The following is a 57,671-nucleotide window of genomic DNA, read 5'->3' on the forward strand; positions in this document are numbered from 1 at the left end:
AAGAAGGGATCATAGGTTCAGCATCAACCGGCCAAGTTAATTGACGCTGAACCGGCCACGATAGTTGACGCTGGATAGACCCGCAATGTTGGGTTACGCTTCGCTAACCCAACCTACACAGGCGCGCGCATTCCGTAGGTTGGGTTAGGCCGCAGGCCGTAACCCAACATTGTCGAGCCATCCGATCACCCAAAGGGCCACACCAACGGAATCACGCTAATGGCAACCACCCCAACCAGAAGGCTCAAGGGCAAGCCAATTTTCATGTAATCCGTAAACCGGTACCGGCCCGGCCCATACACCATCAGGTTGGTTTGATAGCCAAGGGGAGTAACAAAGCTCGCGGACGCGGCCATCATCACCGCAATGGCAAAGGGAAGAAAGTTGACATCCAGCCGCTCGGACACCGCCAGGGCGATGGGAAACATGAGCACGGCCGCTGCGTTGTTGGTAATCACCTCCGTGAATACCGCCGTCAACACGTACACCACGATCAAGGCCAGCAGCGGTGTTGCCGCCAGGCCCAGCAGCCCATCGGCCATCCAGGCGGCGGCGCCGGTGATGGTCATGGCGTTACCCAGCGCAAAAGAAGCGGCAATGACCACCAGCACCGGTAGATCCACACTGCGGCGGGCGCGGCTTGCGGTAATGCACCCGGTCATAATCATCAGGCCCGCTGCAACGAACGCCGCTTCGATAATCTGCAACAGGCCCGAGGCACTGGCGGCCACCATCAACAACAGAATCACAAGAGCCCGGGGCGCCTTGCTGAAATCGGGCGGAGTGGAATCGTTCAGCGCACTGACCAGCAAAAAGTCTCGCCGGAAGCGATACTGCTCCACAAACTGCTGGCCGGTCTCCAGCAGCAGCGTGTCCCCCATCTTGAAGGTGATGTCCCCCAGCTTGCCCGGCACCCGTTTTCCGCCACGTGAGAGGGACAAAATCACCGCATTGAAACGGGTACGAAACCGGCTGTCGCGAATGGTCTTGCCCAGGTGCGGAAACTCCGGCCCCAGCACCACCTCTACCAGGCAGCGCTGGTGATTTTCCACCGCCAGCTTATGCACACTGCCGTTGGCGGGCTTCAAGCCCTGAATGCGGCGCAGCTCGCTGGCGCATTCGGGCGCGCCCACAAAATACAACTTGTCCCGCGCCTCCAGCACCCACTCCGGCCCCACCGCCGTTAGCAGGCGCCCTGCCCGATCGATCTCCGTCAGGTAGCCATAGGTCAGCGCCCGTAGGCCCGCTTCGGCAATGGTCTTGCCCACCAGCGGCCCGCCTTCCATGACCTCCACTTCCACCCCATACTCGCGCACCTGGTCCAGCTCCTCACTCAGCCCTCCGCGGTCCGGCAGCAAACGCGGCGCGAACAACACCAGAAACGCCCCGCCCACCAGCAGCAGCGGAACACCCACCCAGGCCACCTCGAACAGCCCGAGCTGAATATCCAACTGGCTTTGCAGCAAACCATCCACCACCAGGTTGGTACTGGTGCCAATGAGCGTGCAGGTGCCCCCGAGAATGGCGGCATAACTGAGAGGAAGGAGGAGTTTGGAAGCAGAGGTACCCAGGCGCTGGGCCCAGTCCTGGACGGCGGGAATGAACATGGCCACCACGGCCGTGTTGTTCATGAAGGCGCTGAGAATGCCCGTGGGGGCCAGCAGGCGGAACTGGGCGTGGCGTTCGGAGGTGGGGTGGCCCAGCAGCATGCGGGCGATCCATTGAACCGCGCCGGTTTCCTTCAACCCGGCGGCGACAATGTAGAGGGTGGCGATGGTAATGACGCCGGGGTTGGCAAAACCGACCAGAGCGGCCACTGGCGTCAGTACCCCCGCAACCAGCAGCACCACCAATGCGGCCATGAGGACCAGGTCCGCGGACACCCGCGTGAGTACCAGGGTGGTGAGAACGAAGCCGAGAACCGACAGTGTCAGAATCGCGTCACCGCCCATCAAAGTCCCCTAGGGCTCCCGGGCGGTAATCAGCTCTCGTTGGATCAGATAGGTCAACAACCGATCGACGCAGCCGTCGACGGACAGCTCCGCGGTGTTCAGGCGTATTTCCGGGCGTTTCGGTTGCTCGTAAGGGGAATCAATACCGGTAAAGTTACGGATCTCCCCTGCCCTGGCGCGGCCATACAAGCCTTTTGAGTCCCGCTCCTCGCAGGTGGCCAGCGGCGTCTCCATGAACACCTCAATGAACTCCCCCGCGGGAAACAGCTTGCGCACCATCCTGCGGTCACCGCTGAATGGAGAGATGAAGGCACTCAAGACAATCAAACCCGCATCTGCAAAGAGTTTGCAAACTTCACCAATGCGCCGAATATTCTCGACCCGATCATCGTCGGAGAATCCGAGATCGCGATTCAGCCCATGGCGGACATTGTCGCCATCAAGAAGAAATGTGTGATAGCCACGCCGGTGCAAAGCCACGTCGAGAGCGTTGGCAATCGTAGATTTGCCGGAACCACTCAATCCCGTAAACCAGAGGAGACACGGCTTCTGGTCTTTGACCCGAGCACGATCGGCACGGGTGATTTTGCATTCTTGCCAGATAACATTGGATGGCACAAGGACGCCCTCGATGGTTACTGGTTAAAGTCCAGCTTGGCTTTAAGCAATATCCGTGCAATCAAGGCGTGTCGCCGGGCCCAACGCGCCCTTACGCCAATTGGGCGATCATCGGGAATGCAGGCCTGCTAACGAATGATTCCCAATTTTGCCTTGAGCAGCAGCCACGCGAACTGAATGTTTGTCACCAGGTAACGTTTCCACATTCGTCTGGGTTCCTGGAGCACGCGGTAAAACCACTCCAGGCCCCATTTCTGCATCCACAACGGTGCGCGCTTTACCTTGCCAGCCACCACATCAAACGTGCCACCCACGCCCATAACAAATGTAACGCCCAACTGATCGCGCCATTTGCTGATAAAATTCTCCTTCCTGGGAGAAGTAATGGCCACAAACAAAAGCTGCGCGCCGGACGCTCGAACCTTCTCCACCATCGCCTCTTCGTCATCCCAGAAGTAGCCGTGGTGGTAACCAGCGATCCGCAACCCAGGGTACATCGCTTGAACCCTCTCAGCAGTGGCAGATACCACTTCGGCCCTTGCTCCCAGCAAAAACACGGAATATCCCTTTTGCGCGCTCATGGCCAGCAAGGCATGAAACAGGTCCACGCCCGCAACCCTCTCCGGCACCTGATGCCCCAACAAACGAGCCCCCAGGACCACGCCCATCCCGTCGATGTTAATGATGTCGCACCCGCGCACGGACGCGTCCAGCTCTGGATCCTTGCGCATGTTGACCAGCTTGGCGACGTTGATAACTACATGCTGAGTGAAGCGTCCTTCTAGTAATGCGACTTCAATTCTGTTAATGGTTTCACTCATGCTCGCCACATCCATGGAGCAACCGAGCAGTTCAATTCGTTGCATGGCTTATTTCGATCCGGTTCCGATTCATTTGAAACACGAGTATGTCGAACTGGAGGCTAATGTAAAAGCAAACCGTATGACACATCGATGACACACCAACAGCGCGTTAAGTCACCCTGATTTGAAGGTTGCCCTCGGTTTAAACAAACACACGAAAGGCATGAAACACCCGTCGAATGCATGACCGACGCGTTAGCGACGCATGGCTGACAACTCTCCAGCTTCTTCGCCAAGTAAGGTCCTTTGGACTGGCTCCAGCAGCACCTGTACTTCCGGCCACTACACTTATGGCCAGAAGCTCCCGGGCTCATTGTATGAGCACTTCGTTCAGTAGATCTTGGCTGGTGTCTTCAGCTCGAAAATAATACCATCATTCACGCGATGTATCGTCTCTGCTGACTACTGATTTGCCATGGATCAATCAACAGAATTCACCGCTTCTTTTTCCAACTCATGCACATGAAGTCATCGTAGCTCCCGCGCTATTGGCAAGAGCGAGCAAAGCGATGGCAGACAACCGTTCTTTCGGAATAAAGCGCCTCACAACATCACTGGTTGGCCCCCAGCTTCATCAGCCCGCTCACGCATCCTACGCCTACTATGTTTTGTATGACAGGGCCTTCTTGCCACTTTATTAATCAAGACAATAATCAACATAATAACTGCTAAAGCAGGCGTCTTCACGATCAGTGAGTTATTCGAACTGGCCGCCAAAAAAAACGAGACAAAAACCATCTTAACTTGTAACGAACTATCGGAAAGCAGCCCCTTAAACACCCTCGCAAAGCCGTAACACATTAAGAAAAAGACTGGAACTCCATATATTCCTATCATTTGTATCCAGAAATTCTCAATAATCTTGGCATCAGAGTATCTCTCTGTAAGGTAGCGAAACCCAGCTGGTCCGGAACCAAAGAAATATGAAGATAAGTCAAGACGGGCGAAAAAGAGCAACGACTCTATTCGAGTGTAAGCCGAGTCATCAAACTGAAGCCTTGAGGAAATCCCACCACCGTAACTCGTATAGAAGGTCACGAAGTAGACCAACACTAAAAACGCCATCGAAAGCAATGACGCAAAGAATAGATAGCCAAAGAATGACCTCGATGATCGACGTTTATGAAACCCGAGGGTCCAAATAATGATAGCCGAGAAAAAGCAATAAACAGCCAACGAAGCTCGCGCGGCAAACGCTAGCAAAGCCAGAAACACAATACCTGAAATCAAGTAACGGTACCCCGATCTCACAGGAAGAAGTAAGGCTGACAGTCCGACCGGCAAAGCGATAAGCGCGTTGTTCAAAGGGTGAGCCATCAACGCATTTGCCCGGAAAAAGACTGTTCCGGTGACAGGGTTCGGTATGAGGTGACGCCGAGAAATATACTCAACAACTGCGATTAAGCAATTCACAAGGATTATGAAAATTATGAAGAACGTTAACCGGTATGCGTGTCGATCTTTAAGGTGCATCGCCAGGTAAACACATAGGATTGAGTAAAAATAATTATCAACCAACACCGCAATGCCACCGACCCCCCAAGACGCTACAGAGTACAGTAGCACCACGGTTAAAATCGTGAGCGTCAGCCCAATACTCCTGTTCTTAAAGAATACATCACTACAGAACCTACTAGGACCGCGTGTCGTAATAATGAGCAAAACCCCAAAAAGGAGGAACCATGTACCAGGATGAACTTTTACTAGTGGAACTCCACCTTCGAACGAATATGGGAAATAATTATCTAAAAGTGAGCTACCCAGAGTCAAACGCATTGATACGGAGATCGCCAGCAGGCCGTAACAAAATGTTGATAAGGAAACGCTTAAGCCGGATCTCGAGTTCACTTACTACCAGTACCACATTTTTTCATTGAAACACCGCGAAGACATACTAGATCGTTTGTCGAGATAGAACCGTTGGTCCAAGAAACTTATGCTAAAAGATTTCGGTTGAGCACTCCCGCGATACACCTCCGGTACGTTGCGATTATATCCGCCTTCTTTAGATGATCCAGCTTTCCGCCCTTTAGATCTGACGCGAGCTTTCTTTTGGACGACAAGTGTGTGCTATCAATCGTTAGCAGCGCCTTAGCTATGGTACTGGGATCCTTCGGATTCACTGCAATCGCATAACTCAGATCTTCATCTAAGAAACCTGACACACCGGTATCTCTGCTGTAGATAATCGGGCACCCAGAAAGAAGAGATTCAGTGTAAACCATTCCAAACGTTTCAACTTTACTCGGGAGAACCATAGCTCTATATTCATGTGCTGATTGTAGCAACTCATTATTACTCACTAAACCTTTGAACCTGAATGATGACTCTAACCCCATACTCTGAATCCGTCGGACTAGAAACGAGTAGCTACGGTCGTCGATCCTCCCGAACACATCGACTTTGATGTCGACTCCAAGGATTTTTACCATATGAACGGCTTGAACTAGCTCGACAAACCCTTTGTTTTTGAAATCGCCTGTATTGAAAACCGAAAAATACCTTCCATTGTCGGCGACTTCTGCTAGATAGCTTGTCAAGTCCACAATGTTCGGAAATGGTTCAACCGACAGTCCGGGTTGCAAGTTTAAACTGGAGCTTATTGTAGCGGTAGACCAAGGCGACACTGTGAGAACACAGCCGGCGGACTGAGCTATCTTCTTGAGCAGTGGTTTGTACGTGTAGAAGTAGTTTGCATGTCTACTATCGGTATATCCTCTAATAGTTATCAAATAGGGCTTCGCAAGGATCTCGGAAAGGTAATATGCGACCATTCCGTCAGTGCTGAGCTTGTGCCCATGAATAACGTCGAATGTAACCTTCTGCCTTAGGAGCTTTCGACTTATAACGAAAGCATGCAAGTACGCCAAACACTCGAAAGCGAACCCTCTTGGCAACCCGAAATATCTATAGACAACTAGATTGTCTCTAATTTTCTGAATCCTGTTTGAAACGCTCGTTCGCTCCATTGAAACTACAATATGCTCGAACTCCGGGGTGGCCTGAATCAAATTATGAACGGCTTTTGTGCTTCTTTCACTACCGGGATGTGGGTAATCAGAGCAGATGTGTAGAATCGTCGTTCTGTTCATATGAACTTAAAAGTGCTTAGGTGAGTTGCGTCGGTATGTCTCGAGATACTGGGCAAGTGTTCTATAGCGCTGAGGTTACCTGCTGGTCACCCGATCTATCACGAACTCCAGCGGCGAGAGTTGTTCTTGTTGTCAATCATCGGGTCGACGTCAAATACTCGAAATCTCCTCACCATCCAGTAGCTCACTCAATCAGTAATCGCGAACAACCTGTTCCGCCGGAAGGATCGGCAAGTAGGGTCGTACGGCATATCCAGCCCATGGTTTTCCTAAGAGGTTACAACTGAGCGGCACCAGGGGTCATTGATGGTTTCCCCAGGCTTTTACGGTAGGCATCAAGTCGCTTCAAAGCAAGATCGTTTTCACAAATAGACAAACCCATGAACCCTTTGAGCTTGTAAACTAGACGATCATAAACTGCTCTGAGAAACCTATCCCAGTCGGCTGATCTCGTTCGGGCATTGTTGACTGATAGCGTACTTGGTGTTTCTATGGGATATACAAATTTTTCGGCCTCCGGTGAAACTACCACGTCTGTATCCGCGACCTGGCGAGCCAGGTTGAACCAGAGATCGTCCTGTTTCGGCGCCAACCTCTTGAAATCATCGCTAAACATGATGCAATGATCCAAGAGCGGTTTCCGATACAGCACGCCAGCAACACCAAGTGGCAGAAGGTCCTTGCCTGTCGTCCCGCCGGGAACAAGCGGCCAATGCATGTAACTCTGTCGTACGTTCCAGGGGTTCTTCGTTGGGCGACGCGCCCTACCGCAAACGATCGCCGTCGGGTTTGCTTTGCCTGACCTCACTAGGGATGAGAGCCAATGTGCGCCATATATAACGTCGTCGTCGCAGGTTACTATCCAGTCGTCAGCTGTGGCTTGTCGGTAAATCGGTAGCAGCTTTCTGTAGGGCCCGGTGTTTTCTACCCAGTTAATCTCTACTGCACTATCCTCGACCATTGCTGCCAGCCAAGGGGGCAGCTTCTTTATGCCTGCATCCAAGAGATAAGGCTTCTTTGATATGCAAACAACTATCCGGTCCGGCTTGTAGCTTTGATCCGAAAGGGAAATTAGGGTATGCCGCAGGACATCCAGGCGTTCCGAAGTAGATGTTAAGGTCACAATAAGAGCCATACCTATCCTATGCCTTTCCTGAAGGTTCTCTTCACAGTGATACTCATTGCAGTATAAAGGGACCTAAGTGCCAACTTGGCACCTACCGCGGGTCGTTGCCGTGCAGAGATAGCCGAGAGGACGAAGGGGTCTTTCTGAAACAGCAAACATGTTGCCTCTTCCAACTTATCTCTGTACTTTGTCAGATCGTCAGCATTCGGCAACTGGTAGCATTCCCAACCCAGTTGTGTACGGTACATTTCAATGATACTGGCCAGCACATGCGTCCCCAAGTGCTGATAGAACGTTATCGCAAGCGCATAAGCTCTAAATATTTCGACATAGGCCCAACCCTTCTCCATAGTATTCGTTACGCTACTACTAGAAAGCACGTACTCGTGGAGAGTATCGCGCAGCAGGAACACGGACTTGGCGCGATGAAAGCAACCAATATTCAACAGAAGATCTTCATTGATACTCTGTCGCCACGGAAAATGAAGATCGAACCATGGCTCGATAATCGCGCGCTTAAACAATTTATTCCATAGCATACCTGTCCCGAACTCGAACTCGCAGAACCGTTCCAACACCCTTCTTTCAACTTTCTCGGATCTTCTGAACCGCAACTTGGGTGCAACGACTCTCCGTTCCTCTGTAACCCTATCCGAGCCGCAAACGACAATATCAACATCGTTCTCGACTGCTGCCGAATACAACGTGGCAAACATGGTAGGTCGTGCGAAATCGTCGGCATCCAAAAACCCGATCCAGGGCGCGGTCGACATTTTGAGGCCAGCCAACCGCGCCTCATGCACACCTTTGTTTTCGGGAAGATGTACCGGGACGATGTTGCTTTTCTCCTGGGCCAGTTGATCGATTACGGTTCCAGAGTGATCGGTCGAGGCGTCATTGACTAGGATAATCTCAAGATCTTGTAAGGTCTGGCTGACCAGTGATTCGATACTGGGAACCAACTTTTCGCCGGCATTGAATACTGGGACGATTATGGACACTTTTGCTTGGCGTTCCATCAACCCCTAACCATATCGTTGCAGCGTTCCAGATACTCACGACTATCGGAAATCAAAGGCGCCAATTTGGCTTTGAGACGTGAGTAATCCGTTTCTATCAAACGACCCTCAACCAAGCGCCCCGCGTCAACCAGAGAATCTTCAAGACCCAAGGATTCAAGAAGGTATTTGACTTTATTCTTATGCCGCCCACAGCTGATAAAGTTTCTCTGGTACTTGATAGCGAAAATCGAACCATGAAATGTGTCAGTAATCACACACTCAGCGGCCTTGACCAATGACAGGAACTCAAACGGATTGCATGAAATGTTTCGGTCCACCCAACGGTGGTTAAATCCGGCCGAAATAACCTTCAGACCATGCTGGCGGGCGTAAGCCTTAACCGCTCTGGCATCGTCGTCAGAGAACCCATAGGTGTATACAAGAAGGTAACGGCAACCAACATCAAACTTTTCTTCGTTGGAAGAGAAGTCATGCAAGAATGTGGGGTCCAACACCAACGTCACATCGTCACGCCGGGCCGCTTTCGTTGCCACCTCGTACGACTCACCATCCCTAACGCTAAGCATATCCAGCTTGTTCAAACCTTTCACAAACTCGGGGTGCATCCTCATATCTTCAACAGATGAATTACCAACACTAGGAGCGTAGGAGAACGTAAGAAGGTCACCCAAGTTCAAGCCAAAAAATTCCGGGACGCTATTGAATGTACCATTGGTAACGCTCCAGATCTCATCTGAGCCGATGAAAACTGCCCGAAATTGCGATAGCTCGCCTCTGGGGATAATACTGAGAAGTTTTTCTGCGCTCCTGAACGCAAGAAGCTTTCGGATGTTAAAAAGTATAGTAAAAGGTCTGCGCTTCCAGCCGCGGAAGAAGAACTGAAGCCTTTTCTTATTGTTAGCCTCATCGTAGATATCTAGAAAACTTACCTTATAGCCATAGCCCGCAAGCACTTCCTTTAAGGCGAAGGCTTGCAAATAAGCACCAAAGTTTGGGGATCTACACAGGGTTACAATTAGGCAGTGGGCGTTCAATGGTCTATTCACAGGATCAACTCTTAAGGATTCTCTTTATGGCGTTGACTGACCGATCACCCAGAACACGTCGAGCCGCCGCTTTTGTATTTCTCTTGGGGTCTCTCTTGATATTTCTGATCATCTCCAACGCACGACTCTCTTCCTCACTATCCGTAAAAACCTCAAACACCAAGGACCGACCACCAGCGTCCTGAGCCAGAAACTCGCGATACATCGCTTCATAATCTGCCTTCGATGATGCGCTGATATACTTGAAGCCCAGATCCTGGGCGTAATGCTTGACCAATGTCGGAGACTTGTTGCCATAGTGGCCTGATGCGGAAATAAACTCATCCGCTCGGTCACCGAAGTGTGCCGCTAGGTGGTTGTATTGACGGAACTCGGTGCCTTTTCCGTTATTGATGATCATGATGCGGAGGTTGCTACCTACATGGCGGTTGCCAAGCGCATTCATGTCGTAGAAAAAAGCCAGATCTCCGACGATGCCGAAGTAAAGTTTGTTCGGATTGGCAAGCGACGCCCCGAGCAAGCTCGAGAGCCCGCCATCGATGCCAAAGCCACCCACGTTAGACATGGAGGTAACCGTCTCCGGCAATTCAAAGAAGTTCCAGGAACGCAGACTGTTCAGAATGCCAAAATGGACAACTGAGCCTTCAGGAAGTTTGTGCGCTGTCTGTTGTGCTACCCAGATGTTGGAGAACGGGACATCCGGAACTCCTTGCTGCACATCCTTCAGGCGGGCCTGGCAATGTTTCAGGTACCGATCGGAGGGAGCTTTGGAGGCGTCCGTATAGCGCTCGAAGAAAGTTCTTTCATCCATTTCGAACACATAACGAAGCTTTCGGAACGTGTCTCGAATCTCTCCGTCTTCGCTAACGCGCCAGACTTCTGTGCCGACCATACTCATGCCCGCGTAGTCCCCGGTCACTTCACCGATATGGATAGTCACATCTGGCTTGTCGGACTCCAGATCCATCTGGTCCTGACTGGCTGCAAGGGAGTACTGCAGCCGGTATTTGCCTCTGTACGAACTCGTATGATCACAGAATACGACCGCGTTATTGCTGCTGCAGAAGCAATCAAGCGCTTCCGATTCTTCCGGTCTGAAAGGACGGTGGGCACCAACAAATACTGCAACCCTGCCTTTCAGTTCCGGCAGTTGGTCGCCTACGGTGAATCGATTCATCACACGACAAATTGGCAGAGTTTTGGTGTCATACGAACGGCTGTAACGGGTAGGCAGGTTGATATGAACAGGGCCACCGCCGCCACGCTTGAGTTCAAGGATAGCTTGGTTGACTTTGACTTCGCATTCCCACCAGTCGTCGTCGTCCTTTACGATGGGGAGTTCAAGACTTATCCGCTGAGTATCGTTAGGCAAATTGCTACGATCGGTCACCTGTGCAACATGGTGTCCCACTTTCGCCACAAGCTGCGTTGATGTAATGGCTAGCACCGGCAGTTTGCGGTAATAGGCTTCGATAAGGCCCGGTGTGAAATTCTGAGATGAGGTAGCGCCAGTACAGCTAATAACAACAGGTTCGCCAGACTCATGAGCCAATCCGCATGCCATGTAAGCAGCAGAACGTTCATCTACAGCAGAGTAGACCTCGAAAAACGGATCATGTTGAACACTAGCAACAAATGTCACATTTGTTGCGCCAGGTGAGGCAACAATTTTCCGTAATCCATTAGCTTTCAATAAGCTAATTATTATCAATACGTTTTGTTCATCCGTATAATAACTGCCCATAGAACCCTCAGGTCAAAAGTCGGCAATCGAAGAAAACCTTGAACCTTTACCGATATCAAGTTTTATCCTATTGAAAACCCACCATCACAAACGATAGTTTGTCCAATAATGAAATTCGAAGCATCACTGATTAGAAAAACCGCCAGTTCCGCTATCTCCTCTGGCAGTGCATACCTTTTTACAGGATTGTGTCGACAATAAATATTATTTTTCTGCTTCTCAGAGGCGGGCTGCATTGCCGTCGCTACGATACCAGGGGCGATGCCGTTCACTATGATGCCATCCCCAATCAGCTTAAGCCCCAGCCCCTGAGTTAAACCGGCAACGTCCCACTTACTCATTCTATAAGGGTACGTCGCACCAACAAATCCTCCTTGGGACGAAATGTTGATCACTTTTCGTTGCTTGTAACCCTTCCCCTTCTGGATCCATTGGCGACAAACTGCCTGAGTCAAGAAAAAGAGACCTTTAGAGTTCGTAGCATACACCCTATCCCATTGCTCTTCCGCAACTTCTATGAACCCTGTTGTCTCGAGAACTCCCGCATTATTCACTAGCACATCTATCTCGCCGCCCAAATGGCTTCTGCAAAGGCTCAGCTTGCTGTCGATCAAAGCCATATTGCTCACATCCCAGTTCACAGCTATCAAATGTTGACTGCCAACCGCCGTTACAGCCTGATCAAGTTTAGATTGGTCGCGACCAGTGATTATTACGGAGGCTCCAAGTTCCACGCATTTTTTAGCTAAAGCGAATCCGATCCCAGAACTTCCGCCGGTAATTATTATGTTCTTTCCTTCAAGAAGGTTTCCATAATCCACACTCGTTATCGAGCATGGAAGGACGCCACCGAATTTGTATGCCTCAGATGCAGCTCTCGCTGACGCTCTTACCCTGGCGGCTACACTCTTAATCTTCGAAATCAACTCAATAGCCAAGCGAACCATAACCCTTCGACTCTAAAACCAAACTACTCGACGAAACATAAACTTGGATAGCAACTTTTCTTTAAGAACTCCTCTCCACTTTTCGTCCAAACCTATCCGGTACATGACGATAGTTGTCCAGGAAAAGGAAGCCAGCGTAACGACGGAAAACTGAACGAAGCCTTCATTAAAAGACTGAGACAGGACATGCACTGGAAATAGCGTCAGCAGAACCACTAACGCGACTGGAAATACCGAAAACCTCAGATAATAGATAACTGGAAAATCAATAAGCTCTTTCAGCAAAACTAATCTGACAAAGAACATAACAACATTAGCCAGTATTGCAACGACAAAAACGCTATAGGCGGGCGCGCCGAGACTAACAATGAACCAGGCAGATAAGAACAATCCTATCTGAATCGATCCGAGGGTCAACTCGTAACGCTTCATCTTACCCGGAGCTCGAGCTGCAACTGTTAGGGGTAGCGCGACGGCGAGCATTAAACCTTCAATTAGGGATAACTGTGCAAAAAACGAAGCTTCTTCAGGGACTTTTGTTAGCCACAACCCGAGGACCAGCTCCATCTGAAGCATCATGGGAAGGGCAAACACCCAAAGCAAATAGAACGTTATCTTTGAGCCACCAACTACAAGCTCGAGCATTTCGTCTCTTTTATCGGCTGCATAACTTTTGATAATTGGCGGATACAAGCTAGCGTTAAAGTTACTCGAGAAGATATTCACCTGACTAGCAATTTGAACAGATATGGCTCTTGCAGCAACTATCGCGGGGCTAAAATTTTGGTTCAAAAGCAAAGTAATCGCATGTGTGCGAGCAACAGTCGTGATTTGCCCAAAAACGGTCCAACCAGTAAAGCCAATAATTTCTTTCAGTAAGGCTGAATCCCAGTAGAACTTTCTCAACTGGCATTCTTCGTACCGGTAAAGGCAGATCCCGATATAGAGCACGGCGTTTACAATGCCGACACACAGCACCAGAAGGCCATAGAGTTCGAGCTTGTCCCATGTTATGTACTGCAGAAGGAACACCACACCCAGCTTCATAAACGCCTCAAGAATCGAAATGTAGGCGTATAGCTTCATGTCTTCATGTGCCATGATGATGGCCATGAAGGGACTGGTGATTACATTGACCAGAAACGTGAGCGTTACGTACTGATAGAGTGCTTTTGCCGCCTCAGATCGGCCTTCCGGCACAGACAGTTCGGTATTCACAAACCAGAGGCCGATGGTTTGCAGAGCAACAAAGGCTATTAATGCGACCGAGGCGTACAGCGTGAGATTGACGGAGAAAGTCTTTGCCAAGCGCTCGTTGTTTTGCTCACCCAAGGCGAATGAAAAGAAGCGCTGCGTTGCCTGAGCCAAGGAGCCCGGGAGGAAGGCGCTGAGGGCCACTAGACCGCCTACTGCGCCGTAGATCCCGTAATCCTCTACACCTAGTTGGTCCAGAACAATGCGGACTGTGTAGAGGCTGACGAACAGGATCAACAGCTGACGGAAGTAGAGCATCAGCGTGTTTTTGGCTATTCGCTTGTTTCGTTCTGAGGTCATGGATGCTCTTTTGTCTGTTGACCCGACTTAATCACTACCAAACAACTCACGGGTATACACCTTGTCTTCCACATACCAGGGCGTCTGAGCGGTAGTTGGCGATAATCACATCGCTGATCTGCTCGAATTTGGCCAGATCGCGGATGACACGGGAGTTGTAAAAAGCTGTCGGAGCTCGACTTCACCGCCACTCAGAAGTGCCTACTACCTTGTGTTGTTGTACTGGACCAGCAGCACGTCATTGGACGGGCCTACATAGCCGGTGCACACAATCGTGATATTCAGCACGCCTCCAAAACGCCGCGGGTATCCAGTACCTCCTGCCCCTTCCGCATCTGGATTGTCATGTTCTTGAACTCGCGGTGGTCGACCAGAATCAGTTTTATGTCGGCTTGTTCGTTGGCTGCTGCCAGATTGACCAGCTGCAAGTGGCGCTCCAGCTTTTTCGCCAGTGCGTTGATATTCGGTTCTACCGCCAGCACGGGCCCCGGGTGATCCGCTGCGATCTTTTGAGCAATTGCCAGTGCCGGGCTTTCGCGCAAGTCGTCAATGTTTGCCTTGAAGGTCAGGCCGTAGCAGGCAATGGTGACGTCTTTGGCAGTTTTGGTGGGGTTTTCCTGCAAGTAGTTAGCGACGGCCAGTTTTACCTGGTCGATGACCCATTGTGGCTTACTGTCATTCACTTCACGTGCAGTGCGAATCAGTTTGGCATGATCAGGCGCGCTACTGACGATGAACCAAGGATCCACCGCAATGCAGTGGCCTCCCACACCGGGGCCGGGTTGCAGGATGTTCACCCGCGGATGGCGGTTGGCCAGGCGGATCAGTTCCCATACGTTGATGTCCAGCTGGTCGCAGATGATGGAGAGCTCGTTGGCAAAAGCAATGTTGACGTCGCGGAAGCTGTTCTCGGTGAGCTTGCACATTTCTGCGGTGCGGGCGTTGGTGACGACGCACTCGCCTTCAAGGAAGGTTTCGTAAAGTGCGCAGGCGGCTTGCGAGCACTTGGGGGTCATGCCGCCGATTACCCGGTCATTCTGGACCAGCTCGCGGAGTACGTGGCCTGGTAGTACGCGCTCCGGGCAGTGGGCGATGCGGATGTCGGACTCTTCCCCATGGGTTTGGGGAAAGGTCAGGTCCGGGCGGGCTTCGGCGAGCCATTGGGCCACTTGCTCGGTGGCGCCTACGGGGGAAGTGGACTCCAGTATCACGAGGTTGCCACGCTCCAGCACCGGGGCGATGGATTTGGCTGCGTTCTCGATGTAGCTGAGGTTCGGCTCTTTGGTGCCGCCTTGGCCTTTGTTTTTGAAAGGGGTCGGTACAGCGATGAGGAAGGCCTGGGCGGGTTTCGGCTGGGTGGTTGCACTGAGGTAGCCTTCCACCACTGCGGCGTGGACCACCATGTCCAGGTCTGGCTCCACGATGTGGATCTCGCCCTTGTTGATGGTGTCCACGGCGTGTTGATTCACGTCCACGCCAATCACTTTGATTTTGCGAGATGCGAATACGGCGGCGGTGGGCAAGCCGATATAGCCCAGGCCTATGACGGAGATGGTATTGAACTTTATGGATGCGTTCTTCATGGGTATTAGTGGACGGCCTCGACGCTTGTGGGCTGGATTGACTGCTTGCGCGCCTGCCAGGCCAGCAGGGCCATGAGGATGCGGTTGCAGGCCTCGCCATCCCCGTAAGGGTTATGGGCGAAGGCCATTTTGTTGTAGGCATCTCGGCTGGTGAGCAGAGTGTTCAGCGAATCTGTGATGGCTTGTACGTCGGTGCCGACCAGTTTGACGGTCCCTGCTTCCACGGCTTCCGGCCGCTCGGTGGTATCGCGCATAACGAGGACGGGTTTACCCAGTGATGGGGCCTCTTCCTGAATGCCGCCAGAGTCCGTGAGGATAATGTCGGCGCGGTTCATCAGGTAGACGAAGGGCAGATAATCGAGGGGTTCGATAAGGTGGATGTTATCAACTTCCTTTAACAGGCGATTTACCGGCTCTTGCACGTTGGGGTTGAGGTGTACCGGGTAAACGAAGTGAACATCCGGGTGTTGTTTGGCAGTCTGAGCGAGAGCCTGGCAGATCCGCTCGAAGCCGCCACCGAAGCTCTCCCTGCGGTGCCCGGTCACAAGGATGGATCTGGCGTCGGTGGGCAAAAAATCGAAAGTTTGTTCGAACTGCGTCCGCAGTGTTGCGTCCTGGGTGACTTGCTCGGCCACTTGCAGCAAGGTGTCCACAACGGTGTTGCCGGTGATGTGGATTGCCTCTGGCGCAACACCTTCGCGGATCAGGTTGTCGCGGGACGTGGCGGTGGGTGCAAAGTGCAGGACGGCCAGTGTGCTGGTTAGTTTGCGATTGGCCTCTTCGGGCCATGGGGAATAAATGTTGTTGGTGCGCAGGCCTGCTTCCACGTGGCCCACGGGTATTTGCTGGTAGTAGGCTGCCAGCGTAGCGGCGAAGGTGGTGGCAGTATCGCCATGAACCAGGACGATGTCCGGCTTGAAATCCGCGAGTACAGCTTTGAGGCCCTGGAGGATGGCCGTGGTCACGTCGGTAAGGTCCTGGCCAGGTCGCATGATATTGAGGTCGTAGTCGGGCTCGATGCCGAACAGGTCGAGGACCTGGTCCAGCATTTCCCGGTGTTGCCCGGTCACGCATACCTTGGAGTTGAAGCGCCCGTCTGACTCCAACTTGATTGCAAGCTGGGCCATTTTGATGGCCTCGGGGCGGGTGCCGAAGATACAGAGGGTTTTGAGCGGAGTCATTGTTTTTGCCTTCTCTGAGCTCAGGCCTGGTCAGCGGCGTAGGCGTAGTTGTAGTAGCCGTAATTATAGGCAGAGGATTTTTTCACCACTGCGTTGAAGATCACCCCTTTCACTGTTACTCCGTTATGTTCGAAGCGTTGCTTGGTGAGCTCAATCTCTTTGGCCGGGTTGAGTCCAAACCGGGACACCAGCATGGTGGTGCCCGCGTGGCGGCCTATTACAGCAGCGTCCGTGACGGCCAGGACTGGCGGTGTATCGATGATCACCAGGTCGTAGTTGGCGGTGGCCTGGGTGAGCAGCTCAGTAAAGCGGCTGCCCATGAGTAATTCGGATGGATTGGGCGGGACCGTACCGCGGGAGATAAAGTGGAGGTTCTCGGCTTCGGTGCGGTGGGTCACTTCATCAATGGAGGCTGTGCCGGCCAACAGGTCGGAGAGCCCCTCCTGATTGGCGATGCGGAACAGTTTGTGGCTGGTGCCCTTGCGCATGTCCGCGTCGATCAGCAGAACTTTTTTGTCCGCCTGGGCCATGACGGCTGCCAGGTTTACGGAGGTGAAAGTTTTGCCGACATCAGGGCTGGGGCCGGTGATCATCAGGATGTTGTTGGTTGCGTCCATCATCCCGAAATGGAGACTGGTGCGCAGGCTGCGCAGGCCTTCGATGGCGAGGTCCGCGGGGTTGGCGACCGCGAGAACCCGGGAGCCATCCTCGTACTTGCCGCGAGCAATTTTCTTGTCCAGTGCCCCTTCGCTGTTGGACAGTGGAATGCTGGCGTAGACCGGGAGGCCGAGCTTTTCGATCTCTTCCGAGTTTTCCACTCCACGGTTCAGGGCGGCGCGGAGCAGAACGGCAGCCACCGCGATAAAGCCCCCCAACAGGGTTGCGATGGCGGCGATGAGTTTCCTCTTGGGTTTGACGGGGCTGGTTACGTCCACTGCTGCACTGTCCACCACGCGCACATTGCCCACGGTGCCCGCGCGGGCGATGTTGAGCTGTTGGACGTTGGCGAGCATTTGCAGGTAGATCTCATTGCCCACTTCCACGTCCCGGCGCAGGCGCACCAGTTCCTGCTGGGTTTGGGGCAGGTCGCCAATACGGCGGTCCAGCTCTGCGCGGCGCTCCTTGAGTTCGGCCATCTGTGAGGCCCAGGCCAGGTACCTCGGGTGGGTGGGACGAAAGCGCTGCTCGATCTCCGCGCGCTGGATGTCCAGTTCGGAGATGCGTTTTTCCAGTTCCACCACTTGCTCCAGAAGGGCCTGAGCCTCGGCGGTGATGTCGATGGTTTCGGCTGTGACCTGGTAGCGATTGAGCTCTCCTTCCGCCGCCTCCAGGTCGGTTTTGATGTCCGGCAGCTTGGACTGGAGAAACTCCAGGGACTGGGCCGCTTCGGCGCTGTTGCGCTCCACGTTCTGGCGGACGTAATGCTTGCCCAGTGCATCCAGGATGGCGACCGCCGTTTTGGGATAGGGGTGTTCGTAGGTGAGCGCGATGATGCCGGAGTCCTTGCCTTTTTCGCTGGCGGAGATGGCGGCCTGCAGATCAGCAATAGTGTTGTAGCGGCGCTTTTTGATCAGTGTGAAGGTGGTGCCGGGGCGCGCGCGCAGCTCAGTGATCATTACCCGATAGGATTCGGAGCTTGCGGGCGTGTTGGCGCGCCCCTGGAGGACTTGCTCGCCCGCTTCATTGAACAGCGCCCAGCCGCCGGTGGTGGTTTTCAGCTCGAAGGGGAGCCCCACTTCCCATTCCGGGACATCAAAGCGAGTGACGCTGAGCTTTTCGCCGCCCCAGGCATAGCCTTCGCCGAATACCGGTTCTGCAAGTTCACCGGCGGGCGCGCGGTTGGCCATTGCCTTGCCGACAAGTGGGAAGTAGTTGGGCTGCACAAAGATGTCGAGGTTCAGCTCGTCCACCACCTTGCCGAGCACGGTGCGGCTTTTGATGATCTCGATTTCGGTTGTGGATTTGGAGGCGGTGCCCATCAGGCTGGAGATTTCGTCCATGCCCGGCAGGCCGGCCTGCTTCTCCTCCACCTGTATCAGCGAAGTGGCCTCGTAGATGGGTGTGGCAAACAGCGCGTAGGCCACGCCGATGCAGGCGAATACTGCCGTTACCGCAATGATCAGCCAGCGACTGTCCCACAAAGTTCCCGCGAGGGCGAGCAGGTCGATTTCGTCATCGTCCGGGAAGGTGGCAGGGTTGGCGTTGATGTCCGACATGATTGTGTTTATCCCAAGTATTTCAGCCAGGCGTCCGTTGCCTGGTCGATCAATTCGTATGCGTGTTCAAAGGCCGGCCGCTGCTGGCGATAGGGGTCGGGAATGGTCCGGCTCCCTATCCACTTGCCCAGCAGAAACGCGCGGCCCCGCACCTGGGGTGCGAGGCTGTAGAGGTAATCCAGTTGCCCGTCCGACATGGCCAGTACCAGGTCGGCCTTGCCGAGCAGGTCGGCGCTTATTTGCTGCGCGCGGTGCGGGCTCAGGTCCAGGCCCTGCTCCTGCAGTATAGACTGCGCCGTCGCGTCCGCCGGTTTGCCCACCAAAGCGCCGGTTCCGGCCGAGGCAATGGTGACGGCGCCCTTATCGAGTTTGTATCGAAGCAGGTACTCCGCCATGGGGCTGCGGCAGATGTTGCCGACGCAGACCACGAGGATGTTGTTAAACACCATGTTATTGATCCGCCAGCTCGTCTTCCGCCCGGGCGAAGAAGTAGAGGGCCTGAGCCGTGGGCATGATCTGACTGATGATGCGGTTCCAGCGGGCGATGGGCGCGGCGGTTACGTAAACAATGTCCCGGGGTTGGAGCAGGAACTGGTCCGCCAGCACCAGTGCGGTGGCATTCTGGGCGTTGAGCTGGAACACCTGGGCGATCTTGCCGCTTTGTTCGGGTGCCCTGCGCACCACGAAGATGCCCTTCGCATCCGCGGTGACCTGGTTGAAACCGCCCGTATCGGCGAGGGCTTCCGCAAGGGTGATGTCGCTGCGGCCGAAGTTGATGCTTTGGGGCGCAATTACTTCCCCAAGCACGAAGACCTTGGCAGCATCGTTGCGGGCCACGTGAACAATGTCGTTGGGTTGCAACACGACGTTCTGCTGGGTGTTGCCCCGCTGAAACAGTTCACGGAGTGAGAAGCGGCGCGTTGAGCCATCGCGGGTGAGGGTTACATGAGTCCAGTCGGCCAGGTCGGTCAGGCCGCCCGCTTCGGTCACCGCTTCGAGCAGGGTCAGGGGCACATTGGTAATGGCCTGGGTACCGGGTTGTTTCACTTCGCCAGTAATGTAAACGCGCTTGGACCGGAAGGCGGCGACGGTTACGTCCACCTGGGGGGCTTCAATGTATTCGGCCAGGCGCTCGCGGATGATCTCCCGGATCTCGGTGACCTTGAGGCCGGCCACCTGAACCTTGCCCACGTAGGGGTAGAAGATTGTGCCGTCGCTGTGGACCCAGTTGCCGGACTCCGCGGCCGGACGCTCGCCGCCGGCAGGAATGGTCAGCTCGGGGTGGTCCCACACAGTAATGTTGAGTACGTCCCCGCGGTTTACCACGTAATCGTAGTTTTGCAGCGCCTCTTGCAGTTCCTGATTCAGGCGCGGGGCCGGTTTCGGTGCGGCCAGTTGGCGAGCGATGAGGCGCGGGGTGATAGCGAAAACGTCGACCTGCTTTTCCAGGTCGATGCGTTCGTCGTCGGGCGTGGCGTACCAGCCGCTGGTGCCGGATGGAATGTGTGAGCCGGGAATGAGGGTGCAGCCACCCAGAGTCGCAGCCAATGCGAGAGCGAGAAGGTACTTCATCCGTGAAATGGTCCGGGGTGTTGACAGGTGATTCTTCCGAAGGCGCGTATCATGGGCATTTATTGTGTTGGAAGCAAGTGGGTTTCGATTGCCGGGGTTTTGGTGTTGGGTTCGGGTTACGGGTGTTGGGTTACGGCCTGCGGCCTAACCCAACCTACGGGTGCCGTGCGATGCGGGGTTTTGCGTAGGTTGGGTTAGCGAAGCGTAACCCAACATCTGGCCGTGGCGGCACTCTAATAAATGTTCTTCGAAAACAGGCTCAGGGGCGTTTTCAGAAGAATCTGCAAATCCAGCCAAAGGGACCAGTTGTTGATGTATTCCAGGTCCAGCTCCACGCGTTTTTGCATTTTCTCGAGAGTTTCGGTTTCGCCGCGGTAGCCGTTGATTTGTGCATAGCCGGTGATGCCGGGTTTGATGCGGTGGCGGGCCATGTAGGCGCGGATCTTGTCCGCGTAGTAGTCGTTGTGGGCCACGGCGTGGGGGCGCGGACCGACCAGGGACATCTCCCCTTTCAGCACGTTGAATAACTGCGGCAGTTCATCAATGGAGGTGCGGCGAATGAACCGGCCCACGGGCGTTACCCGGGGGTCGCCCTTTTGGGCCTGCTTTACGTGGCTGTCCTGATGGACGTACATGGAGCGGAATTTCAGCACTTCGATGATGTTGCCATTCCAGCCGTGGCGCTTCTGACGGAAGAGAATGGGGCCGCTGGAGCTGCACTTGACGGCGATGGCCGTGGCGATCAGCACGGGACTTAGAACGATGATTCCGAGCGCGGCCAGCACGCGGTCCACCAGCAGCTTCAGCAGTGCGCTGCCGGGGTGGGAGGTGAGCGGGCTTTCGTTCAGGTGCACCACGGGGAGGCCGCCGACACTCTGTACGCTGTGGTTCAGGAGCATCAGGTTGGCGATGTCCGGCACCCAGACCACGTCCACGTTCGCATCCAGCAGGTCCACGTACAGGCTTTCGATTTCGCTGGTTTTTTCCGCCGGCAGCGCGATATAAACCCGGCTGACCCGGTGCTCTTTCAACAGGTCGCGGAGGCGGCTCAGGTCCCCCAGAACCCGGTGTGATCCGGATTGCTGATTGCCGCAACCCTCGGCGCTCACCAGCCCGACCAGGGTGTCTCCCATGGAGTCCGCCAGAGTCCGGGCCAGGCGGTCCGTACCCACGATCACGGTGCGGCGGCTGCCTCGGATGCGGGAGCCAAGGCCCTGAACCAGGCGGTGAATCGGCAGGAAGGCCAGACCCTGCAGCGCATAGCCGATGGTGGCCCACTGGAGGATGACCTCCCGGGAAAAGAGCTCACTGGTTTTGGTTACGAAGGCCAGGAAGACGAGCGAGCCGATCAGGGTGGACCAGCCCACCAGCAGGCGGGTGAGCCCTACGAGATAACCGCCAAACACGCTGTAAACCCGGCACACGCTGTAAATGGGAATGGATGCAAGTACGGCGATGACCGCCGCAATCTGATAATGCGACGGGATCGAGTCCATCTTGGCGGAGACCAGCCCGAGCAGTAGCCCCAGATGCAGGGTTACGCCGAGCAGCCATTGAATCCAGAAAACCATTCTTACAGCCTCGCTCGCCTCGGGGGCCAGCGGCGATATTATTCTTTGCCGAACACCAGAGCCCAGGGGCTCGGAGTGGTACTGAGAAAGCCGGGTAAACGCGTTCATTTCAAACTAGTCCATTGTTGTTCATTGAAGCGTGATCTGCCACTCAAAGCCGACGATCGCCTGATCCAGCTCGTGATCCGCAAGCTGGATGGCCTCGCTTGCCAGGGAGAGGTAAAAACTTCCTTGCCCCCCGGGCATTGACCGATTGTGGGAGATGTCCAGAACAGCAACCTTCTGGTCGGTTGCCGGTACTGCATACTCGATGTCCTCCCCTGCGCCTTTGGCGAAGCGGGTGCTGCCGTCCCGGTTCAAATGGGCGTAGGTGAGTGCGATGCGGGTGGATTCGGCGGGGCCGCTAAAATGGTGCACGCCCCAGGTAATGGCCCGTGCATCGGCATCGAAGGTGGTGGCGATGTTGCGGCCCAGGTGCCGCATACCGCTGCGATAGTTGAAGTGCTCGTAGGCGTAGTTGGGCCGCTCTTCATCGCCGAACAGTCCTTCCGTCAAGGAGTCCGCCCCTTCCAGAAACCATTGCTGCTCGCCATGGAACAGTGCGCTGGTCCAGTCCAGGCCGAACTGGTACACCTTGCGGGCCGGGAGTGAGCCGGACTCATCTTCCCCCACCACCTGGGTGTACAAACCAAGTGTGCGCTCACCTACTTCAAACCCGTAGCGCAGGTCGATGCCCGCCAACTGGTTGCCCGGGTCCTGGCTGGCATCCCGGGGGATGCCGTCCGAGCCCACGTTGTCCCGGCCCAGCAGTGCGTCCAGCAAGCTGTCGCTGTTGGTGGGCCGCCCTTCCCCGCCCCATTGAATGAGTCGCGACAGGCCCACTTCCAGGCGGGTGTCGAAGGGTCGGAAGTTCAGGCGCATGCCGATCAGGTTGGCATCGGGTACAAAGCGCTCTTCTTCAAGCCGCCCCATAAAGGTGGTGAACTGCCAGGGGCCAAGCCATTTCAACAGCCAGCCTTCCGATTGCCGGGTATTGCGGCGATCCAGCCACACCGAGGGAACCGGCCGGGCGTTGGAGGACAGGATCAGGCTGGATTGCCAGCCGGGGCCCCACCAGCGATCGATGTAGCCCGCGCCGAGGGTCCAGTTGGCAAAGGTGCCGGCCAGGTAGGAACCGTCGAAGCGCACCTCTTCATCGTCTGACGGGTCCGCGGTGTATGAGGGGATCAGCGCGAATGCCAGGCGATCGCCCACGTAGGATAATTCGATTCCCGCCTCCGCCCCGTCGCGGGCAGCGGATTCGAAACCGCGAATAAAGCGGGTGTCGGAATTGCCCCGGAAAAAGGATGCGATGCGCCCGCCGCGGGGGCCCGCCAGATCGTTCCACAGCAGAACATCCCGATCACTGGAGTCGGCTTTTGCCTGGCGGGCGTTGCTGCGCGCCAGGGGCCAGGAGGTCACAACCGCGTCAAACTGCCGACGGTCGGCCGCCTGCTGGAGGCGAAACCGGGCGTAGCTGTCACCCGCTTCGATCCAGGGCGCCGCCTGCGCCGAAGCATTGACGCCGATCAGGCACGCTACCGCCCCACCAACCAGATTCCGATGTTTTAAGGACATTCTTTAATAAGCTCCGAAAAGTGCCCCAGAGGCCCTTTCAGTTAATCGTGAAGGAATGACGCGACAAGCGGTGACGCACCTGCCCGAAAACAGATGGTTCGGAAAGAGGAGTGTGAAGAACGTGCAGAAGAAGGCCGCTGTGGTTTAGATGTACCTTGCCTTGTTACTGTCGTATTGCCCCAATTCGCTAGATCGCCAGTCAATCCGCTGCGAGCTGCCCGCCCGCAGGCGAGCGATGGCATATTAATCAGTGACCATCGCCCCAAAAATCAGGAGAAATTCTGTCTTTCTCCGAGTTGTGACTCCCTAATCATCAATTCGGCACATATTCCGTGATTTAGATCACATTATAGGAGTCGTTATGAATTATTTACAAAGTCAAATTGCAGTTATCTTGCAGATTTTGACAAGAAAGTGTGTCACGCCGGTGAATGGGTGCGCGCATCTGGACCGGTGGAAGCAAGGGCCGAATGGCGGAGTCACAAGGATGAATTAAGGCTAGTCTACCGTGGTCGGGAGTGCCAATTTATTGTGGCGTTTGTGCCTGGGGGCCTGGTGGAGGGCGTTGGGGCGCTTCGAAATGTTGGGTTACGCTTCGCTAACCCAACCTACGGGTTTTGGGGGCGGTATAGGGATTCAAGGGGAGCGGGGAGGAAAATGGTGGGTCGTACTGGATTCGAACCAGTGACCAATTGGTTAAAAGCCAACTGCTCTACCAACTGAGCTAACGACCCGTAGAGTTTCGGCACCTTAGGCTGGGAGCGCCTCTGGCTGTGCTCGAAAAGAGGCGCATATACTAATGATTTCGTTTTGAAAGACAAGCATTTTTTTGAGGGACGGGTACAATTTTTTGCGACGGGTATATCCCGGGGTTTCGGCCTGGTGCCGCACTCCACGTAGGTTGGGTTAGGCCGCCAGGCCGTAACCCAACACACGACACGGCCGGAGTAGCACCGGGGAACGACAATCTTGAGAAGTAGAGGTACACCCATGAGCACAGAGAACCAAAGCCGGGAAGTGGAGCAACTGGTCAACGGCACGCCAACCTCCGATGGGGCGGGTGTGAAGCTGTTGCGGGTACTGACCCAGAATCTGCAGCGACGGCTGGACCCTTTCCTGATGCTGGACGAATTCCGTTCCGACGACCCCAAGGACTATATCGCCGGTTTCCCCAATCACCCGCACCGCGGGTTCCAGACGGTCACCTACATGCTGGCGGGCCGGATGCGCCATCAGGACAGTGCCGGCAACGAAGGTTTGCTTACCCCCGGCGGCGTGCAATGGATGAACACCGGACGCGGGCTGGTGCATTCGGAAATCCCCGAGCAGGAGGACGGGTTGATGCACGGCTTTCAGCTCTGGGTCAATCTCCCCAGCCACCTCAAGATGAGCGAGCCCGGTTACCGGGATATCCCAGCCGAACAAATTCCCGCCTACGACGCTCCGGGCGGCGTACACATACGCGTTATTGCCGGAGACAGTGAAGGGACCGAGGGCGCCGTCCAACAGGAGGCGACCGAGCCGCTGTTTCTGGATCTGCGCTTCTCCGGCGCTGCCGATCACACGTTACCCGTCCCCGCAGATTACAACGCCTTCATCTATGTGTACGAAGGCGCCCTGAAACTGGGTGACGCCGAGCGCAACGCCGAGGCCCGGCAGATGGCCGTGCTCAGCAATGGCGGCGCGGAAGGGGTGCGGATTCAGACAAGCGATAAAGCATCCGCCCTGCTGATTGCCGGGCGGCCACTCAGGGAGTCCATCGCCCAGTGGGGGCCCTTCGTGATGAATACCCGGGAGGAGGTGGAGCAGGCGATGTCGGATTACCAGAGCGGCGTATTTTGATCGCGGCGAATGCCGACTCTGTCAGTAACCCGCGGAATAACGGGTATCAATAGGATTCATTAGGCAAGCACCCGCCCGGTGAATTAGAGTGTGCGTCTTTGAACGGAAGCCCTCCATGACGCGCGCAGAAAAACAGGGACTGCTGGCCGGCTTGCTGGCGGTCTGTTGCTGGTCCGGTTTCGTCCTGGTCACCCGCCTGGGCGGACAAAGCCCCCTCCTCGCCACGGACACTATGGCCATCCGCTTTGTGATTGGCGGCCTCCTGCTGTTGCCCTTTGTACGCGGCCGGCTCTGGCTGAACTGGAAGGGTCTCACCCTCGCGCTGGTCGGCGGTGTGGGGTATAGCCTGCTGGTGTATCAGGGCTTTCGCCTCACCTCCGCTGTTCACGCATCCGTAATGTTGCCGGGGCTGATTCCCTTTGCCGCGGCATTGTTCAGCGTGTGGATTCTGGGCGAGCGCATTCCCATGCAGCGGGTGGGCGGCCTCGCGCTGATCGGAGTCGGTGCGTTGTTGATGCTGCTGGCCCTGGACGGCGGAACGATGGAAGGTGACTTGTGGCTGCTGGCCTCCGTTGTGAGCTGGGCGTTGTACACAGTGCTTGCCCGCTTGTGGCAGGTTCCGCCGCTCACCGGCGCAGTCACCACGGGCCTCGGCTCTGCGATGCTGTTCCTGCCGGTCTTCTTTGTGTTTCTGCCCACGCGAATCGGTGAAGCCTCCTGGAGCGACATCGCCTTGCAGGGTTTTTATCAGGGAGTCATTGCCACGGTGGTGGCCATGCTGCTGTATCTGCGGGCCGTGGCCACCATCGGGCCGTCGGCCATGGGCGCGCTGATGGCCCTGGTGCCCGTTATCAGTGGTTTCGCCGCCGCCCTGCTGCTGGGCGAGTCCATCAGCGTGCAGGAGTCTGTGGCTCTTGTGATGACCAGCGCCGGGGCTTTCGTTGCGTCAGGGCTGTTGCGCTCCTCCACGGGGAAAACGCGGTCGGTGGCGGCAGACGGTAATTGATGCGCTTGGGCGCCTCAACGGGAGCCGAACGCACCGCACAGCTTTGAGACCGTTCAAATCTCTTCGGCGGCCCGCCGATCGTTTCGCTATCCGTTATCCGGCGGTTCGCGCCGATCGCATTTGCGGCAATTCAGGGCCGTACCGATGTGGCTGGCCCTGCCCTGCTCAGTGAGCACCCAGGGACGTTCAAAGAACGGCGGCCGGTGTCGGACATGTTGATTGTGACCGCAGGCCAGCTCCGCCACCCAGAAGCCTTCCTCGTCCTGGTGGTAGCCGACAATGGGCTGCTTCATGGATTTTTCCTCCCCCAGATAAGCCGTTAATTAGGCGATTGTACCCGCGGGAGAGGTTGGTTCGCGTAGCGTAGACCAGTAAATGGTTCAGGTTCCTGCGTGTTGGGTTACGGCCTGCGGCCTAACCCAACCTACGGGTGCTGCCTGCGTAGTGTGTAGGTTGGGTTAGCGCAGCGTGACCCAACACGGGAGGGCAAGGCGCGGGAACGACCTCAGGGTTCCAGGTACAGGGTCTGGAGCTTCGCCAGGTCCAGGTCATCCAGGTGCAGCACTTCCGCCATGTAGGCTCGCACGGAGCCGTGCTTTGCCTCAATGGCCTCGAAGGCGGTTTGCAGATATTCCGGGCGGGAACGCATCAGCTCGGCAATGGCCTCCGGTGGGATTTGGGAGAGGATTTCCGAATAGCTGCCCTCCTGATCGTCGCGGGAGGATGAATACTCTTTGCGATAGTCGACGACCTTTTCGGACATGGCGTAATCCGTATAGATGGTTTGCCGGTCCACCCCCAGTGCGGTAAGTAGAAGTGCAGCGGCGACACCGGTGCGGTCCTTGCCCGCGGAGCAATTGAAAGTGAGCGGCGCTTGTCCCGCCACCAGCTGAGCAAACATTTCCCGGTATTTGTCGCCAAAGGCAAATGGCGCCTCGCGATATCCCTCCGTCATGTAATGGCGCGCCTTCGCGGCGGTCAGTGAGGCCCCTTCGCTCAACCAGTCGGCGCTGCCCCAGCCTTCATCACTATCCCGGCTGTAATCCCAGCGCAGATATTCAAGGTCCGCTCCCAGGCGCTGCCAGAGCGTGGGCTCGGCCTTGCGCTCCTCGATGCTGCGAAAGTCGCAGATGGTGTTGATGCCCAGCTGACCAAGATACTGATAATCCGCGGTCGTCAGACCGGCCATAGTTCCGGAGCGGTACAGCACACCCCAGCGGGTGTAGCGCCCGTCCTGGCTTCGGTAACCGCCAAGATCGCGGAAGTTGCGGCCCCCGTCCAGAGGCAGCACCCTTTCAGCGACCCAGCGCCCTGACCCGCCGGCGGTCTTGACATGGAAATAAGGGCGCGATCCCGGGTTCACCTCCACCGGGAGAGAATTGCCTTTCACCCCCGACGCGATCAGCGAGCGTTGATCGGCGCCGGGCTCGTCCGCCATATACACCGAGACGCGCTGAGGCTCTGCGAGCTCCCAACGAAGATTAACAGTGGACTCGTCACGTTCCGCTTCCAACACCCGGAAAACCGGATCGACCGAAGTTTCACCGAGCGCGACGGGTGAGGTGACGAGAAATAAAACCCAGGCGGTGAATGACAGCGCGGTGCGCAACAGGGCTTGTGCAGAATGACTGTACATAGGTGCTCCAGATCGAGAAGGGGCGAAGCGCACTCGCAGCCGGTTGAAAACATTTTTGAACAGGCTGCGAGTACGACCGTTGATCGAATGGTTAGAAGTGGGCGCGCATTCCCAGCAGGAAGCGCTTGCCAAACCCTTCCACCTCCACCGGCCGCGCGGTACTGCCCTGGTAACGAACGCCCAGTTCGTCGCTCAGGTTGTTGGCATCCAGGTAAAAGCCCAGGTTGTCGTTAAGCTGGTAGCGCAGGGAGAAGTCCAGGCGCTCCGTATCACGCCAGTAGTAGTCACCGGCCGCATCGGAGGAGATGTCGTCCAGCCAGTCGTCCCGCCACTGCCAGGACAAACGCGCAGACCAGCCGTAGTTTTCGTAAAACACCGAGGCGTTCATCACCTTGTCGGAAGTGCCCGGAAAGCCGGTCACTCTTCCGTCGGGTGTTTCGAACTCTCCGTCCAGAAAGGCGACGTTCATTTGAGTGCCGAAGCCCTGCAACACCTCGGGCAGGAAGTCCCAGTTATGGAGATAGCTTATTTCCAGCCCGGACAGCTCGCCGTTCTTCCCGTTGAGTGTGGTGTAGTAGTCGTAGCCGCTGCGGTCCATCCCATCGCTGTTGTAGCGACCGTCCCCGACGATGGTGACGGAATCGAAAAGAACATCGTCCACGTCCCGGTAGAAGGCACTGGCCGAAAGCAGCGCGCCGTCACTGAAGTACCACTCAAGGGAACTGTCCAGACCGCGCGCGGTTTCCGGCTTCACTTGCGGATTGCCTCCGTTTACCGTCGCGGCGTCGTCATTCACGGTTGCGCTGGCCCGCAACTGATTGAAGGTGGGGCGGGCAGTCCCGGAAACAAGTGCTGCGCGGAATTTCAGGGTATCGCTGAGATCCATGTTCCAGTGCACGCTGGGGAAAATTTCGGTGTAGTCTTCGTCCAGGTCGATGGCCGCGAGTCCGTCGGCCGTCTTCATGTGGCCGATGCTGGTGATGCTGACCTGCTCCATGCGCACACCCAGTAGCAGCTCGTGGCGGGACCAGCGCCAAGTGTTCATGCCGTACGCTGCAGTGATGTCTTCGCTGACCTGATAAGCGCTTTCCCGCGGATAGTAATCGGCCATGTCGACAACGCCCGCGTCCGTCAGACCGGAAAGGGTCGAGTACAGATGATTGCGAAGACCTTTGTTGTCCACATAGTGTGCGTTGAAGCCGCGATTGAAATCCGTATCCCAGCTGCTGCCAGTCAGGTATCGATCCGGGTTCCACTCCATTCCTGCCCCAGCGGCCAGTGCGGATACGGGCACATAACCGGTGCTGGAGGGCGGCGCCTCGGCCTCACGCTGATCGATCTGCAAACCGGCTTTGAAGGTTGCGTCCACCGAACCCATGCGCCAGTCGCGCGCCCCGTCGAGCTTGTAAGTCCAGGAATCCGATTCGTCGCCCAGGTGGTAGTTGATCATTGCGCCTGAATCGAAGGCCGCCTGGTTAAGCTGGGAAACCGCATCGCCGCGACTGTAACCGGAACCGTCTGACTGGGTGGTATAGAGCTGCATGTGCGGAATATTTCTGTTCCCACGGTTGTAGGAGAGGGAATGGAAGTTCGCCGGATCGGTCTGGCTCAGACGGATTATGGGCAGCTTGGTGCTGGATTCTGTTTCCGTGTAGTTGATGCGCCAATTGAGCTCCCAATCGGCAATGAAGTGATCACCGGCCAAGGTGTTGGTGAAGGTGGAGTTTTCGTACTTGCCGTCTTCAAAGGAGCCGCTCAGGGGAACGCCCACCAGTTCGCCGTCGGTGACGCCTGCGGTTCCGGCAATGGCATCCTCCAAGCCAAACACATACTGGTTGCGCAGCTCGTGGTCGAGAAACTCCGTGTCCAGCGAGGAAAAACTGAAGTGGTGCATATGGCTGGGCGAGTAAACGAACTTGAGGAGGCTGGAATTGGTTTCCCGTTCGAGCTTGTAGCTGCGCACATCAAATTCGGTGGGAATACCACTCGCGTCATAGCTGAACTCGTTGTTGTCTGTGGTCTGCTCCGCCAGGTAGTGTGAGGCGGCCACGAGAACACCGAAGCGATCACCGGCCCAACTCAGTTTTGCGGACCAGCGCTCCTGATCCCCTTCCCCCAATTCGAGCGTGCCGCCGCCCACGTCGAACTCACTGGCGAAACCACTGCCGTTCAGAGGGACGTCGGTGACGATGTTGACCCGGCCCGCAAGGGCTTCGGCGGGCATATCGGGGGTGAGGGTCTTGCTGATTTCCACCGAATCCATTACCGCCGCAGGAACGGAATCGAAACGGAAGATGCGATCTTCCGCCCCGACCACGTTGATGCCGTCGAATGCCACGGAGGTCCAGCGAGCAGGCGCCCCGCGAACCTGAATGTATCGCTCCTGCCCCTGGTCGCGCTGAACCGCCACGGCAGGCAGCCGGGCCAGTGCGGAAGCGGCTGTCTGATCGGGAAAGCGGCCGATGGTGTCGGAGGCAATGATGTTCACTACATTCACCGCTTCCCGCTGACGATCAATGGCTTCCGCCTGGCTGTCCCGAATGGGGCTGGCGGTGACGACGATCTCTTCAATGGCACCATTCTGTGCCGCCACGGGCGCGCCCAGACTGCACAAGGCGATTGCCAAAAACAGTGGCCTGCGGGAGAAATCCGCTACACCACACCAACTCGAAACTGCTTCTCTCATTTGTTCTGCCCTCGGCTCTGTCGTTGAATCCTTCGAGAAAACTACGCGACGTAGATGAAGAGCCGGTAACAGTTGAGCTACAGTTTGGTGAACGAAAAATGAATCGAAGACCACCCGTCAGGCCGTTGCGTTGATCAACAGCCTGCGAGCGGTCATGGGAAGAGAGGCCGGTTAACGGGCCGCGTCGACAGTGATGAAAATGGGGTTGGAGTAGAACCACAGATCGCTCCATGGATCCTCTCCCGGGGGGTCGGCTTCCGGCTCCAGCTCCGCGGTATTGGTACCGCGCAGACGCAGGTACACGCTTTGTTGCAGGTTGGTAACTTCTGTCTCTATGAGCCAGTAGTCGCCGTCGCGCTGCCACTGGTCGCGCTTGAACCGCTCCATCACTTTTGTGGTGGGGTTTTCATCGGCAGCGGGATTGCTGAGCTTGTCCCCGATTCCACCGACGATCAGGTCCACTCGCTTCACTTTGGGGTTGTCACCGTTGCCGTTGGGCTGCTCAGGGTCGAGAAAGCGGATCCGGATTTTCAGATCATCACCTGAAGTCAGGGACAAGGCTTCTCCAATTCCTGCTTCGCTGTTTTCGGTGGCGGCTGTGAACCACAGTTCCGAAATGAGATCGCCAGTGGTAACGAAGATGCGGCCGTGGCGGATGCCGTCAAGAATGGAGTCATGGTTTTTCTCGGCGAATACATAGGTTTTGGAGTATTCGCCGGGCCAGAAGTCGGCCCCGCCGTCGGTCCAGTGAATGTGGCTGTCGGAGTTGGCGGTGATCCACCAGCGCCGCCCCTCTCCCAGCATGGAATCCCAGAATCCTCCGAGCCGCGCGGTCATCTGGTCGTAACCGCCCATGGTGGGGAACTTGCGGTATGCACCCCGGGGGCGCTCCTTGAAATAGTCCGAATGATTGGACGGACCGAATCGCTCTTGCATCAGGGCGACCGCCTGATGCCCGGGCGCGCCTTCCATGCCCACCGCGACATCCGGAGCGGTGTCGTTCCAGGCCCGCAGTTCCGACGGTGACGTCATGCCGTACTCGCCCAGGCCTTCTGCGGAACGGGACGGGTGATGGGCAATCACCACAGGCTTGGCGGGCAGAGCGGACAGGGATTCAAGAGCTTCGAGCATGCGCGGCTCCGTGTCCCAGGTGTCATCCGCCGGCCATGGCTCGCGCTTGTTGAAGTTGGACTCGATCTCGTGGAGATGGTGACGCTCATCGTGGCTGTGGGGAACAATGATGCTGGAGTGGTCCGCCCCCGGGGTATCGAACTCCATGCCGTAGAACTGAACAAGATCCGGGATCGCCTTGCGCGACTCCTGCAGTTCCGGGTAGGCGTGCTCCAGGTTAACTTTGGAGTGGTTCGGGCCGCCGTGATCCGTGCTCACCATCCAGTCCAGCCCGAAGCGGCGGGCCATGACTGCATTCATGGGGATCGGATAGATGGCATCGGCGCCCAGAATCGGGGACGGGGGATCCACGCTGTTGTCCCAGCCAACACTATAACGGCTGTGAACGTGGTGGTCGCCGGCCAGCCAGCGCCGCTCCCCTTGCGGCGGCGGCTCGTGGGCGTAAGACGTGGTTGTGAATAACAGAAGGGCAAACAGAAATCGTCCAGTCATTGGTGATGCCGTGAGGTTGGATGAGTTTGAGCCTATGGTGTCTCACGGGTGTTACACGACTGTGACGCCAAATGGAGAAACGCCGACCTCAGCTGTTGTCAGGCAAGGTGAAGTAGCTGGAGGTGGACCCGCGACTATCCTTCGCCTTGCGAAATTCATCCCGGGCAACCACCCGCAGATGGCTTTCGTCCGGGCCGTCCAGCACACGCAATGCGCGCCCCCAGGTCCACAGGTAACTGAGCGGCGTGTCCGACGAGAGCCCCATGGCCCCAAATACCTGCATGGCCCGGTCCAGTATGCGGGTGTGCATTTGCGCCACCACAGCCTTGATACCGGACACGTCCACGCGCGCCGCTTGGGCGCCTTCTGTGTCGATGCGCCATGCAGCGTGCAGAACCAGCAGCCGCGCCTGGTCGATTTCCAGCCGGGAGTGGGCGATCCACTCCGCTACGTTGGCCTGCTCGCTCAGGTATTTGCCCTGCACCCGCCGCTCCAGCGCCCGTTCGCGCATCAACTCCAGCGCCAGTTCACACTGGCCGATGGAACGCATGCAATGATGGATGCGACCGGGTCCGAGCCGTGCCTGGGCCATCGCAAAACCGGCGCCCTCCTCTCCGAGCATGTTGCCGGCGGGCACCCGGACGTTGCGAAACACCAGTTCGCAATGCCCTTCGGGGCTGTGATAGTTCATGATCGGAATATTGCGCAGCTGCTCGACACCCGGCGCATCCATGGGCACCAGCACCATGCTGTGGCGGCGATGTGGGTCCGCACCGTCGTCCGAGACTCCAAGCACGATGGCCAGGCGACAATTGGGGTGTTCCGGGCCGGTAATGAACCACTTGCGGCCGTTAATCACGTAGTCGTCGCCGTCGCGCCGGATAAGGGTCTGGATGTTGGTGGCATCCGACGAGGCCACATCCGGTTCGCTCATGGCGAAGCAGGAGCGGATCGTACCTTCCAACAGCGGCTCCAGCCATTGGCGGCGTTGCTCCTCGGTGGCAAAGCGATGGAGCAGTTCCATATTGCCGGTGTCCGGCGCCGAACAATTGAAAACTTCCGAAGCCCAGTGAACACGCCCCATGATTTCCGCCAGCGGCGCGTAATCCAGATTGCTGAGGCGGGTGCCGGGCTCATCGTCCCGCAGTTGGGGCAGAAAAAGATTCCAGAGCCCATCCCAGCGCGCGAGAGCCTTCAGGTCTTCGATGAGTTGCAGTGGGTAAGTACCCTGCGCCACCTCCCGGTGCCATTGCTGATTGTGGGGAAGCACGTAATTGTCCATGAAGGCCTGAAGCTGCGAACGCAGCTCCTCGACCTGCGGGCTGAAAGCGAAATCCATGACATCTCCCGGTTCGATCGGCGCTCGTTTGTCGCGCAATTGTGAGCGTGATGAAGATCACCTTGAGTACCTGGCAAGTAGGGACCAATCCGGGAGCAAATGCAATACTGCGCCCATGACCCAGATCAATGAGTTTTTGTTGGGTTACCCAAACGGCACGATCGTAGGTTGGGTTAGGCCATCGGCCGTAACCCAACATGGGGAGTTGGAATCATGTGTTGGGTTACGCTGCGCTAACCCAACCTACAACAACGGCACGATCGTAGGTTGGGTTAGGCCGCAGGCCGTAACCCAACATGGCCAGCTGGAATCATGTGTTGGGTTACGCTACGCTAACCCAACCTACACGAGACGGAGTTTTGCTTCGGCACCCAGGGAGGGAACACGGACGATGGAATACCGCCGCAATTTTACGCCGGGTGGCTCCTACTTTTTTACTACGGTTACTTACGAGCGAAGGCCGGTCCTCACGCGATGGGATTCCGTCGAAGTTTTACGATGGGCGTTTCGCCGGGTTATGGCGAGATTCCCATTCACCCTTGATGCGATTGTTATCCTCCCCGACCACCTCCACAGCATCTGGACCTTGCCTGCGGGGGATTCCGATTATGCGACCCGCTGGCGGCTGATCAAAACGGCATTTACGCGGAGCTGTGATTCCCGGCTTCACTCTCGCGTTTCCTCCAACCGGGTTGCACGACGGGAGCGCGCCATATGGCAACGCCGCTATTGGGAACACACGCTAATGAGCGAGGAGGACCTGCGCGCGCATCGGGATTACCTGCACTATAACCCCGTCAAGCATGGCCTCGTCGAGGCGGTGAAGGATTGGCCTTATTCGACCTTCCATCGTTTTGTGCAGCGGGGGATGTATCCGCTTGATTGGGGTGGAGCTGAAGTAGAGCTGCGCGGGGTCGGGGGTGAATGACTTGTTGGGTTACGCTTCGCTAACCCAACCTACACGGAGGCCGGCATTTGTAGGTTGGGTTAGGCCGAAGGCCGTAACCCAACATCGATGATCACGGACGGAACACATAAGAATGGAGGCATACGATGCAGCGTCTTCTTCGAACGACTGCACTGATTTTCTGGACTATCTTTGCACATGGGACGCTGTCCCAAACACAAGCGCCAAACTTGATGCTCGCTACGGTGTACGAGGGCGAGGATGATGTTTCGGGGTATTGGGTCAGTGAAAAACTCGACGGGGTGCGTGGGCGCTGGGACGGGACTACCCTCTGGTCCCGGGGTGGCCATGTGATTGCCGCACCAGGCTGGTTCACGGAGGATTGGCCGGCGGTAACCATGGACGGTGAATTGTGGATTGGCCGTGAATCCTTCGAGGAGGTGAGCGGAATTGTCCGTAGCAGTCGAGCCGACAACAAAGACTGGAAGCGGATTCACTTCATGGTCTTTGATCTGCCGGAGCACCCGGGCACCTTCGACCAGCGCCTCCAGGCAATGAACTCGTTATTGGAAGACGCAAAGGTTCCCTGGCTGCGAGCGGTTGAACAGTTTCGGGTGGAGAGCGCGGAGGTGCTGGATGCGCGCCTCGCAAAAATTGTCGACGCGGGTGGCGAAGGGCTCATGTTGCATCACCGCGAGTCACTATACCGCTCCGGCCGTAGCGAAAGGCTGCTCAAATACAAACCCTATCAGGACGCAGAGGCCCGGGTGGTGGGTTACACGGAGGGCAAGGGCAAGTATGCGGGCATGGTGGGCGCTCTGGAGGTGGTGAACGGGAAGGGACAACGCTTCCGCCTGGGCAGTGGCCTCAGTGATGCCCAACGGGCGGACCCGCCGCCGCTGGGCACCCTGGTGACCTACCGCTACAACGGTCTGACCTCCACCGGCCTGCCGCGGTTTGCGCGCTTTCTTCGGGTTCGCCCGGAAGAATAGTAAACCGCCCCGCTTTCTGCCGGGATTGGCTCAAACCTCGGGCAGACTCTCTACCAGTTCGATCATTCGCTCCCGGGCCTCGGCATCGGGCAGCGCGCCCCGGGCCGCGCCCATGTTGTCCACCATGTGGCGCTCCTTGCTGGTGGCGGGCGTAATGGCCGTGACGGCGGGATGAGCAAGGATGAACTTCAGGAAGAACTGGGCCCAGCTTCGGGCGCCGAATTCCCCCGCCCACTCCGGCACCTCGCGGCCGTTAACCCGTTGCCACAACCGGGTACGACCGAAAGGCGCGTAAACAAGCACACCGATCTTCTGCTCCTGGGCCAGGGGGAGGATGGTCTCCTCCACCTCACGGTTGTCGATGGCGTAGTCAATCCCGATGAAATCCAGGGGCTCATTTTTCATGATGGAGATCAGCTGCTCGTACTGGCGGGGAAAGGTGGTGGTCACCCCGATGTAGCGCAGTTTTTCCTGTTCCTTGAGATCCTTGAGCAAACCCAGTTGCACATCGGGATCGCCCAGGTTGTGAACCTGAATCAAGTCGATCACCGGCTTTTTGATGCGTGCGAAGGAGCGGTCCAGTTGCGCGCGCGCTTCGTCGGGGTCCGCCTTGCCGCCACCGCGGGGCGCAACATTGAGTTTGGTGGCCCAGAAAATGTCATTGGTGATGTCCAGCTCCTCAGCCATCTCTCCCGCCACCTCTTCCGATGCGCCGTAGGAAGGAGCTGTGTCGAACACACGACCGCCCTGTTCCACCAGAGCGGCGAGCACTTCCTTCAGGGCGCTTTTGTCTTCGCTGCGCGCCACCTGCGAGAACGTGGCGGAACTGCCGAGGCCGATGACGGGCAACTGTTCGCCCGTGGAGGGGATGGCCCGGGTGATGAGGGGCGATGAACTCTCCTGCGCAAAGGAAAGATACGGCGCTAATGCCGTGGCGCCGGCAGCTTTGAGGGCGAGGCTGAGAAGTGTACGTCGGCTTACCATGGTTATTCTCCCGGTTTTGTTTATCCGATCGTGCCCGTGGATTCGCGGCCGTGGCCGTTGGCGGCGCGACAGTCCGCATCCCGCATCCGCGCCTGTTGTCGCCCCAGCCAGAACCCGAGCAGGGCCCACGCCAGGGCGAGCGGGAGTGCCACCGCGGTCAGCGCCGAGAGTCCGAGCGCGGTGCGGCTTAACACCCCTTCGGTCTGCGCACCCACAATATCACCGGTGCGGTACACAAAGGTGTCGATGAACGCTTTGGCTTTGTACTTTTCTTCACGACCCACAACGGTAAACAGAGTTTCCCGCGCGGGCCGGGTAAGAGCGCGCTGCACGGCGCGGAAACTGGCTTCGAACACCACCAGCGCCACCAGGGACCCGACAATGGCCAGCCCGATAAAACCCAGTGCCACGGTCAGCGGCAATAGCGCCAGGGTCGCCGCCACCCCCAGCCGCTTCATGACGCGCCCGGCCACCACCGCCTGCAACAGTAAAGTGGCAACCTGGGTAAGCAGGTCGATGCGCGCGAAGACTGCGGTGCGCATGTCCACGTCCTCGCCCAGCGCGGCCACCATCTGCAGACGGGTAAAGTAGATGAAGGTGGCCATGATGGTAAGGATAATGACGTAGGCGGATATCCCCAGCAGGTAACGGGATTGAATTACCGCCCGCAAGCCGGCCCAGGGGCTGCCGCCGATGGCCGTGTTGTCCACGCGCAACATGGCCTTGCTGCCGCCGCGCAACTGGCGACGGGTCAACATCCAGGCGCAGGCCAGGGCCAGCATCAGGAACAGCACGGCGATCAGGAGCAGGTTGGCGGTACCCAGAGGTTGAGCCAGCATTGTTGCCAGCCAGGGCCCGGCGATGGCGCCGCAGGTTCCACCCACGGCGATCAATGCAAAGAAGCGCTTGCTTTGTTCGAGGCTGAAGCAGTCCGCCATCAGGGCCCAGAACACCATGGTGGAGAACAGGTTGAACACACTGAACCAGACGTAGAATACCTGGCCACTGCGCTCCCCCACCGCGTCGGGGGCGAACACCAGCAGGCCGTAGAACAGCAGGAAGCTGGTGGCAAAAAAGCCGTAGGTGGCGCTGATGAAGGTCATGCGGCGCAACCGGCTTACCAGCCAGCCGAACACCGGATTTACCAACAGGGTGATCAGGGCGGTGCCGAAGAAGATCCAGCGGAGGCTCTCGATACCCTGCTGCATGCCCAGGGCGTCCCGTGCGGGACGCACTACCATCAGGGCAGTGAGCACGCAAAAGAAGTAAAGCGCGGCGAGCAGAACGGGCAACCATTCTTCGCGGCGTACGTTCGCCAATGCGCCGAGTCTGTCACCCCACGTTTTGATCACGGCCGGCTCCTGTGGCAGGACACTGGCGCAATCCTAGCACAGCCGCGCCGGAACTCGCCCCGCTCCCGTCAGTCCCCTTCTGCACATCGTTTTTCTCGTCAAGCAGAGGCTCATCATGTCCCAAGGCGGGGAAGTGACCAACCTGGAAGAACTACTCGATCGCATTGGCGAAGCTTCGGCCGAGCACGGAGAAGTGTCCTGGGACGCGGTGATGGACGAGGTGGGCACCCGCTCGTTCGGACCGATCCTGTTGCTGGCCGGTCTGGTGACGCTGGCGCCAGTGGTGGGCGACATCCCCGGGGTGCCAACTCTGGTGGGTGTGTTCGTGTTTCTGGTGGCCATCCAATTGCTGTTTGGCCAGCAGCATTTCTGGTTGCCGCAGTTCCTTCTCAAGCGCTCCATCGCCGAGGAGAAACTCACCAAGGCGCGGGGTTGGATGCGCCGCCCCGCCCGCTTCATCGACCGCCTGCTGCGGCCCCGGTTGCAAGCCCTGACCAGTGGTGTCATGCACTATGTCATCGCCCTTATGTGCCTGTGCATCGCTATGGCCATGCCGGTGATGGAAGTGGTTCCCTTCAGCGCCAACCTTGCAGGCGCGGCCTTGACTGCCTTTGGCCTGGCAATGATCGCGCGGGACGGAATACTGGCGGTGATCGCCTTCGCATTCACCGGCGGCATCGCCTGGCTGATCATCGCGCAACTGGTTTAGAGCCGTGCGCCTTAAAAAGCCAGACCGTCGAAATCCGGCTGATACTGCCGTATGTAGGATTCGAGAGTCTGATGAGGAAGGGACTGGAACTGCCGATCGAGTTCCTTGAGGTTGATTATCCGATCAAGGCGGAACAAGCGGTGGTCGTCGCGCAGAAGGCACCAGGCCAGCAGGGTCCAGGCGCTGCCCCAGTACAGCAGGGCGAGCGGGTGGACCTCCCGCTGCGACTGCTCGCCTCCTTCGTCGCGGTAATCCAGGCGTACGATGGTGCTGCCCTTGATGGCCTTTCGCAATCTTGCGGCAAAACGGACCTTGTCCTTTCGGTGCATATCAGGCACCAGCAAAGTGGCCTTTTGCAGATTCTGATCATGAACCATGCGGTCGGGGAGCACCGAGCGGATTTTCTCCAAAACCGACTCGGCGGCCCGGGACAGCTCGTCATCCGCCCAACCCTGCACCATGCGCGCACCGAGCAGCAAGGCTTCCATCTCCTCCCGGTCGAACATCAGGGGCGGGAGGGAGGCGCCGGGCTGCAGGCGATAGCCCACGCCCGCCTCCCCCTCCACGGGGACCCCCGACACAACCAGGGATTGGATGTCCCGGTAGACGGTGCGCTCGGACACCTCCAGGTGCTCCGCGAGAGTGCGCGCCGTAATTACTTTCCGTCGCGCCCGCAGCAAGGTGAGCAGGCGCATCAGCCGTTCTGCTTTAATCATCAGTCCTCTTTGACGGATCCCAGAATACGGCTTCTATTTTGTTCCCATCCGGGTCCCGAAGGAAACAGCCATAGTAGGCCGAGGTGTATTCGGGGCGCGGCCCCGGCTCTCCTTCGGATTTGGCTCCGGCGTCCAGAGCCGCCTGATAGAAGGCATGGACCTCATCCTCGCTGCGCACATCGAACGCGAAGTGTACACCGTTGCCGACCGTCGCCTTCTCCCCGTCGTGGGGCGGCCCCACCCAGAACTCCGGGAATTCGCGGCCATAGGCCACTGCTTCCGGGTAGAAGTCGAGCACTCGCCCGACGCCGAGCACCCCCAGAACCTTGTCGTAGAAAGTGCAGGCCTGGGCCATGTTGTTGGTACCAATCGACAGATGATTGATGATGGATGGATTAAGGGGTTGTGATGCCATGAACAGTTCCTTGTACGGTTGGTGAAAGTTAGCCGCGGCGGTTCCGCCGGAGCGCAAGCAAACTCTAACCGCCTCTCCTGTCAGTTGCTGTCAGGAGGTTGCAGGCAAACTGCACGGGAGCGACGGGGATTGCGGTCGGGGCCGCCCCTGGAGCGACACGGGCCAGTTAAGCGGCGCTCACGGACGAGGCTCATACCATGCAATTCTTGGTGGCTATGACCTTATGCAAAACCAGCCTATGCGGAAGGATTGAAATGCAAGTCGACCGGTCATATATTCACTCTCATGAGCAAAGGTGACTTGAAAAAGCAGCATATTCTGGGGGCCGGGCTGGGCGTAATGAAGGCCCAGGGCTACAACGGCACCAGTGTGAAGGACATTGTGGAAGCCGCCGGGGTACCCAAGGGCTCCTTTTACAATTACTTCGAGAGCAAGGAAGCGTTTGCAGTTGCGGCAATCGAACAGACTTCGTCCGCGGAATTACAGGCGGTGCGCGGCATGCTGGGCGACCGCAGCCGCCCGCCCCTGGAGCGGTTGGTGGAGTTTTTCACCTGCCAGGTCGAGGACTGCTGCCAGTGTGATTTTCGGATGGGCTGCTTCCTGGGCAATATGTGTCAGGAGATGGCCGACAGCAGCGACCTGATTCGGAACACCTTGCGGCGCGCCTTGCAGCAACACACACGTGCGGTGGAAGAAGTGCTCAGCGAGGCTCTGACCCAGGGCCAGTTGGCGGCCGATACGGACACGCGGACACTCGCCGAGTTTCTGTTCAACGCCTGGGAAGGGGCGATGATGCGAATGAAGGCCTCCAAGTCCCGTGAGCCGCTGGACGCCTTCGTCAGCCAGTTGCGCTGGATGCTGGGCCGCTATGCGCCTGTGGAGGCCATGGAGTCCTGAGGGCACGCGGGATCCCTGTTGGGTTACGGCCTGCGGCGTAACCCAACATCCCGCTGCTGCGTTCGGAACCTTTGTTGGGTTACGGCCGGTGGCCTAACCCAACCTACACACCCGGATGGTTTTGTAGGTTGGGTTAGCGAAGCGTAACCCAACATCCCGCTGCTGCGTTCGGAACCTTTGTTGGGTTACGGCCGGCGGCCTAACCCAACCTACCCACCCGGATGGTTTTGTAGGTTGGGTTAGCGAAGCGTAACCCAACATCCCGCTGCTGCGTTCGGAACCCTTGTTGGGTTACGGCCTGCGGCCTAACCCAACCTACCCGCCCGGGTGGTTTTGTAGGTTGGGTTAGCGAAGCGTAACCCAACATCCCGCTGCCGGGCGCCGAACCACGCCGCCCGAAATCCCCGAAACCCCGCCGAGCGCCCCTGCGCTGACCCGGACGACTCGGCGAAAAAACAAGACGACCGGTCAGCTTTTTTATCCAAGGAATGACGATGAACAAGCGAGTTGCAATTTCCATTCTCCTCCTTCTGCTGGGCTCGGCCGGAGGCGTACGGGCGGAGAACCCAGACCTGGAGCGCGAAAAGCGCACTGGCCCGCCCAACGACCGCGGTGTCTGGAGCATCGCTTTCGAGAATGACGTTCTCGCGGGCGGCAACCGGGACAAGGACTACACCTTTGGCCTGAACCTCACCTATACCGGTCCGCGGGCAGCCGATTTCGCGCTCAGCCCTTACCGGCTCCAGGAGCCGGTGGATCGGTGGCTGCTGCCCGACCAGCCGGAGGAAAACCACAGTCTGGAGTTCGGGTTTTACGGGTTTACCCCCGATGACATCGATATCGCCGAACCCATCGTCGACGACCGTCCGTACGCCAGCCTGATTTATCTGCAGAGCGTCCGTGAGCAGGTGGACCCCGCGCGCGGGGAAAGCTGGACCTCGAGCCTGAGCGTGGGCGTGCTGGGGCTGGACCTGGTGGGCAGCAGTCAGAACCGCGCCCATGACTTTACCGGCAGCAACGAAGCCCTTGGCTGGGATCACCAGATCAGTGACGGTGGCGAACTCACCGCCAAGTATTCACTGGCTTACCAGAAATCCTGGTTACAGGGAGCGGGCGGAGAGCTCAAAACCACCGGGCAGGTATCGGTGGGCTACATTACCGAAGCCAGTGTCGGGGTCAGCTTTCGCCGCGGGCGGATCCGTTCAAGCTGGTGGTCCTTCGACCCGGAGCTGGCTGCCTATGGCGAGCGCTCCAGCCCATTTTCGAGCTCCGGCCGGGTGACGGAACATTACCTGTGGGGCGGAGTGGCCTTGAAGGCGCGCGCCTATAACGTCTTCCTGCAGGGCCAGTTCCGGGAGAGCGACGTCAGTTTCGACAGCGACCAGCTTCACCACCTCCTGGTGGAGGGCTGGCTGGGCTACACCATGGCATTCGACGGCGGCCTGCGGGTGAGCTACTGGCTGCGCGGGCACTCTTCGGAAATCCGCGATGGCGAGGGAGATCGCGGCCTCGTCTGGGGTGGCATCATTGTTTCGAAATCCTTTTGACGAATTGGGTGCTGACAGGCTGCTGAGAAACTCTTTTTCGACGGCCTGTTCGGCCTTACATGGACATTCCCTTCGCGAGTTTAGCCTTTAACTCGAGTGAAGGTTTGCGGGCGGTTGTTGGGTTACGCTGCGCTAACCCAACCTACTCACTGAGAGAATCTTTTTCGACGGTCATGTTCGGCCTTACATTGACGATGGGTTCGCAAGGCAGGCCTATGACTCTACTGAAGGTTCGCCCGCGCTTGTTGGGTTACGCTGCGCTAACCCAACCTACTCACTGTTCGGCCGGACGTGGACGTTCGGCTCGGGATTCATGGGTTGTTGGGTTACGCTGCGCTAACTCAACCTACTCGCGCGGTGCGTGCAGGCCCCGCCCGGTGGGCATGAAAACCGCTTGTTTGAATGGACTGGACCCGAGGCTGGCGGCGCGGCGCCGTCGGTCCTGCATTTACAAGGAGGTACAATGCCACGCTTCAATTCCCTTGTCTGGCTCGCGGCGGGTGTCGCGTTGTCTGCAGCCGCCCCGATTTACGCCGAATCGGAACTGCAGCTCAACGTGCCCTACTATTTTTTTGACGACATTGACCTGGACGACGATGTGGGGCTCGGCGTGGGTTATGGCTACCGCTTCAACAACCCCTGGGGCCTTGAAATCACTTACAGCGAAGTGGAAACGGAACTTTCCCGCAGCGGTCGCGAGGTGGATGCCGAGCACTGGCAGCTGAACGGGCTCTATCACTTCAATGAACGCGAACAACTCAAGCCCTTCCTGATGCTGGGCATCGGCGAGTTGGAATTCGACGCGGGCCGCTTCGATAGCGATACACTGGCGTCCACCCTTGGTGTCGGCGTCAAGTATGACCTGAGTGACAACTGGCGCCTGCGCAGCGACGCGCGCTGGTTTCACACGGATGAAGGTTCGGACAATCTGTACGCCGTCACTCTGGGTATTTCTTACGTCTTCGGCGGCACCGCCCGCGCCGCGCCAACCCGCCAGCCGACCCCGGAACCCGCACCGAGCGCTCCCGTGCAAACTGACAGCGATGGCGACGGAGTGCCGGACGAATCGGATCGCTGTCTCGATACACCGTCCGGCGTGCCGGTGGACCGCAGCGGCTGTCCGCGGGACAGCGATGGTGACGGGGTTGCCGACGCGGACGATCAATGCCCCCGCACGCGGGCTGGCCTGAAGGTGGACGCGGAAGGCTGCCCGGTGATGCTGGAGGAGACCGTCTCCATCGAGTTGGAAGTCCTCTTCGATACCGCCAGCGCAGAGGTTAAGCCGGATTATTATCCCGAGATTCGCCGGGTGGCCGAGTTCCTGGAACAGTACGACAATACCCAGGCGGTTATCGAAGGCCACTCTGATACTCGTGGCGATGCCAACTACAACCGCCAGTTGTCCCAGCGCCGGGCGGACGCCGTGCGTGACGTGTTGGTGGGCGCAATGGGTGTTGAGGAGAACCGGGTGCGTGCCATCGGCTATGGCGAAGATCGCCCGCTGATGGAGGGCAACAGTGCCGACGCCCACGAAGCCAACCGCCGGGTGGTAGCGGAAATCAGCACCCGGGTGGAGCGACCGGCCACCGAGTGACCCAGCGCAGCGCGCGTTTGCGGTGTTGGGTTACGGCCTTCGGCCTAACCCAACCTACGGCTGTACTCTCCCTGTAGGTTGGGTTAGCGAAGCGTAACCCAACATGGCATCGGTAGAGACCGTCAGGGCTTCAGGCAGTAAGCAGGGTCTCGAACCCACCGTAGATCATGCGCTTGCCGTCGAAGGGCATGGGGTTGTCGGCCATTCGCGGGTCTTCCATCATCTTGCCCATCCCTTCGTCCCGGGTTTTGCGGTCGGGCCAGACGATCCAGCCGAATGCCACCACCTCGCCCGGTTGAAGCTGGACCGCGATGGGCATGGAGGTGAGTTGCCCTTCGGGAACGTCGTCCCCCCAGCATTCTCTGATCTCCAGCGCGCCGAACTCCTTGAACATTTCAGCCGCCAGGGCCGCGTGCTTGCGATAGGCTTCCTTGTTGTCCGCGGGTACGGGGATTACAAAACCGTCGATATAACTCATCTCTCTTTCCTCTCTGGTCAGAATTGGAGACCGGTCGGGAGCACACCCTCATTCGCTCCCCGAGCCGGCCGCGCGGGCCAGCGGCAACGCAGGCCCCGGGTATGAGTCGTACGCAACCCCAATGAATCGACAAGAAGGGCAAAAAGAGCTTACCGCGCGGCCGGGCATCGGCACTGGGTTGGAGAAAGGACGTTATCGCGAGCCCCGTCGGTGTCTCGCGCCAAAAGGCCGCGGTTGCGCCACCGGATTGCGGCCCGGGCGAACCGCAAGCCGTGTTTGGCTGTCGTCTTGGTATGCGAACTTGCCTTTCCTCACTCTGGTTTTCCCGGCTGCTTGCCCTCGGCGCTCTGGTGCTGGGTGCCCTCGCGGGTGCCGATGCATTCGCCCAGGGCGCGATTCGGGTGCAGACCCATGAGGTCAGAGCGGCGGAACTGATTCGCGAGGTGCCCCTGACCGGCACTGTATCCTCACCCCGTCACGCGGTTCTGTCCACCGAAGTCGAAGGGCTTATCAGTGCCGTACATGTGGATGAGGGAGACCCGGTGGCAACGGGCGACATACTGGTGGAGCTGGACCCGGAGCTGAGCCGCATTGCGCTGGACGCCGCGGAAGCGGCGGTCGCCCAGCGTCGCGAAACGGTGGCGGACCTTCGCCGGCAGGTGGAGGAGGCCCGCACGCTAGCGGCCAATAACAACTTTCCCGCAAGCGAGCTGCGCGGTCTCGAATCGCAACTGCGGGTCGGCGAGGCAGAGCAACGAGCCGCCCAGGCGGAGCTAAGGCGCGCCCAGGCGGAGTTGGAACGCCACTGGATTCGTGCGCCCTTCAACGGCACCGTTAGCCGCAAGCTAGCGGACCTGGGTGAATGGATGTCGCCCGGGGCAGAATTGGTCGAGCTGCTGGCAACAGACCAACTCCGCCTCGACTTTCAGGTGCCCCAACGCTTCTACCCGCAGGTGGACGAATCCACTCCCTTGCAAGTGCGCTTTGAAGCCTATCCCGAACAGACCTACAGCGCGCGGGTGGATCGCAAAGTGCCCCTCAGCAACAGCGAGGCGCGCACCTTCCTGCTGCGGGCGCTGTTGGGCGCAAACCCCAATCCCCTTCTGATTCCGGGAATGTCGGCGGACGCCCTGCTGCAACTGTCCCTAAGACGCCAGGGGCTGACCGTGCCCAGGGATGCGCTCCTGCGCTACCCGGACGGCCGGGTCAGCGTATGGGTGGTTACGGATGTGAACCGGCGAACGGGCCGGGCCACTGCACGGGAGCAACGGGTGGCGCCGGGCCTCGGTTTCGGCAATCAGGTGGAGATCACCCGCGGGCTGGAGCCCGGCCATGAAGTCATTGTGCGCGGGAACGAAGCCCTGCGCGAGGGGCAACCGGTACAAATCGTCAACGACAGCAGCGAGTAACCGGCATGTTCGAAGCCATCGTTCGCAATGGCATCCTCGTCACGGTAAGCGTGCTGATCATTGCCGTTCTCGGGGTTCTTGCGGCACTGCGCATTCCCGTGCAGATGATTCCCGATCTGGAGGTGCGCACCATCAGCATCCGCACGAGCTGGCCCGGCGCGACCCCCCAGGATGTGGAGAAGGAAATCCTGATCGAGCAGGAAGAATACCTGCGCAACATCCCCTACCTGGAGGAACTGACCTCCACCGCCGAGATGGGCCAGGCCCGCATCGAGCTCGAGTTTCCCTTCGGAATCGACATCACCGAAACACTCATCCGGGTCAATAACGCCCTCACCCAGGTGCCGTCCTACCCGGAAAACGTGGACGAACCCCGCGTGGTGGCGACCTCCTTTTCCGCCAATGCCTTCATGTATTTCTACGTGGCGCCCCTGCCCGATAATCCGCAGGGTCTGGACATGGACATGATGCGCGATTTTGTGGAGGACTCGGTGCGCCCGCGCATGTCCGGCGTTCCGGGTGTGGCTCAGGTGGATGTTCGCGGCGGCGCGGAACGGCAGATTCAGATCCGGCTGGATCCGGAGCGTCTGGCAGCCCTTAATCTGAGCGTGGCCGATGTGCGGGACGCGATCACCGGGCGCAATCGCGACGTATCGGGCGGCGAGGTGGACAGCGGCAAACGGCGCTACCTGTTACGGACCGTTGGCCGCTTTGAGGATATCGAAGCCATTCGCGAGCTGATCGTTACCCGGCGCGGGGACAGTCTGATTCACCTGCGTGATCTAGCGCGGGTGGAACTGGACCACTTCAAGATCCGTGATCGGTCGCTCATCGACGGCCAGCCCGTTGTGAGCCTGTCCGTGCGGCGGGAAAGCGGCTCCAATGTCATCCGGATCAAGGACGCCATGATGCAGGAAGTGGCACGCATCAATGCCGAATTGCTGGAACCCAGGGGTATGCGGCTGGGACTGACGGCCGACGATGTGGTGTACGTTCAGGACTCGGTGGTTAATGTATGGAAGAACCTGATCATCGGCGCACTGCTCGCCACGGCGATCATGTACCTCTTCCTGCGCTCGCTAAAGGCCACGGCACTTGGCGTGATCGGCATTCCGATCTGCACCATTGCCGCCTTTCTGGGCTTGCTGGTCGCGGGCCGCACTATCAATGTGATCTCCCTTGCCGGCGTCGCCTTCGCAATCGGCATGACGCTGGACAACAGCATCGTGGTTCTGGAAAGCATCGAACTGGAACGGCAACGGGGCCTGAACAAGCTACGGGCCGCGATCGCCGGCGTGCAGAAAATCTGGCCAGCGGTGCTGGCCTCCACGCTGACCACCGTGATGGTCTTCCTGCCCATCGCCTTTATCGAGGAAGAAGCGGGACAGCTTTATTCGGATGTGGCGATCGCAATCTCGGCGTCCATTCTGGTATCACTGCTGGTGGCGATTACGGTTATTCCCACCGCGAGCGCTCGCTTGAATTTCCAGGGCGCCACTGTAAACGCCGGGGGCATGGTGCGCGAGAGGGTGCTCGCCGGTGTGCGCTGGCTGATTCAGACTCGCGCGAGGCGTCTGAGCGTTATCGGCGGTATCGTGCTGACCAGCGGACTGATTGTTGTTTTGCTGACGCCGCCGGCCGAGTACCTTCCGGAAGGGGAGGAAGCCAAGGTCTTCGCCAGCATGAACGCGCCGCCCGGCTACAACCTCGGCACCATGTGGGAAATCGGGCAGGAGGTTCAGAATTATTTCCTGCCGTTCACGCGGGAACAGCCGGAGGCCTTCGCCGAAGGCCGGGCCGATGTTCCCGCCATGCGCTACGTCAACATGCAGGTGGCAACGGACAGCCTGCGCATCATTACCGAACCGAAGGATCCCGCTCAGGTGGATGCGCTGATGGATGCGCTGGTCGAACGGTACGAACAATACCCGGGGATGCGTGCGTTCGCATCCCGCGGCTCCATCATCAGCAGCAACGACGGCGGCACCCGAAGCGTGAACCTGGATATCTCCGGGCCGAACCTTGCCGCGCTTTATGCCGTTGCCCAGGCCGCCTACAACCGGGCCCAGGAGATCTTTGAAGAACCGCGCATCCAGACCGAACCCCCGAGCCTCTCCCTCGCGCAACCCCTCCTGCAGATCCGCCCCCATTGGCGCCGTGCCGCCGAGGTGGGCATGAGCGCCGCCGACATCGGTTTTGCGGTGGCGGCCTTGACGGACGGGGCGTTTGTGGACGAGTTCTTTCTGGAAGATGACAAGATTGATATCTATCTCTATAACCAGAGCGGTACCAATGCGAATCTGGAAACACTTGCGCAGATTGCCGTGTTTACGCCTACGGGCCAGGTCATTCCACTTTCCGAGTTGGCCGAAGCGGTGGAAACAGTGGACACCAGCACCGTGCGGCGCGTCGATGGCCGGCGTACCGTGACCTTGTACATCATCCCTCCCCGTTCGGTGGCTCTGGAAACCGGGGTGGAAACCGTCAGGCGCGATCTTGTGGAGTACTTGCAAGCGCGCGGCGAAGTCCCTGCGGGTGTGAACCTGAGTATCTCCGGAGCCGCCGACCAGCTGGATGCGACCCGCGAATCACTCGGCAGCAACTATCTGGTGGCTCTCATCATTATCTACTTGTTGATGGTGGCCATCTTCTCCCACTGGGGCTATCCCCTGCTGATCATGACCACCATCCCCTTCGGCATCGCCGGCGGGCTCGCCGGGCTCGCGGTTCTCAATCTGACGGGATGGGTCAGCGAGCAATTGGGTTGGGGCGGTTTCCACCAGCCCTTTGACATGATCTCCATGCTGGGCTTTCTGATTCTGATGGGAACGGTCGTGAACAACCCGATCCTGATCGTGCATCGGGCGATCAGCAACTTCAAAGAGGAGGGTCTGCCCGCGGTCCAGGCCGTCTGCGAGGCCGTGGAGTCGCGCCTACGGCCAGTGGCTATTTCATCCATAACCACCATCTTCGGCATCGCTCCGCTGGTGTTTCTGCCCGGCGCTGGAAGTGAACTGTACCGCGGGGTCGGAGCGATCGTGATGGCAGGAATCATCGGCGCAACTCTGGTCGCACTCACCATGTTGCCTGCTCTTACGGTTTTTACTCTGGAGCGGAAAACGCAACATTGATCGCGTTGAGAATCTGAGTGGCCTTCGAAAAAGCCCAAGCGAGTCAGGAGAATTTATCCGAGGTTTCAGATGGCGGAAGCAACCCCGCACACACCAGATTGAGACGAAAGCCAGCGAATGGCGGCAGCAATCAATGGCCGGGTTGGTCGCCCCACAGGAGCTTGTGCTGCTGCAGTTGGAAGCGCACCGGCAGGTTGTCAGCGATGATCCACTCCGCCAGATCCCGACCCGCCAGCTGTTCAAAGCTGGGGGAGAACAACACCTCCCCGGTGCGCTCGAGAAGTCGCAACTCTTCCAGTTTGAAGCGCGCCCATTCGTAGTCTTCCCGATTACAGATCACGAACTTTACCTGATCGTTCTGCGTCAGCAACGGAATGTTGTCGTAGAGGTTGCGATTCACTTCTCCCGAGCCCGGCGTTTTGATGTCCAGGACTTTGCTCACTCTCACATCCACTTTGTCCACTGGCATGGCTCCACTGGTTTCCAGTGAAACCTGATAGCCGATGTTGCACAGCGCCTCCAACAGCGGGATGCAATTGGGCTGAGCAAGGGGCTCTCCGCCAGTGACGCAGACATAGAGCGGATTGAAAGCGGCAACCTTTTCCAGGATCGAGTCGACAGACTGGACCTTTCCACCGTGAAAGGCATACTCCGTGTCGCAGTAGCCGCAACGCAAAGGGCAGCCGGTGAGGCGAACAAATACAGTCGGCAGGCCGACGGTCCGCGACTCCCCCTGCAGCGAGTAAAAGACTTCGGTGATGCGCAAGGTCATATCGGACATGGAATGGAACCGCTCGAAAGACAGGATGGATGGTCCGGGAGGTGGAGGCATCCCGGGGGCCGCGATTGCGGCGCCGGGATTATCGGTGTGCAACCGTGCTGCTAGTTGGAAAAGTTCTGACGCAGGAAGTTTTTTGCCAAGGGCGCGGAGTCGCTGCCCCCTGCAGCCACTTCTTCCAGCAGGGCTTTGGCTTGGGTCTTGTCGCCGAGACGGAAGTACACCTGACCCAGTTTGTAGCGAGCCTCGGGCGCCTTGTTGTGGTCGGGATAATCCTCCACTACTTGGCCAAAGGACTGCCGCGCCTCTTCCATCTTGCCCTGGACGAAGTAAATCTGCCCGAGCCAATAGTGGGCATTGGCTGCGTAGCGACCGTCCGGGTACTGGGCGAGGTGTTCATTGAGAGCGACGATGGCCCGGTCGAATTCCTGCTGCTTGGTCGCCAGATCAACAGCGGCGCTGTAGCTGGCGAATTCGTCGGCGGGAATGGCTGCCGTCGCTGTGTCCCGGTTGGACCCGCGGGACCCGTTGGATGGTGAACCGTTGCCGCGATTGCCGGCCGCGCCGCCCTGGCTCAGTTCGCTGATCCGCCGGTCCAGATCCATGTAGTCGTCCATGCGCTGCTGCTTGAGCCGCTGGATTTCGTAGGTCTGCTCCTCGACCTGCCCACGGAGGGCTTGAACCTCTTCCTGGAGCCTCTGGACCTGATAATAGAGTTCGGCCTGCAGGCTCTGGTCGTCCTGCCCATTCTGGGCTGCAGCGGTGTTGCCGTTGCGGGACTGGCCGATCGCGCGGATGATGGGAGATGATTCAATGACCTCCACCTGGGCGACCTGAAGGCCCCGGGCAAGGCTGGAATCTGGAACGAAAAACACCGCCGCCAAGGCGGCGGCGGTGGTTATGGTGCTTCTCATCGTAGTGATCGCTACCCTGTGGAAGCCAGGTTAGTCGAGCTCTACCCGTCGGTTCATTTCCCAGACGGATTCACCGCTACCCAGACGGGCGGGGCGCTCTTCACCGTAGCTTACGGTTTCAATTCGCGAGCGGGGCACACCCTGCAGGACCAGGAAGTCAGCAACAGCGTTTGCACGACGCTCACCCAGGGCCATATTGTACTCGCGGCTGCCGCGTTCGTCAGCGTGACCTTCCAGGCGGACGGCTTCGGAGTTGTTCTTGAAGCGCTCAGCGTGAGCAGTCAGCGCGGCACGGGCTTCCGGCTTCAATACGGATGAATCAAAGTCGAAGTAGAAAACGCGGTCCAGCTCGACCTCTTCCTCCGGCTCTGTCGGAGTTACACTGCTTTCGTCGGCAGCGCCAACAGCGCCCTGATCCTGCGGTGCAGTTTCCTCGACCATGTCTTGTTCAGACGTGGAGGCACAACCGACCATCAGTGTCAGGATACAGGCCAAGCCCAATAGTTGTTTTAACGAATTATTGACCATTTCTTACTCCCACAAGTGATTTAAACGTAGAACAATAAATAAAAACTACCCAAATTTCAAAGGCTTAGTCTCTAAATGGAGACCAGGCAGGCTCCCTGACGTCGCCCTGCTTGGAGGGCAGATCGAATGCTGTAGCCGCATCCATGGAGACCGCGGCCAGGATTCCCTTGCCCTGACGGTTTTTTGTGGCATACATCAGCATGGCCCCATTGGGAGCAACTGTCGGTGATTCATCAAGGCCGACCTGCGTCTGTGTGAGCACGCGAATGTTACCGGTCTCGAACTCCTGAAGTGCAATGTGATCATTGCCCCGCTCATCCCGATGGATGAACACAAAACCGCTGCCATCCGGCGAAACTACTGGCTTCGCGTTGTATGGACCAACGAAGGTTAAGCGTTCAGGACGTCCGCTGGCAAGTGTTACTTGGTAAATTTGTGGCTTAGCGCCGCGATTTGAAGTGAAAAGGATTGCTTTTCCATCCGCCGTCCAACTGGGCTCGTGATCAATCGCGTAATGGTTTGTAACCCTTCGCAATTCACGGGTGTTGATGTCGAGTGTATAAATTTCCGGGTTGCCATCCTTCGACAAGGTCAAAGCAAGTTTTTGACTGTCCGGCGACCATGCGGGAGCGCCGTTGAGACCTTTGAAATCGGTCACTTGTCGACGCTCACCGGTAGCAACTTCCTGTATATAAATAGCAGGACGAGTTGTCTCGAAGGAGACATAGGCCAGATAACGACCGTCCGGCGACCACGAAGGTGAAAGTAAGGGCTCACCCGGCCGCGATTCTTTCAACAGGCGCGGACGTGCACCGTCCGCGTCCGCCATCATCAGGCGATATACGTTGTCGATCTCCTCTACATAAGCAATGCTGGTAGAAAAAATGCCGCGAATGCCGGTGATGCGCTCATAGATCTGATCGCTCATGTAATGAGCAAGATCCCGGAGCTGTTCCGGCCCGCCATCTACCGCCAGATCGAGCATCTTGCGTTCGTTGAATACATCGAACATCTCGAACTCCAGGTGATAGCCACCTGAGGCGTTGGTGGTGAGGTTGCTGATCACCAGATACTCGGCTTTGAGAATCCGCCAATCCCGGTAATAAACCTCTGAGGCGCGGGATGGCGAAGACAGCATGTCTCCGTGGGGAATCGGCCGGAACTGGCCGCTGCGGCGCAGGTCCGCCATGACCACCTCGGCTACATCCTCCGGCAAGGCACTGCCGCCGCTCCAGCCGGTCTGCACAATTGCTATGGGGGTAGGATTGTCCACCCCGGATGTAATCTCGATAACCAGTTCTGCGCGCACTGCGCTGCTGACCAGAAGAAAAGCCAGGGCGATGATCATTCGTCTCATTGGCGTAGGTCCTGCGGGTTGAATCTCAAAGTGAATTGGCGAAAGTGTTCTTCGAATACTGTACTGGGAACCTGCTGCAACTCGGGAAACTGCTCCGCCTTCCATACAGCTCGCTCGGCGGAAAGGTCGAAAGCGCTGTTGCCACTGCTTTTGGTAACGGTCACATTCACCACGCGGCCGGTGGGCACCAGCTGGATGCTCAGTTCGGCTTGCATGCCGTTGCGTGCGGAAGGCGGCCGGCTCCAGTTGCGCTCCACCCGGTCGTTGATCAGCGCGGAGTAACTCTGGGCGATGGCGGCATTCTCCTGCGCCTGCAGCAGCGAGCGCTCCTCCTCCAGTTCGTTCTCGAGTGCTTCCTGCATGCGCTGGCGTTCAGCCTGACGCTGCTCTTCGGCCTGGCGCTCCCGCTCCGCTTTTTCCCGGGCGAGACGCTCCTCCCGTTCCTTGGCCTTCCGGGCCTCTTCAGCTTTCTGCCTGCGCTGCTGTTCCGCGCGGCGCCGTGCCTCCTCTTCCCGTCGCTGCCGTTCCGCCTCTTCGCGGCGGGCGGCTACGTCGATGGTCTTGGGCTCGGGCTTGGGCGGCGCAGCCTTGGGCGCAGCCGCTTCCATCTGAACGATTTTCGCTTCGATATAACGGGGTACGGTTGTGCGCTTTTCATCGGAACTGGCTTCCCAGCCCCATATGACGAAGGCGAGCAACACTCCATGCAGGGCCACACTGATCACTGCCGGCACTGCATAGGATGTGGATGATGTGCGAGATACTCTCATCAGCTCGGAGGCTCGGTCACCAGGCCGACGGACCCGGCGCCGGCATTTTGCAGTTCGGTCATCATGGCCACCACCGCGCCGTAGGGCACCTTGGTATCGCCCCAGACCAGGACGGGGGTGTCGGGCTGCTGGCGCAGCACCTTGGTCACAGTTTCCTTGATTTCGGCCAGCGGTTTGGCCGCTTCCGGGGCTTCGCCCAGCTTCAGGTAGTAACTGCCGTCCGCCTTGATGGACACGATCAGCGGCTCGTCCTTCTCTTCATCGATGGGTGCGGAGGGCGCCTGCGGAAGATCCACCTGGACCCCCTGCATGATCAGGGGCGCGGTCACCATGAAGATCACCAGCAGCACCAGCATCACATCAATGTAGGGGACCACATTGATCTCGGCCATGGGCTTGCGTTTGGCTTTGCGCATCTGGGACATGAATTATGGCCGCTTTAGTCTGTGGACTTGGTATGCACCTGGCGGTGCAGAATCGAGGAAAACTCTTCAGCGAAGGTTTCGTAATAGGTCACCAGGGTTTCGGCCCGTGCTGAATAGCGATTGTAGAAAACCACCGCCGGAATCGCAGCGAACAGGCCCATGGCCGTTGCAATCAGTGCTTCGGAAATGCCGGGAGCCACCGCCGACAGTGTGGCCTGGTGAACGGTCGCCAGGCCGCGGAAGGAGTTCATGATGCCCCACACGGTGCCGAACAGGCCCACATAGGGGCTCACGGATGCGACGCTGGCAAGGAACGGCAGGTTGGTTTCGAGTTTTTCCTCTTCCCGGCGAAGCGCAACGCGCATTGCACGCTCGGTGCCCTGCATCACCGCAGCCGCATCCACGTTGCCCTTTTGCCGCAGACGGGTGAACTCCTTGAAGCCTGCGCGAAATATGTTCTCGACTCCTTCAGTCCTGCCCTTGGCATTGCCCTGGCGAAAGAGCTGATTGAGATCCACGCCAGACCAGAACTCCTTCTCAAACGCGAGGAAGGACCGGTGCGCGGTTTTCTGGTACACGCCCCGTTGCACGATCATCATCCACGACACGACGGATGCGGCGAGCAATAGCAACATTACTAGCTGCACCAACAATCCAGCGTTGGCGATGAGGCTCCAGAGGGACAGGGTTTCAGTGGCTTGGGGCATAGATTTGGTTATCCGCAATCTTATTCAAATAGTTCCGCTTCGCCGCAACGCGGCGAAACGATGTGCTCACAGTTTTTTGCGCACGGGGAGGCCGGCGCTCCCGGTCCTTTAAAATTATTTCTCCGTAGCGCCTCAGCCGGACGGCAGAGCCGAATAAAGCGCCTCGCGCAGACCGGCGGGCATGGCAACCGGTTTCATCTCCGCTTGATTGACGCAGGCAATTTTCACATCCGCCCTGCACAGGGCACGACCAGCGTGACTTACAATCTGTTCAAATTCCACATAGCTGCGCGCAACTTTTCGCACCGCTGTGGAACAATCCAGCATCTGACCCAGACAGGCCGCCTGCAGAAAATCGATATTCATGGAATGAACTACCAATAATAGCCCATTCTCCAGAGTCGCGGGCTTGTCGTAGCCGAGTTGAGTGATAAATTCGGTGCGGGAGCGCTCCATAAACTTGAGGTAGTTCGCATGGTAGACGATACCTCCAGCGTCGGTATCCTCGATGTAGACTTTCACAGGCAAGGAAAATTCCGCCATATCCGGTTTTAGACTCCTTTGCGGGCCAGCAATGCGGCGTGTGTCAGGTTTGATCAAACAGGCCGGATTGCCCCGGCCCGGCGGGCTGACCGCGTTCCGCCTGCTTGAGGCCGAAATGGTCGTAGGCATACTGAGTCACCACGCGACCGCGCGGTGTGCGGGTGATAAACCCCTGCTGGATGAGGTAGGGCTCCAGCACATCCTCGATGGTATCGCGCTCTTCGCTGATGGCCGCCGCCAGGCTGTCCACCCCCACGGGTCCGCCGCCAAACTTCTCAATCATGGTGAGCAGCATGCGGCGGTCCATGTGATCGAAGCCCTGATTGTCCACCTTCAACATGTTCAGGGCCTGGTCCGCGACTTCACCGGAAATATGGCCATCGCTTTTGACCTCTGCAAAGTCACGCACCCGTCGCAGCAGCCGGTTGGCGATCCGGGGGGTGCCGCGGGACCGCCGGGCAATTTCCGCCGCGCCCTGGTCGTCCATGGTGATCTTCATCAATTGCGCCGAGCGGCTGACGATATGGGTCAGGTCCGCCACATTATAGAACTCCAACCGCTGGACGATACCGAAACGGTCCCGCAGGGGCGATGTCAGCAGACCCGCGCGGGTGGTGGCGCCCACCAGGGTGAAAGGAGGGAGGTCCAGCTTGATGGAGCGTGCGGCCGGTCCTTCACCAATCATGATGTCGAGTTGGAAATCCTCCATGGCCGGATAGATCACCTCTTCGACGACGGGGCTGAGCCTGTGAATCTCGTCAATAAACAGCACATCGCCCGGCTCCAGGTTGGTCATCAGTGCGGCCAGGTCTCCCGCTTTTTCCAATACGGGACCCGAGGTGCTTTTCAGGGCCACCCCCATTTCCTCAGCAATAATGTTGGCGAGTGTGGTTTTACCCAAGCCCGGCGGGCCAAAGATGAGGGTGTGATCGAGGGCTTCGGAGCGATTTTTGGCAGCCTCGATAAAGATGCCCATCTGCTCGGCTACAGCCGGCTGCCCGATATAGTCCTGCAGCCGCTTGGGCCGGACGGCACGATCCTGCTGGTCTTCCTGAGGCCGGGCTACGGCATCGATGAGGCGGTCTTTTTCGATCATAAAAAGGCACTGGTTATAGGTTTCGGGCGCCTGTTGGGTTACGGCCTGACGGCCTAACCCAACCTACGATGGTGCGATCGTCGCGGGCCGTAGGTTGGGTTAGCGCAGCGTAACCCAACATTTGTCCGGGTCCGGCACGAGTGTCGTGCTTCACCGTTGGGTTACGGCCTGGCGGCCTAACCCAACCTACGATGGTGCAACTGGCGCGCGCTGTAGGTTGGGTTAGCGCAGCGTAACCCAACATTTGTCCGGGTCCGGCACGAGCGACGTGCTTACTGTTGGGTTACGGCCTCTCGGCCTAACCCAACCTACGCGGTGGCGAGGCTGCGCAGGGCCATGCGGATCAGCTCGTCGCTGCGGTCGAGCTGGTGTTCCTTCTGTACGGATACCACGATCTGCGCAGCCTGGGCGGGTTTGTAGCCCAGCGCAATCAGCGCACTTTCGGCTTCGGCGACGATGGCCCGCTCATCGGGAGCGGCCGGCGCGGCCGGAACATCCACTGCGGTTTTGGCGCTGGCGGGAAGCTGGCCGCCCCAGTCCTTGAGCCGATCCCGTAATTCGATGATCAGCCGCTCTGCGGTCTTTTTGCCAATACCCGGTACTTTCACCAGCGCCGCGGGATTGTCTTCGCGCACATGATGCACGATATCATCCGCTTCCATACCCGACAGAATGGACAAGCCCAGCTTTGGCCCGACCCCGTTCACGCGAATCAGGGCCCGAAACAGCTCCCGGTCCCGCTTGTCGGCGAAGCCGAACAACTGCTGGGCAGTCTCATTGACGGCGAAGTGGGTGTGCAGCGTGATTTCAGTGTCCACTTCCGGGAGGCGATAAATGCTGGTCATGGGCACCTGCACCTCGTAGAAGACGCCGTTGACGTCCAGCAGAAGATCGGGAGGATGTTTCTCGACCAGAATACCGCGCAATCTGCCAATCATAGAACGCCAACCATAGAACAAAGTCTCTCGTCGCCAACCCCGCTGGCTCCGGGGCCAATTTCAGGGGGCTGCATCCAGATAACCCTAAACAATCCTGCCGCGCCGGAAGCTGCGGGCGTGCGCGAATTTTATCAGATGCTGTTGTGTGTTCGCGTGACAGAGGGCTACAGCCAGAGCGTCGGCTGCGTCCTCCTGGGGCGTGCCGGGGAGTTTCAGCAGGTGTTTGACCATGTGCTGAACCTGAAGCTTGTCCGCTGAACCGGTTCCCACCACGGACTGCTTGATCTTGCGGGCCTCGTACTCGGACACGGGCAGATCCTGGCTGGCTGCCGCAACGATGGCCGCCCCGCGCGCCTGACCCAGCTTGAGGGCAGAGCTGGCGCTTTTGGCCATGAAGACCTGTTCGATGGCCATCTCCTGGGGGCAATATTCGTGAATGATTTCGTTGATGGAGTCAAAAATCAGGCGAAGGCGTTCAGCCAGGGCAACCTCGGGGATCCGTATTACTCCGCTGGTCACGTATTGGGCGCGGGAGCCCACGCTGTTGATGATGCCAAAGCCGGTTTTTCGGGAGCCCGGGTCGATCCCCAGAATCAAGGACATTGGAGTTCCAGTCGCTAATCGCCTGCAGGTGGACAAGTATCCAGT

At 57.9% G+C, this 57,671-nt stretch carries 49 protein-coding genes and 1 tRNA gene; 10 read left to right on the forward strand and 40 right to left on the reverse strand.

Features of this window, described 5'->3' with window-relative positions; translation table 11 throughout:
* Positions 1-185 precede the first annotated feature (185 nt).
* From ACURWW_RS16060 to ACURWW_RS16150, 19 genes are all read right to left on the reverse strand, one after another.
* A complete protein-coding gene (locus ACURWW_RS16060; protein WP_445617925.1) occupies positions 186-1,952 on the reverse strand; it encodes an SLC13 family permease in 1,767 nt (588 codons plus the stop codon).
* 9 nt (positions 1,953-1,961) lie between these two features.
* Positions 1,962-2,570, reverse strand: coding sequence for an adenylyl-sulfate kinase (gene cysC / locus ACURWW_RS16065; protein ID WP_445617926.1), 609 nt, complete (start codon positions 2,568-2,570; stop codon positions 1,962-1,964).
* A gap of 128 nt (positions 2,571-2,698) precedes the next feature.
* On the reverse strand, positions 2,699-3,436 hold the full coding sequence (locus ACURWW_RS16070) for a WecB/TagA/CpsF family glycosyltransferase (RefSeq protein WP_445617927.1): 738 nt from the start codon (positions 3,434-3,436) through the stop codon (positions 2,699-2,701).
* Between the two features lie 540 nt (positions 3,437-3,976).
* Positions 3,977-5,281 carry a VpsF family polysaccharide biosynthesis protein gene (locus tag ACURWW_RS16075; protein ID WP_445617928.1) on the reverse strand — a complete coding sequence of 435 codons (1,305 nt, stop codon included), beginning with the start codon at positions 5,279-5,281 and terminating at the stop codon, positions 3,977-3,979.
* Positions 5,282-5,367: 86 nt separating this feature from the next.
* Complete coding sequence (locus ACURWW_RS16080; protein ID WP_445617929.1) at positions 5,368-6,525, reverse strand: glycosyltransferase; 1,158 nt, start codon at positions 6,523-6,525, stop codon at positions 5,368-5,370.
* A gap of 277 nt (positions 6,526-6,802) precedes the next feature.
* Positions 6,803-7,660: a glycosyltransferase gene (locus ACURWW_RS16085; protein ID WP_445617930.1), complete on the reverse strand. Its 858-nt coding sequence runs from the start codon at positions 7,658-7,660 to the stop codon at positions 6,803-6,805.
* 2 nt (positions 7,661-7,662) lie between these two features.
* Entirely contained in the window at positions 7,663-8,670 is a 1,008-nt protein-coding gene (locus ACURWW_RS16090) for a glycosyltransferase family 2 protein (RefSeq protein WP_445617931.1), read from the reverse strand.
* Positions 8,670-9,719: a polysaccharide pyruvyl transferase family protein gene (locus ACURWW_RS16095; protein ID WP_445617932.1), complete on the reverse strand. Its 1,050-nt coding sequence runs from the start codon at positions 9,717-9,719 to the stop codon at positions 8,670-8,672. The genes ACURWW_RS16090 and ACURWW_RS16095 overlap by 1 nt, the downstream gene beginning before the upstream one ends.
* Positions 9,720-9,723: 4 nt before the next feature.
* Positions 9,724-11,463, reverse strand: a complete 1,740-nt coding sequence (locus tag ACURWW_RS16100; protein WP_445617933.1) for a thiamine pyrophosphate-binding protein — start codon at positions 11,461-11,463, stop codon at positions 9,724-9,726.
* Between the two features lie 62 nt (positions 11,464-11,525).
* On the reverse strand, positions 11,526-12,284 hold the full coding sequence (locus ACURWW_RS16105) for an SDR family NAD(P)-dependent oxidoreductase (RefSeq protein ID WP_445617934.1): 759 nt from the start codon (positions 12,282-12,284) through the stop codon (positions 11,526-11,528).
* 138 nt (positions 12,285-12,422) lie between these two features.
* Complete coding sequence (locus ACURWW_RS16110; RefSeq protein WP_445617935.1) at positions 12,423-13,964, reverse strand: hypothetical protein; 1,542 nt, start codon at positions 13,962-13,964, stop codon at positions 12,423-12,425.
* 281 nt (positions 13,965-14,245) lie between these two features.
* The gene (gene wecC, locus ACURWW_RS16115; protein WP_445617936.1) at positions 14,246-15,547 is read right to left on the reverse strand and encodes a UDP-N-acetyl-D-mannosamine dehydrogenase; all 1,302 of its coding nucleotides are present in this window, start codon (positions 15,545-15,547) and stop codon (positions 14,246-14,248) included.
* Positions 15,548-15,552: 5 nt separating this feature from the next.
* Complete coding sequence (gene wecB / locus ACURWW_RS16120; RefSeq protein ID WP_445617937.1) at positions 15,553-16,728, reverse strand: non-hydrolyzing UDP-N-acetylglucosamine 2-epimerase; 1,176 nt, start codon at positions 16,726-16,728, stop codon at positions 15,553-15,555.
* 20 nt (positions 16,729-16,748) lie between these two features.
* The gene (locus ACURWW_RS16125; protein ID WP_445617938.1) at positions 16,749-18,944 is read right to left on the reverse strand and encodes a polysaccharide biosynthesis tyrosine autokinase; all 2,196 of its coding nucleotides are present in this window, start codon (positions 18,942-18,944) and stop codon (positions 16,749-16,751) included.
* Positions 18,945-18,952: 8 nt separating this feature from the next.
* Positions 18,953-19,393 (reverse strand): low molecular weight protein-tyrosine-phosphatase, encoded by a 441-nt coding sequence (locus ACURWW_RS16130; protein WP_445617939.1) that lies wholly within the window; start codon positions 19,391-19,393, stop codon positions 18,953-18,955.
* A gap of 1 nt (position 19,394) precedes the next feature.
* Positions 19,395-20,516, reverse strand: a complete 1,122-nt coding sequence (locus ACURWW_RS16135; RefSeq protein ID WP_445617940.1) for a polysaccharide export protein — start codon at positions 20,514-20,516, stop codon at positions 19,395-19,397.
* Positions 20,517-20,749: 233 nt separating this feature from the next.
* A complete protein-coding gene (locus ACURWW_RS16140) occupies positions 20,750-22,087 on the reverse strand; it encodes an undecaprenyl-phosphate glucose phosphotransferase (RefSeq protein ID WP_445617941.1) in 1,338 nt (445 codons plus the stop codon).
* A gap of 129 nt (positions 22,088-22,216) precedes the next feature.
* Positions 22,217-23,704 (reverse strand): capsule assembly Wzi family protein, encoded by a 1,488-nt coding sequence (locus ACURWW_RS16145; RefSeq protein ID WP_445617942.1) that lies wholly within the window; start codon positions 23,702-23,704, stop codon positions 22,217-22,219.
* 658 nt (positions 23,705-24,362) lie between these two features.
* Positions 24,363-24,438 (reverse strand) — tRNA-Lys (locus ACURWW_RS16150).
* Between the two features lie 256 nt (positions 24,439-24,694).
* On the opposite strand from ACURWW_RS16150, the gene ACURWW_RS16155 reads away from it, so the two are divergent.
* Together ACURWW_RS16155 and ACURWW_RS16160 are read left to right on the forward strand one after the other, a co-directional pair.
* Complete coding sequence (locus ACURWW_RS16155) at positions 24,695-25,546, forward strand: pirin family protein (RefSeq protein WP_445617943.1); 852 nt, start codon at positions 24,695-24,697, stop codon at positions 25,544-25,546.
* Positions 25,547-25,661: 115 nt separating this feature from the next.
* On the forward strand, positions 25,662-26,552 hold the full coding sequence (locus tag ACURWW_RS16160; protein ID WP_445617944.1) for a DMT family transporter: 891 nt from the start codon (positions 25,662-25,664) through the stop codon (positions 26,550-26,552).
* A gap of 86 nt (positions 26,553-26,638) precedes the next feature.
* On the opposite strand, the gene ACURWW_RS16165 is transcribed toward ACURWW_RS16160, so the two are convergent.
* The 5 genes from ACURWW_RS16165 to ACURWW_RS16185 all read right to left on the reverse strand — a co-directional run bounded on the left by ACURWW_RS16165 (position 26,639) and on the right by ACURWW_RS16185 (position 33,836).
* On the reverse strand, positions 26,639-26,845 hold the full coding sequence (locus tag ACURWW_RS16165; protein WP_445617945.1) for a DUF3565 domain-containing protein: 207 nt from the start codon (positions 26,843-26,845) through the stop codon (positions 26,639-26,641).
* A gap of 212 nt (positions 26,846-27,057) precedes the next feature.
* Positions 27,058-28,188 carry a tyrosine-protein phosphatase gene (locus ACURWW_RS16170; protein WP_445617946.1) on the reverse strand — a complete coding sequence of 377 codons (1,131 nt, stop codon included), beginning with the start codon at positions 28,186-28,188 and terminating at the stop codon, positions 27,058-27,060.
* A 91-nt stretch (positions 28,189-28,279) separates the two neighbouring features.
* Positions 28,280-30,874, reverse strand: a complete 2,595-nt coding sequence (locus ACURWW_RS16175; protein WP_445617947.1) for a TonB-dependent receptor — start codon at positions 30,872-30,874, stop codon at positions 28,280-28,282.
* A gap of 171 nt (positions 30,875-31,045) precedes the next feature.
* On the reverse strand, positions 31,046-32,497 hold the full coding sequence (locus ACURWW_RS16180; RefSeq protein ID WP_445617948.1) for a hypothetical protein: 1,452 nt from the start codon (positions 32,495-32,497) through the stop codon (positions 31,046-31,048).
* Between the two features lie 88 nt (positions 32,498-32,585).
* On the reverse strand, positions 32,586-33,836 hold the full coding sequence (locus tag ACURWW_RS16185; protein WP_445617949.1) for an acyl-CoA dehydrogenase family protein: 1,251 nt from the start codon (positions 33,834-33,836) through the stop codon (positions 32,586-32,588).
* Positions 33,837-34,227: 391 nt separating this feature from the next.
* Between ACURWW_RS16185 and ACURWW_RS16190 the strand changes: the two genes are divergently transcribed.
* Positions 34,228-34,764: an REP-associated tyrosine transposase gene (locus ACURWW_RS16190; protein ID WP_445617950.1), complete on the forward strand. Its 537-nt coding sequence runs from the start codon at positions 34,228-34,230 to the stop codon at positions 34,762-34,764.
* 125 nt (positions 34,765-34,889) lie between these two features.
* Positions 34,890-35,735, forward strand: coding sequence for a DNA ligase (locus tag ACURWW_RS16195; protein ID WP_445617951.1), 846 nt, complete (start codon positions 34,890-34,892; stop codon positions 35,733-35,735).
* Positions 35,736-35,765: 30 nt separating this feature from the next.
* Here the strand turns inward: ACURWW_RS16195 and ACURWW_RS16200 are convergent, their stop codons facing one another.
* A complete protein-coding gene (locus ACURWW_RS16200; RefSeq protein ID WP_445617952.1) occupies positions 35,766-36,719 on the reverse strand; it encodes an aldo/keto reductase in 954 nt (317 codons plus the stop codon).
* A 20-nt stretch (positions 36,720-36,739) separates the two neighbouring features.
* Positions 36,740-38,071 carry an NTP/NDP exchange transporter gene (locus tag ACURWW_RS16205; RefSeq protein WP_445617953.1) on the reverse strand — a complete coding sequence of 444 codons (1,332 nt, stop codon included), beginning with the start codon at positions 38,069-38,071 and terminating at the stop codon, positions 36,740-36,742.
* Between the two features lie 115 nt (positions 38,072-38,186).
* Here ACURWW_RS16205 and ACURWW_RS16210 point away from each other — a divergent pair, with 115 nt between their 5' ends.
* Positions 38,187-38,780 carry an exopolysaccharide biosynthesis protein gene (locus ACURWW_RS16210; RefSeq protein WP_445617954.1) on the forward strand — a complete coding sequence of 198 codons (594 nt, stop codon included), beginning with the start codon at positions 38,187-38,189 and terminating at the stop codon, positions 38,778-38,780.
* 11 nt (positions 38,781-38,791) lie between these two features.
* On the opposite strand, the gene ACURWW_RS16215 is transcribed toward ACURWW_RS16210, so the two are convergent.
* Together ACURWW_RS16215 and ACURWW_RS16220 are read right to left on the reverse strand one after the other, a co-directional pair.
* Positions 38,792-39,496 (reverse strand): helix-turn-helix transcriptional regulator, encoded by a 705-nt coding sequence (locus tag ACURWW_RS16215; protein ID WP_445617955.1) that lies wholly within the window; start codon positions 39,494-39,496, stop codon positions 38,792-38,794.
* Positions 39,489-39,911, reverse strand: a complete 423-nt coding sequence (locus ACURWW_RS16220; RefSeq protein WP_445617956.1) for a VOC family protein — start codon at positions 39,909-39,911, stop codon at positions 39,489-39,491. Before ACURWW_RS16220 ends, ACURWW_RS16215 begins: the two co-directional genes overlap by 8 nt.
* Before the next feature lie 300 nt (positions 39,912-40,211).
* Between ACURWW_RS16220 and ACURWW_RS16225 the strand changes: the two genes are divergently transcribed.
* From ACURWW_RS16225 to ACURWW_RS16235, 3 genes are all read left to right on the forward strand, one after another.
* The gene (locus ACURWW_RS16225; RefSeq protein ID WP_458618515.1) at positions 40,212-40,808 is read left to right on the forward strand and encodes a TetR/AcrR family transcriptional regulator; all 597 of its coding nucleotides are present in this window, start codon (positions 40,212-40,214) and stop codon (positions 40,806-40,808) included.
* Positions 40,809-41,302: 494 nt separating this feature from the next.
* On the forward strand, positions 41,303-42,355 hold the full coding sequence (locus ACURWW_RS16230) for a lipid A deacylase LpxR family protein (protein ID WP_445617958.1): 1,053 nt from the start codon (positions 41,303-41,305) through the stop codon (positions 42,353-42,355).
* Between the two features lie 463 nt (positions 42,356-42,818).
* Entirely contained in the window at positions 42,819-43,949 is a 1,131-nt protein-coding gene (locus ACURWW_RS16235; RefSeq protein ID WP_445617959.1) for an OmpA family protein, read from the forward strand.
* Between the two features lie 130 nt (positions 43,950-44,079).
* On the opposite strand, the gene ACURWW_RS16240 is transcribed toward ACURWW_RS16235, so the two are convergent.
* Positions 44,080-44,427: a DUF1428 domain-containing protein gene (locus ACURWW_RS16240; protein WP_445617960.1), complete on the reverse strand. Its 348-nt coding sequence runs from the start codon at positions 44,425-44,427 to the stop codon at positions 44,080-44,082.
* Between the two features lie 293 nt (positions 44,428-44,720).
* Between ACURWW_RS16240 and ACURWW_RS16245 the strand changes: the two genes are divergently transcribed.
* Entirely contained in the window at positions 44,721-45,836 is a 1,116-nt protein-coding gene (locus tag ACURWW_RS16245; RefSeq protein ID WP_445617961.1) for an efflux RND transporter periplasmic adaptor subunit, read from the forward strand.
* A gap of 5 nt (positions 45,837-45,841) precedes the next feature.
* Positions 45,842-48,967, forward strand: a complete 3,126-nt coding sequence (locus ACURWW_RS16250; RefSeq protein ID WP_445617962.1) for an efflux RND transporter permease subunit — start codon at positions 45,842-45,844, stop codon at positions 48,965-48,967.
* A 130-nt stretch (positions 48,968-49,097) separates the two neighbouring features.
* Here ACURWW_RS16250 and queE read toward each other — a convergent pair whose 3' ends face one another.
* The 11 genes from queE to ruvC all read right to left on the reverse strand — a co-directional run bounded on the left by queE (position 49,098) and on the right by ruvC (position 57,626).
* Entirely contained in the window at positions 49,098-49,748 is a 651-nt protein-coding gene (gene queE / locus ACURWW_RS16255; RefSeq protein ID WP_445617963.1) for a 7-carboxy-7-deazaguanine synthase QueE, read from the reverse strand.
* Positions 49,749-49,849: 101 nt separating this feature from the next.
* Entirely contained in the window at positions 49,850-50,659 is an 810-nt protein-coding gene (gene ybgF / locus ACURWW_RS16260; RefSeq protein WP_445617964.1) for a tol-pal system protein YbgF, read from the reverse strand.
* Positions 50,660-50,689: 30 nt separating this feature from the next.
* A complete protein-coding gene (pal, locus tag ACURWW_RS16265; protein WP_445617965.1) occupies positions 50,690-51,100 on the reverse strand; it encodes a peptidoglycan-associated lipoprotein Pal in 411 nt (136 codons plus the stop codon).
* A gap of 151 nt (positions 51,101-51,251) precedes the next feature.
* Positions 51,252-52,544 (reverse strand): Tol-Pal system beta propeller repeat protein TolB, encoded by a 1,293-nt coding sequence (gene tolB / locus ACURWW_RS16270; protein WP_445617966.1) that lies wholly within the window; start codon positions 52,542-52,544, stop codon positions 51,252-51,254.
* Positions 52,541-53,314 carry a cell envelope integrity protein TolA gene (gene tolA, locus ACURWW_RS16275; protein ID WP_445617967.1) on the reverse strand — a complete coding sequence of 258 codons (774 nt, stop codon included), beginning with the start codon at positions 53,312-53,314 and terminating at the stop codon, positions 52,541-52,543. The genes tolB and tolA overlap by 4 nt, the downstream gene beginning before the upstream one ends.
* Positions 53,314-53,730 (reverse strand): protein TolR, encoded by a 417-nt coding sequence (gene tolR, locus ACURWW_RS16280; RefSeq protein WP_445617973.1) that lies wholly within the window; start codon positions 53,728-53,730, stop codon positions 53,314-53,316. Before tolR ends, tolA begins: the two co-directional genes overlap by 1 nt.
* A 23-nt stretch (positions 53,731-53,753) precedes the next feature.
* Positions 53,754-54,446: a protein TolQ gene (gene tolQ, locus ACURWW_RS16285; protein ID WP_445617968.1), complete on the reverse strand. Its 693-nt coding sequence runs from the start codon at positions 54,444-54,446 to the stop codon at positions 53,754-53,756.
* A gap of 132 nt (positions 54,447-54,578) precedes the next feature.
* Positions 54,579-54,989 carry a YbgC/FadM family acyl-CoA thioesterase gene (locus ACURWW_RS16290; RefSeq protein WP_445617969.1) on the reverse strand — a complete coding sequence of 137 codons (411 nt, stop codon included), beginning with the start codon at positions 54,987-54,989 and terminating at the stop codon, positions 54,579-54,581.
* 43 nt (positions 54,990-55,032) lie between these two features.
* Positions 55,033-56,085, reverse strand: coding sequence for a Holliday junction branch migration DNA helicase RuvB (gene ruvB, locus ACURWW_RS16295; protein WP_445617970.1), 1,053 nt, complete (start codon positions 56,083-56,085; stop codon positions 55,033-55,035).
* A gap of 308 nt (positions 56,086-56,393) precedes the next feature.
* Positions 56,394-57,023, reverse strand: coding sequence for a Holliday junction branch migration protein RuvA (gene ruvA / locus ACURWW_RS16300; RefSeq protein WP_445617971.1), 630 nt, complete (start codon positions 57,021-57,023; stop codon positions 56,394-56,396).
* An 84-nt stretch (positions 57,024-57,107) separates the two neighbouring features.
* Positions 57,108-57,626, reverse strand: a complete 519-nt coding sequence (ruvC, locus tag ACURWW_RS16305; protein WP_445617972.1) for a crossover junction endodeoxyribonuclease RuvC — start codon at positions 57,624-57,626, stop codon at positions 57,108-57,110.
* Between the last annotated feature and the right edge of the window lie 45 nt (positions 57,627-57,671).

This window comes from Gilvimarinus sp. F26214L, from assembly GCF_054401055.1.

Excerpts from the sequence above, each read along its gene's own strand:
- ACURWW_RS16060 (WP_445617925.1), bottom strand. The coding sequence starts at position 1,952 with ATGGGCGGTGACGCGATTCTGACACTGTCGGTTCTCGGCTTCGTTCTC.
- ACURWW_RS16070 (WP_445617927.1), bottom strand. The coding sequence starts at position 3,436 with ATGCAACGAATTGAACTGCTCGGTTGCTCCATGGATGTGGCGAGCATG.
- ACURWW_RS16080 (WP_445617929.1), bottom strand. The coding sequence starts at position 6,525 with ATGAACAGAACGACGATTCTACACATCTGCTCTGATTACCCACATCCC.
- ACURWW_RS16085 (WP_445617930.1), bottom strand. The coding sequence starts at position 7,660 with ATGGCTCTTATTGTGACCTTAACATCTACTTCGGAACGCCTGGATGTC.
- ACURWW_RS16090 (WP_445617931.1), bottom strand. The coding sequence starts at position 8,670 with ATGGAACGCCAAGCAAAAGTGTCCATAATCGTCCCAGTATTCAATGCC.
- ACURWW_RS16100 (WP_445617933.1), bottom strand. The coding sequence starts at position 11,463 with ATGGGCAGTTATTATACGGATGAACAAAACGTATTGATAATAATTAGC.
- ACURWW_RS16110 (WP_445617935.1), bottom strand. The coding sequence starts at position 13,964 with ATGACCTCAGAACGAAACAAGCGAATAGCCAAAAACACGCTGATGCTC.
- wecC (WP_445617936.1), bottom strand. The coding sequence starts at position 15,547 with ATGAAGAACGCATCCATAAAGTTCAATACCATCTCCGTCATAGGCCTG.
- wecB (WP_445617937.1), bottom strand. The coding sequence starts at position 16,728 with ATGACTCCGCTCAAAACCCTCTGTATCTTCGGCACCCGCCCCGAGGCC.
- ACURWW_RS16125 (WP_445617938.1), bottom strand. The coding sequence starts at position 18,944 with ATGTCGGACATCAACGCCAACCCTGCCACCTTCCCGGACGATGACGAA.
- ACURWW_RS16130 (WP_445617939.1), bottom strand. The coding sequence starts at position 19,393 with ATGGTGTTTAACAACATCCTCGTGGTCTGCGTCGGCAACATCTGCCGC.
- ACURWW_RS16135 (WP_445617940.1), bottom strand. The coding sequence starts at position 20,516 with ATGAAGTACCTTCTCGCTCTCGCATTGGCTGCGACTCTGGGTGGCTGC.
- ACURWW_RS16140 (WP_445617941.1), bottom strand. The coding sequence starts at position 22,087 with ATGGTTTTCTGGATTCAATGGCTGCTCGGCGTAACCCTGCATCTGGGG.
- ACURWW_RS16145 (WP_445617942.1), bottom strand. The coding sequence starts at position 23,704 with ATGTCCTTAAAACATCGGAATCTGGTTGGTGGGGCGGTAGCGTGCCTG.
- ACURWW_RS16155 (WP_445617943.1), top strand. The coding sequence starts at position 24,695 with ATGAGCACAGAGAACCAAAGCCGGGAAGTGGAGCAACTGGTCAACGGC.
- ACURWW_RS16160 (WP_445617944.1), top strand. The coding sequence starts at position 25,662 with ATGACGCGCGCAGAAAAACAGGGACTGCTGGCCGGCTTGCTGGCGGTC.
- ACURWW_RS16165 (WP_445617945.1), bottom strand. The coding sequence starts at position 26,845 with ATGAAGCAGCCCATTGTCGGCTACCACCAGGACGAGGAAGGCTTCTGG.
- ACURWW_RS16170 (WP_445617946.1), bottom strand. The coding sequence starts at position 28,188 with ATGTACAGTCATTCTGCACAAGCCCTGTTGCGCACCGCGCTGTCATTC.
- ACURWW_RS16175 (WP_445617947.1), bottom strand. The coding sequence starts at position 30,874 with ATGAGAGAAGCAGTTTCGAGTTGGTGTGGTGTAGCGGATTTCTCCCGC.
- ACURWW_RS16180 (WP_445617948.1), bottom strand. The coding sequence starts at position 32,497 with ATGACTGGACGATTTCTGTTTGCCCTTCTGTTATTCACAACCACGTCT.
- ACURWW_RS16185 (WP_445617949.1), bottom strand. The coding sequence starts at position 33,836 with ATGGATTTCGCTTTCAGCCCGCAGGTCGAGGAGCTGCGTTCGCAGCTT.
- ACURWW_RS16190 (WP_445617950.1), top strand. The coding sequence starts at position 34,228 with ATGGAATACCGCCGCAATTTTACGCCGGGTGGCTCCTACTTTTTTACT.
- ACURWW_RS16195 (WP_445617951.1), top strand. The coding sequence starts at position 34,890 with ATGCAGCGTCTTCTTCGAACGACTGCACTGATTTTCTGGACTATCTTT.
- ACURWW_RS16200 (WP_445617952.1), bottom strand. The coding sequence starts at position 36,719 with ATGGTAAGCCGACGTACACTTCTCAGCCTCGCCCTCAAAGCTGCCGGC.
- ACURWW_RS16210 (WP_445617954.1), top strand. The coding sequence starts at position 38,187 with ATGTCCCAAGGCGGGGAAGTGACCAACCTGGAAGAACTACTCGATCGC.
- ACURWW_RS16215 (WP_445617955.1), bottom strand. The coding sequence starts at position 39,496 with ATGATTAAAGCAGAACGGCTGATGCGCCTGCTCACCTTGCTGCGGGCG.
- ACURWW_RS16220 (WP_445617956.1), bottom strand. The coding sequence starts at position 39,911 with ATGGCATCACAACCCCTTAATCCATCCATCATCAATCATCTGTCGATT.
- ACURWW_RS16230 (WP_445617958.1), top strand. The coding sequence starts at position 41,303 with ATGAACAAGCGAGTTGCAATTTCCATTCTCCTCCTTCTGCTGGGCTCG.
- ACURWW_RS16235 (WP_445617959.1), top strand. The coding sequence starts at position 42,819 with ATGCCACGCTTCAATTCCCTTGTCTGGCTCGCGGCGGGTGTCGCGTTG.
- ACURWW_RS16240 (WP_445617960.1), bottom strand. The coding sequence starts at position 44,427 with ATGAGTTATATCGACGGTTTTGTAATCCCCGTACCCGCGGACAACAAG.
- ACURWW_RS16245 (WP_445617961.1), top strand. The coding sequence starts at position 44,721 with ATGCGAACTTGCCTTTCCTCACTCTGGTTTTCCCGGCTGCTTGCCCTC.
- ACURWW_RS16250 (WP_445617962.1), top strand. The coding sequence starts at position 45,842 with ATGTTCGAAGCCATCGTTCGCAATGGCATCCTCGTCACGGTAAGCGTG.
- queE (WP_445617963.1), bottom strand. The coding sequence starts at position 49,748 with ATGTCCGATATGACCTTGCGCATCACCGAAGTCTTTTACTCGCTGCAG.
- ybgF (WP_445617964.1), bottom strand. The coding sequence starts at position 50,659 with ATGAGAAGCACCATAACCACCGCCGCCGCCTTGGCGGCGGTGTTTTTC.
- pal (WP_445617965.1), bottom strand. The coding sequence starts at position 51,100 with ATGGTCGAGGAAACTGCACCGCAGGATCAGGGCGCTGTTGGCGCTGCC.
- tolB (WP_445617966.1), bottom strand. The coding sequence starts at position 52,544 with ATGAGACGAATGATCATCGCCCTGGCTTTTCTTCTGGTCAGCAGCGCA.
- tolA (WP_445617967.1), bottom strand. The coding sequence starts at position 53,314 with ATGAGAGTATCTCGCACATCATCCACATCCTATGCAGTGCCGGCAGTG.
- tolR (WP_445617973.1), bottom strand. The coding sequence starts at position 53,730 with ATGCGCAAAGCCAAACGCAAGCCCATGGCCGAGATCAATGTGGTCCCC.
- tolQ (WP_445617968.1), bottom strand. The coding sequence starts at position 54,446 with ATGCCCCAAGCCACTGAAACCCTGTCCCTCTGGAGCCTCATCGCCAAC.
- ACURWW_RS16290 (WP_445617969.1), bottom strand. The coding sequence starts at position 54,989 with ATGGCGGAATTTTCCTTGCCTGTGAAAGTCTACATCGAGGATACCGAC.
- ruvB (WP_445617970.1), bottom strand. The coding sequence starts at position 56,085 with ATGATCGAAAAAGACCGCCTCATCGATGCCGTAGCCCGGCCTCAGGAA.
- ruvA (WP_445617971.1), bottom strand. The coding sequence starts at position 57,023 with ATGATTGGCAGATTGCGCGGTATTCTGGTCGAGAAACATCCTCCCGAT.
- ruvC (WP_445617972.1), bottom strand. The coding sequence starts at position 57,626 with ATGTCCTTGATTCTGGGGATCGACCCGGGCTCCCGAAAAACCGGCTTT.